Raw genomic sequence first — 57,671 nt, 5'->3', positions numbered from 1 at the left:
GTGATCGCCCCTTCATGATCCAGGAGCATCGTCGCGACATCCTCGCCGGCGATCGCCGGATTGACCCGCCGCGTGCGCGCCGTCACCGCTGTCGCATCGCCGAAGATGTAGCGCGCGACATCGAGTGCATGGATCCCAAGGTCCTCGATAATGAAACGCTTGCCCGTTGCTAGATAGGGCTGGCCGGAAAAGACGTCATAGCCCGATCGAAAGCTCACCCGCCCCCAGAACACCTCCCCGACCGTGCCGCTGTCGATCGCCGCCTTAACCGCCCGTATCGGCGACTGCCATCGGAAGTTCTCATGTACCATGAATGGGACCCCTGCCTTCGCGCAGGCTTCGACCATTGCCTCGGCGTCCTCCATGGTTGGCGCGATCGGCTTCTGGCAGATTGTCGCGATCCCGTGTCGTGCGGCCAGTTCCACCAGCGACCGGTGGCTTCCCACGGTCGTGGCAATGTCGACGAAATCGAAGCCGCCATCGGCAAAGAGGTCGTCTACGGATAGATAGCGGCGGGTGATGGCGAACTCGTCACCGACGGCCCTAAGTCTCTCGGGATCGCGATCGCAGATGGCGACGATCCGCGCCCCTTCGGCGTCACGCCAGCCATGCATCTGGTTCACGGCGAAGAAGCCGCAGCCGATCAGCGCGCCTTTAAGATCTGCCATGCCATCACCCTTTTTTCGCAAGCTGCATCAGCGTGACCTGTTGCTGCAGCCGACGCTGCGCCTGATCCACCACGACGGCCACGATGATCACGATCCCCTTTATGACCATCTGCCAGAAGGACGAAATGCCCATCATGACGAGGCCGTCGGAAAGAATGCCTATGACGAAGGCTCCGATGATCGTGCCGCCGATCGTACCGCGGCCGCCGGACATCGAGGTGCCGCCGAGAACCGCTGCGGCGATTGCATTGAGCTCGAAGGAGTTGCCCGTCGCAGGGTGCGAAGCCATAAGCTCCGACGATATGACCAGCCCAACGATCGCGGCACAGAAGCCGGAGAACATGTAGACGAACATCTTCACCCTGTTGACCCGGATGCCGGACATGCGGGCAGCACGCTCGTTTCCTCCGACGGCGAAGATGTGCCGGCCGATCGGCGTGTAGCGGGCGAGGTAGGCGGCGGCGAGCGCCACAACGATAAGGATCCAGATCGAAACCGGCAGGCCGAGCAGCCGGCCGGAGCCGAGGAAGGCAAAGCCCGTCGTCGAGAGCTCAGGCTTGCCGACGAGATTGGGGAAGGTCTGGCCGCCCGACGAGAGCAGCGCAAAGCCGCGCGCCACATAGAGCGTTCCGAGCGTGGCGATGAAGGGTGCGACGTTGAGCTTTGTGATCAGCAACCCGTTGACCGCACCAATGACGATACCGACCGCCAGCGTGATGAGGCAGACCTCGACGACGTTGAAATAGATCGTATAGCCGAACTGCAGATCGATGCCGTTGAGGATGAGCCCGCCCGCGACCATTCCGCAGAGCCCGACGATCGAACCGACGGAAAGATCGATGCCGCCGGTGATGATGACGAAGGTCATGCCCATGGCGAGGAAGGCGTTGAGCGCCACATGCTTCGACATGAGAATGAGATTGGCGGTTGAAAGAAAGTTCGGCGCGAAAATCGAAAAGAAGGCGATCACCGCGAAGAGGGCGATGAACGTCCTGAGCTTCATCAAAGTGAGCAGCACCGAGCCGCTCGCGGCGTCCGTTGCGGTGGTCGTCGTCGTTGCCGTCGTCATCAGGCGTGTTCCCTTGTCGTTTTATGCCCTTCGGCCGAAGCCTTCACGATCATCTCTTCCGTCGCATCGGCCCGGCCGACGACCGTGACCAGCCGTCCGTTGCTCATGACGGCGATGCGGTCGGAGAGCGCCATGACCTCTTCGAGGTCCGAGGTGGAAAAGAGGATTGCGAGCCCTTCGCCGGCAAGCCGCCGCATGGTGCGGAAGACATCCGCTTTGGCGCCGACATCGATGCCACGGCTGGGTTCGTCCATCAGCAGCACCTTCGGCTTCGTCATCAACGCCTTGCCGATAACGACCTTCTGCTGGTTGCCGCCCGACATCGAGGTTACCTCGAAGTCCGGGTTCGGCGCTTTGATGGAAAGATCGCGGATGGCCGCCTCGATCGAGGCCTGCTCCCGTGCGCCGACGATATGGAAGCCGAAGCGGACGAAGCGATCCAGGCTCGCAAGCGTCAGATTGCTGGCGATCGATAGGGCCTGAACCAGGCCCTCGCGCTGGCGATCTTCCGGGATCAGCGCCAAACCCGCGCTTATCCGGCCGGCGGTGTCGGTGGCGTCGACCTCGGTCCCGTCGACAAACACCCGGCCCGAAGAATGCCGGTGCTGGCCCATGACGCATTCGAAGAACTCGCTGCGACCCGCTCCCATCAATCCGTAGATGCCCAGCACCTCGCCGGCGCGAAGCGAGATCGAGACATGATCGACCGCGAGCCCGCCGGTTCGGCGCGGCAGGCAGATATCCTCGGCGCGGAAGGCCTCCTCGCCAAGGCGGTGCGCAATCGATTTGGCGAAATCCTTTGCGTCCGAGCCGATCATCGACCGGACGATCCACTTGGTATCGATGTCCTTGACCATGGCGTGGCCAGTGATCTGCCCGTCCCTCAGAACCGTGATGTAGTCGCCGATCCGCATCAGCTCTTCGAGCCGGTGAGAAATGTACACGATCGCCACCCCTTGAGCCTTCAACTCCCTGATGACCTTGAAAAGAACGTCGACCTCCGCCGCCGAAAGGGCCGATGTCGGCTCGTCCAGAATAAGGATGCGCGTGTCGAGCGAGATCGCCTTGGCGATCTCCACCAGCTGCTGCTGGCCGATCGGCAGGTCTTCGACGAGCGTCTCGGCATCGATCCCGGCATCGAGCCTGTCGAGAAACCCGGTCGCCCTCTCGACCTGCGCGCCGTGATCTATGCCGCGAAAGCCCCTGGTCAGCTCCCGGGTCGCGAAGATGTTCTCGGCAACCGAGAGATTGCCGAAAAGATTGAGCTCCTGGAAGACCATGCCGATACCGTGGCGCTGCGCGTCGGCCGGCGAGTGAAATTCCACCTCCTTGCCGTCGAGCAGGATGCGGCCGAGTGACGGCTTCTCGACGCCCGCGATGATCCGCATCAGCGTGGACTTGCCGGCACCATTTTCGCCGACGAGCACGTTGACGGCGCCGCGCCGGAGAGAAAGATCCGCATGGCGTACAGCAACAATGCCCGAATAGACCTTCGTCACGTCTTCGAGGCGCAGGATGCAATCATCGTCGTCACGGGCTTGCATGATCATCCACCCACCGTCAATCGAGCCGGAACGAACAGCGGCAGCTGGCCCTTGGCCGGCAAGGGATAGGCCCCGACAGCGTCGAGCTTCTTGCCGACAAGTCCGTCGCGGGGAAGCTTTTCCAGCACCAGCCCGTTGACATGCGTGTTGAAGGCCTTGCCGAATTGCGCCCACTCGATCTGGTTCTTGAATTCGTTGAAATTGACGAAGTCGAGGGTGTCGCGGATGGCCGTGCCCCTTATCGCCGGACCTATCTGCACGCGTGCATCCGCCTTGCCGTCGGAATCCGCATCGACCTCGACATAGGCCGAACGCGATTTTGTCTCGGCTTTGACGATCGTGCCGGAAAGACGCGCCGCGAAGGTCCAGGGAGCACTCCCCTGCTTTTCCTTATGGCCGTATTTCGCGCCGGCCGCCTGCGGATCGCTTCCGGCAAGTGCGGCAACCTCGGTGAATGGACCGGCTTTCCGGTCGAGATAGGAAAGCACCTTCGTGTCCCAGATCTCGGCGACCATGCGGTTGGGATTGAAGCCCCCGGAGGCCGCTTCCGCAGCCTCTTCGGCGGTCGGCGTCTTGATGATCTTGCAGCCCGAGAGTGCCATCACGCCCGCAACCGCAAACGCGGCCGCGACTTTGAAGTTCGGCATCGAAATTCACTCCATCACAGGACAGGCACGCAGCTTAGTTCTGCCGCGTGCCTGAGCGGGCGGCGCGGACGGTTCTTCGTCCGCTCCCGCTCCAACTCTTTGAAACCGATCAATCGGTCAGCGCAAAGGTCTCGAGCTGGCCGGCGTTTTCGCTGTTGATCAGCACGCAGTCCATGAGCTGCTTTTCCTCAGCCGGGGTCTTGCCGGTGGTGATGTATTCGTGCGCCTGCTGCACTGCCATCTGCGCCTGGGCGTAAGCGGGCTGTAGCACGGTTGCCTTGATCCCGCCGGACTTGATCGAATCGCGAACATCGTTCGAACCGTCGAAACCGACGACGATGACGTCCTTGCGGCCGGCAGCATGCAATGCGGCGATCGCGCCCATGGCCATGGTGTCGTTCCCGGAGATCACGCCTTTGATGTCGGGGTTGGCCTGAAGGATCGTCTCCATTTTGCTGTAGCCCTCGGTCTGGCTCCAGTTCGCCGATTGCTGCGCAACCATCTTCATTTCCGGATATTCGTCGATAACGTCGTGGTAGCCCTTCGAGCGGATGCCGGCATTGAGATCGGCCTCGCGGCCCAGGAGCTCGACATAATTGCCGGATTCGCCCATCAGCTTCACGAATTCCTCGGCACCAAGCTGCGCGCCCTGATAATTGTTGGACACGATCTGCGAGACGGCAACGCCGGTCGCGTTGATCTCACGGTCGATCAGGAAGGACGGGACGCCGGCGTCTTTCGCCTTCTGGACTGCAGCAATGGATGCCTCCGAACCGGCATTGTCGAGAATGATCGCCTTCGCGCCGCGGCCGATGGCGGTGTCGATCAGCTGCGATTGCTTATTGGCGTCGTCGTCATGCACCAGCACCAGCGTTTCGTAGCCGAGCTCCTTCGCCTTGGCTTCGGCACCCACCGCTTCGGCCTTGAAGAAGGGATTGTCGTGCGACGGCGTGATGATCGTGATGAGATCGGCCGCATAGGCCGGAATGGCGGAGCTCGCCGCCAATACGGCCGCAAAAGCCGCAATGGTCATTCTGCGTGTCAGTTTCATCTGCATTTCCTCCCAGGTTGAAAAATGCCGGAGCCAGCCTCACAGGCTCCGTATTCCGTTCGCAAAATCAGGTGATGCGCCGGATGCTGTCGGCGATCTCCTGCGGCTCGAAGACGCGTTTCCAGTCCTCGCGCATGAGCATCGGCTTGCCGAATTCGATTGCCTTGTTGCAGGCGTCGGAGAAGACGCCGGGCGTCTCTTCGAAGATCACCGCGCCAAGCACGTTCATGTGGCCGAGCAGAAAGTCGCGCGCTGCCTCTTTCGGCACGCCGCGCCTGACGCATTCCTCCATGGCCTCGCGCATGACGACCAGCAGCGAGGCGCAGACCGTTTCGGAAAGCCCGGGTTCGAGCAGCGCGATCTGCTCGACCGTCACCCGGTGCGAACGCATGACCGGCGCCCAGATGATCTTGGCGATCTCCTCGCCGAGCGCATAGGCTTCTTCCGGCCCCTGCATCAGCGCCGAGACGATGTGCTGCTTGGCAGCGACGCCGCCGAAGAAATCGCGCTTGGCCGCAGGATCCGTCTCGTCGTTGAAGATCGGCGGGTGGCAGGGATGGGTGACGAAATAGGTAAGATCGCTACGCTCCGGCAGATGACCGGCATAGGGCGCCGCCGCGTCGAGGACGATGACCATCGTGCCGGGCTTCAGCCGATCTGCAATCGCGGAAGCGACCTTGCCGATCGCCGTATCCGGCACGGCCAGAACGACCACCTCGGCGCCATCCAGAGCCGCATCGGCGTCAACCGTCGAAAGCCCGAGCTCCGCCAGCCGCACCTTGCCCGCTTCGCTCACTTCGACATGGCGCACGTCGAAACGCGAGCCTTTGAGGTTCTTGGCCAGGCGGCAGCCCATCTTCCCGCCGGCGCCGAACAGGGCAATCGATGTCATTTGCATCTCCTCAGCTATCTTGCTCATCCGCATAGCGGAACTGGTATAATGAGTCAATGAGCATATCACCGAGATTGGCATTCACGCTCAAATAGATTGACAACTCACGATTATCGGATTACGACTGACGAAATTCAAAATTCGTCACTCATCATCAGGAGACAGGATGAGCGATCTAACTGACAGCATCGATGCAACCAGACAGGAAAACGTCACGCGGATTCTCGACGCCGCCGAGCGACTGTTCCGCCATTACGGCTATGCCAAAACAAACGTCGCCGACATCGCGCGCGAGCTCGATATGTCGCCGGCGAACATCTACCGCTTCTTCGCGTCGAAAACGGAGATCCATCAGGCGCTCTGCTCGCGCATGCTCGGAGCAAGCTATCAGCAGGCCCATGACATCGCGCACCTGCCTCTCAGCGCTTCAGAGCGGCTGAGGCGTTATGCGCAGGGTCAGCACAAACTCACCGTCGAGACGATGCTCGACGAAAAGAAAGTGCATGAGATGGTCGTCGTCGCGATCGAACACAACTGGCACGTCATCGAAAAGCATATCAGCCGTCTCGACGACCTCCTCGCAGGCATTATTCGCGAAGGGATCGAAGCCGGAGAGTTCGTGGATACGGACCCAGCGGTGGCAGCCAGATGCTTCGGCGCCAGCCTCGTGACCCTCTGTCATCCGCAGATCGTCGCCCAGTGTCTTGCCAAGGAAAACCGCGCCACTCCGGAGGAGCTGATCGAGTTCGCCATCCGGGCGCTGAGGAAATAGCGCAAGTCACCCGGACATGCGGAGCGGTTTTGGCGCGACTTCATGCACAGAAAGAACGTCCAGCCGCCGCAGAGCGGCCAGAGAGAGTAAGAGCGATGTTTTCACGAAGTGCCCTCAACCGACCGTCTGTCTCCAGTCTCCTGAGCCTGATCCTGCTTGGCGCCGTTCTCTCCGGCTGCACGGAAGAAAAGGCCGAGACGAAGGAAGTGATACGGCCGGTCAAGGTCGTGGAGATAGCCGCGGCGGGCAAGCCAAGGGAGCTCCACTATTCCGGCTCGGTAAGAGCGCGCACGGAAATGAATCTGGGCTTCCGTGTGGGCGGCAAGATCACCGAGCGCCTCGTCAATATCGGCGATAGGGTTGAACCAGGTGATGTTCTCGCCCGCGTCGACGCCACCGACTATCAGCTTGCGGTGCGGAGCGCCGAGGCAAGTCTGCTCGCGGCCGAAAAGCAGGTGCAGACGACGGGGCTTGCGAAGCTCAGAGCCGAACAGCTTTTCAACAAATCCTTCTCCTCACAGGCCCAGCTCGATCAGGCAACCCTACTTTACGATCAGGCGGTCTCAACGCGCGACGCCGCGGCATCGTCGCTCAGCCAGGCGAAGAACCAGGTAAACTATACGGACCTCAAGGCCGACCAGAACGGCATCGTCACGGCCGTAAACGCCGATATAGGCCAGGTCGTCGGCACCGGAACGCCCGTCGTGACTGTCGCAGTCGACGGGGAGAAGGAAGTCGAAGTCGCGGTGCCCGAAATCGACATCGCCGAATTCAGGCCGGGCAAACCGGTGCAGGCGCGTTTCTGGTCGGACGACATGCTCGTGCTCGACGGCCATGTGCGCGAAGTTTCCGGCAGCGCCGACCCGCGCTCACGCACCTTTTCGGTGCGCGTCGGCCTGCCGAAAGACGAGCGCGTGCTCCTCGGCATGACGGCGACGGTCGAGGCGACTGCAGGAAGCTCGGCGCCGCTCTTTTCCATCCCGCTGAGTGCGCTGTCGAAGAAGGATGGCCAGAATATCGTCTGGATCGTTGATCGTGACTTCTCGACCGTCCATGCACGCCCGGTCAAGCTTGCCGACTTCGCCGATAACGGCGTGCGCGTCGTCGAGGGCCTCGGCGCCGGCGACCTCGTTGTTGCCGCGGGCACACAATTCATGGCCGAGGATCTGAAAGTGAGGCTGCAGGCGGACGAACAGCAATCGGCCGAGCAACAGTCCGCCCGGGCCGAAACGCCCGAACTCCTCCGCTAACCTCCACCGATAGAACGGGACTACGGCCATGCAAGCCTCCACAGAGGACAGGAAACCGTTCAATCTTTCGCGCTGGGCGATCGGGCATCCGAGCATCGCGCGCTTCCTCCTGGCGCTGATCATCATCACAGGCGCCCTCGGGCTCCTGCGCATGGGACAACGCGAGGATCCGGAATTCACGTTCCGCGTCATGGTGGTGCAAGCCGTATGGCCAGGAGCATCCATCCAGGAAATGGAAGACCAGGTCGTCAACAAGATAGAGCGCAAGCTGCAGGAAACGCCGCACCTCGATTTCGTCCGCTCCTATACGCGCGCCGGCAGCGCCATCATCACCGTCCAGATCGAGGGCGACACCAACGCAGACGAGGTCGCCGACGCGTTCTATCAGGTGCGCAAGAAGGTGGGCGACATAGCCAACGAGCTGCCCGAAGGCGTGCTCGGCCCCTATTTCAACGACGAATTCGGTGACACCTTCATCACCTTGCATTCGATCAGCGGCGACGGCTTCAGCTATCCGGAGCTGAGGCGCTTCGCGATCGAAGGCCGTGACATGCTGCTGACGACGCCAGGTGTCGAGAAGGTGGTGATCCTCGGCGACCAGCCGGAGAAGATTTTCATCGACGTCTCCTCCAAGGCGCTCGCCGAACGCGGCCTGACGCTCAACGACCTGCGCGATGCCATTGCCGGCCAGAACAATGTCGATCACGCGGGTTCCGTCGATACGGGCACGCGCTCGGTTCGCATCTCGGTTGAAGGCGGCGTCACCGAGGCCGAAGACATCCGTGAGCTTCGGCTAAGGGCGGGAGACAGGACCATTCGGCTCGGCGACATCGCGACGGTTACTTCCGGTCTGGAAGACCCCTATTCCCGGAAATTCCGTTTCAACGGCCACGACAGCGTCCAGATCGGCGTCGTTATGGCGAAGGGTTTCAACGTCACGGACGTCGGCAACGCGGTCGAGGCTACCTACGATCGATTCGAGTCCGCCCTTCCTTATGGCGTGTCGGTCGATCAGGTCTCCAATCAGCCGGAGGTCGTCACCGAAGCGATAAGCGAATTCAGCCACGCGCTTGTCGAAGCGCTGATCATCGTCCTCGTAGTCTCCTTCCTGTCGATCGGCTGGCGCTCCGGTCTGGTGATCGCGATCGCCATTCCGCTCGTGCTCGCAGCCACTTTTGCGATCATGTACGAACTCGGCATCGACCTGCAGCGCATCTCGCTCGGAGCTCTGATCATCGCTCTCGGCCTGCTCGTCGACGACGCCATGATCGTGATCGAGATGATGGAGCGAAAACTCGAAGAAGGGCTGGAAAAGATTGATGCGGCGAGCTTCGCCTATTCCTCGACCGCTTTTCCCATGCTGACCGGCACCCTGATCACCACCGCCGGCTTTATCCCTGTCGGCTTCGCGCAATCGACCGCCGGCGAATATGTCCGTTCGCTCTTCTATGTCGTCGGTATTGCCCTTGTGGTCTCCTGGTTTGTGGCCGTCTACTTCACCCCCTGGCTCGGCTACATGATCCTGAAGCAGCGCCACCACGCCGGCACCCATCACGACGTCTTCGATACGCGCTTCTATCGTCGCCTGAGGTCAACCGTCGGCTGGGCAGTGCGCCACCGCATCACTGTTCTCCTGATGACGCTCGCCATTTTCATGACGAGCCTCTGGGGGTTCCAGTTCATTCCGAAGAACTTCTTCCCGCAATCCTCGCGACCCGAAATCCTGGTCGACCTCTGGCTGCCAGAAGGAACGAGCATCAAGGAAGTGGAAAAGCAGGCAAAGGCGCTCGAGCAACGATTGATGGACGATAAGGACAAGCGCTTCATCGCCACCTATATCGGAGAAGGCGCGCCGCGCTTCTTCCTGCCCCTCGACCAGCAGCTTCGCAACCCGAACTTCGCGCAGCTCCTCGTCATGGCGAAGGACGAACCAGCCCGCGAGAGGCTGATCGGCAAGTTGCGAACGGTGCTTGCCGAGGAATTCCCTTCGATCCGTACCAAAGTCGACCGATTGTTCCTGGGACCGCCGACCGGCTGGCCGGTGCAGATGCGGGTGATGGGGCCCGACCGCGAAGAAGTGCGCCGCATCGCCAACGAAGTGAAGGCGAAATTTCGGGAAAATCCATTGCTCGGCGCCATTCATGATGACTGGCTGGAGCCTGTGCCGGCGATGAAGCTTGTGATCGACCAGGACCGCGCCCGTGCCCTCGGCATCACCTCGCAACGTATCCGCCAGATGCTGCAAGCGGCAATGTCCGGCGTTCCGCTGGACAGCTTCCGGGACGGAGAAGAGGCGGTCTCGATCGTGGCGCGAGAGCCCGGCGGCAATCGCCATCTGCTCTCCGCGGTCCAGTCGGTGTATGTGCCCACCGACTTCGGTGGCTTCGTCCCCGTATCGCAGGTCGCCAAGGTCGTGCCCGTGATGGAACAGGGGGTCGAGTGGCGGCGCGACCGGCTCCCCACAATCACCGTGCGCGCAACGCTCCCCGACGGCGTGCAGTCGAACGACGTCGCGATGAAGCTCTTCGACGAACTCAGGGGACTGAGAGACAGTCTCCCGCCGGCCTACAAGGTGGAGATCCAGGGTGGCGCCGAGGACAGTGCCGAAAGCCAGGCCTCGATCGCGGCCAAGGCGCCGATCATGCTGGTGGTCATCGTCATCCTTCTGATGGTGCAGCTCCAGCACTTCGGCAAGGCGATGCTGGTGCTCGCGACCGGTCCGCTCGGGATCATCGGCGCCGCAGCTGCGCTGCTCATCAGCGGAGCGCCCTTCGGCTTCGTCGCCATCCTCGGCGTTATCGCGCTGCTCGGCATCATCATCCGCAACTCGATCATTCTCGTGGACCAGATCGACCAGGATATCGCGGCCGGGATGGAGCGTTACGAGGCGATCATCGGTGCGGCGGTGCGCCGCTTCCGGCCTATCACGCTCACCGCGCTCACCGCGGTGCTGGCATTGATCCCGATCTCTCGCGGCGTGTTCTGGGGACCGCTCGCCTATGCGATGATGGGCGGTATCCTGGTGGCAACCGTTTTGACGATCGTCGTGCTGCCGGCCGCCTATGCGCTCTTCTTCGGAAAGGAACCGAAAGCGCGCAAGACGGCCCCGGGGCCGGCGGCCGCGCAAGGAGATGCCGACGAAGACTCCACGCCCTATCCGGCGCCGCTGGCGGCGGAATGACTTCTGCCGGGGCGTGGCACGCCGAGGTCTTGCCTATTTCTGTCGGAATCAAAAAAATGTGATAATGTAATTTCAGATTCAATCTGCGATCATAGGTGAAGGCCAAAGCAAGGAGCGAGGAGCAGGGAATGAGCACCATCATGTTCCCGCAGCGGAATCTGCGCGAAGAAACGGCGCCGCTCCGCGCGCAGATTCTCGACAGATTGTCGAAGTTGCCCTGGGACGGACTTTCTTTCGAGCACCCCATCCCGGGTCTCTCGCTCTATCGCATCATCCAGCCCGCCGGTCCCTTTTCGAGCGTTTACGAGCCAAGCCTCTCCTTCATCATCAAGGGAAGCAAGAATGTCCGCGTCGGCAACGAGACGATGGTCTACGATGAAGGCTGTTTCTTCCTGACGGCTATCGGCCTGCCCGTGACCGGGCAGATCTGCGCGGCGAGCGAAAGGGAGCCCTATGTCGCAGCGGCGCTACGCCTGGACATGGAGAAAGTCCGGCGCATCATAGCCGATCACGACATACATCCGACCGACCTTCCCGAGCGCGACCTGGGCGTGGCTGTAGGCACTGCGACTTGCGAGCTTTTCGATGCGCTGTTCCGGCTGATCTCGCTTGCCGGCGCGCCCGCAGACATACCTTTCCTGGCTGGCCACATCCAGAACGAGATCATCTACCGGCTCCTCACCGGCGAACAGGGAGCGAGGCTTCGTCGCTTCGCGCTTGCGGGCACGAACAGCAATCGCGTGGCCAAGGCGGTCGCATGGCTGAAGGAAAACTACACCAAACAGCTGCGCGTGGAAGAACTCGCCGAAATCGCCAATATGGGCGTCTCCACGCTGCATCATCACTTCCGCGCAATGACTGCAATGAGCCCGCTGCAGTTTCAAAAGCACCTCAGACTGCATCATGCCCGGGAACTGATGCTTTCCCAGTCGCTCGATGCGGCGACGGCGGCACTGCGCGTCGGCTACGAGAGCCCGACCCAGTTCAACCGCGAGTACCGCCGCGCCTTCGGCCATCCGCCGCTGCGCGACATAAGGGCGATCCTGAATTCTAACGATTCGACCAGGCGGAGCCCTGCAGGTTAGAGCAATTCCACCGCCCACGACGCCGACGTCCTGATCACGATCCCGTTAACCTGGCAGGAATGGGCAATAATTCGGCAGGATCGAATCTATCAGCCTGCGAGATGGTCTTCTAAGCTCCGGATCTCGCTCATGATCTTAGGCCATCATCCTGAATTATGAACGTGATCTATCCCAAAGTTCGAGCGGGGTGCGGGCGAAAACCGCAGTCATCTTCTCATCCCGCTCCAGCGGCAGTCCGGCGAATGTTCGCGGCATTCCGCATTAACGCGCCGCAACGCGAGGAAAAACACCATGGTGAATATCAAGATCAACGGCGTCGAACACGCGATCGAAGCAGAGGCGGACATGCCGCTCCTGTGGGCGATCCGCGACCTCGTCGGTTTAACGGGCACGAAGTTCGGCTGCGGCATGGCGCAATGCGGCGCCTGCACTGTCTATGTCGACGGCTCGCCGACGCGGTCCTGTCAAACCTTCATCGGCGACATCGACGGAGCTGAAGTGACGACGATCGAGGGCCTGAAGGGGAAGGTCGCCGAAACGGTGCAATCCGTTTGGGCCGAACTGGACGTGCCCCAATGTGGCTACTGTCAGTCCGGCCAGATCATGTCCGCAACGGACCTTTTGGCCAGCAATCCGAAGCCGACCGACACGGACATCGATGCCGCTATGTCCGGCAATCTCTGTCGGTGCGCCACCTATCACCGTATCCGCGCGGGTATTCACGAAGCCGCGAAGCGTCTGGAGGCCTGATATGATACCGAAACTAATGCAATCGATGGCCCTTCCCGCTCGCGTCGAAGCCTCGCGCCGCCAATTCCTGCTCGGTGCGCTTGCCGCCGGCACCGGCATCGCCGTTGGGTACCGGCTCCTATCCGCTTCGCCGGCCCTTGCGGGCGAAGCGCAAGCGGGGAATGATTCACATGCGTTTTCCCCATATCTGACGATCGGCGGGGATGGGAAGGTCACCATTCTCTCGTCGCAGTTCGAGATGGGCCAGGGCTCATATAACGGCATTGCCACGCTGGTGGCGGAGGAGTTGGACGCCGACTGGTCCACGATCGACGTCAAGGGAGCCGCCGGCAACATCCCGGCCTACGGCAATATCGCCTTTGGAGGTACCATGCAGGGTACCGGGGGCTCGACATCCATGTCGACCTCATGGGAGCGCTACCGCAAGGCTGGTGCCGCCGCCCGAGCCATGCTCATTGCCGCTGCTGCAGCGGAATGGAAGGTGGACGCCGCGGAGATCACCGTCGAGAACGGCGTTCTTTCCCATCCGTCGGGCAAGAGCGGTGGTTTCGGCGCGTACGCCGCCAAGGCGACGACGATGCCGGTGCCGGCCGACGTGAAGCTCAAGGAACCGAGCGCCTGGAAATTTATCGGCAATGCCGAACTGAAGCGCTTCGACAGTGCCCGCAAGGCAAACGGGACCGAGCAATACACCATCGATGTCAAGCTGCCGGGAATGCTGACGGCAGTGATGATTCACCCGCCCCTCTTCGGCGCCAAAGCCAAGTCCTTCGATGCTTCGGCCGCCCGCGCCATCAAGGGCGTGGTGGACGTGGTGGAAACGCCACGCGGCATTGCGGTGGTCGGCGAGCATATGTGGGCGGCAATCAAGGGCCGTGAAGCGGTAACCGTCGAATGGGACGAGTCCGGCGCCGAAAAGCGGGGGACGGCGGAGCTGATGTCCACCTACCGCGACCTCGCGGGCAAGACGCCGGCGGCCTTCGCGCGCAAGGACGGCGACGCCGAGGCTGCCTTCGCAGCAGCCGCCAAGGTCATCGAGGCGACCTTCGAGTTCCCCTATCTGGCCCATGCCGCTCTTGAGCCCCTGAATGCGGTTGCACGCAGGAACGAGGACGGCACGATCGAGATCTGGGGCGGACACCAGCTCCCCGACGTGTACCAGAAGCTCGCCAGCGAGATTGCCGGAGTGCCGGTCGAAAATGTCCGACTGAACGTCATGAAGACCGGCGGCAGCTTCGGGCGGCGTGCCGTGTTCGACGGCGACGTCGTGGTGGAAGCCGTACATGTGGCCAAGGCCCTCGGCTTCCGTGCACCGGTCAAGGTGCAATGGACGCGGGAGGAAGACACGCGCGCCGGCCGCTATCGGCCCGCCTATGTACATCGCCTGAAAGCCGGGATCGATGCAGACGGCAAACTCGTCGCCTGGAGCGATCACATCGTCGGCCAGTCAATCGTGGCGAAAACGGCTTGGGATGGCATGGTTCAGAACGGCGTCGACCCGACGTCTGTGGAGGGGGCGAACAATCTGCCATATGCCATTCAGAACCAGACGGTCGGGCTCACGACCACCGATGTTCGCGTTCCGGTTCTCTGGTGGCGCTCCGTCGGCTCGACACACACCGCCTTCGCGGCCGAAGCCTTTCTGGACGAAGTTGCCCAGGCTGCGGGACGTGACCCACTGGAGTTTCGCCTTTCGATGCTGGAGCCGCAGTCGCGCCACGCAACCGTTCTCAAGCTGGCGGCGGAAAAGGCGGAATGGCAGAAACCGCTGCCTGAAGGGCGCTTCCGCGGCGTTGCGGTCGCCGAGAGCTTCGGTTCGGTCGTGGCACAGATCGCCGAGGTTTCCACAGATGGGAACGGCATTAAGGTCGAGCGCGTTGTCGCTGCGGTCGATTGCGGTCTCGCGATCAATCCGGATCAGGTGCGCGCTCAGGTCGAAGGCGGAATAGGCTTTGGCCTCAGCGCCATCCTGGGCGAGGAGATCACGCTGACGGATGGCAAGGTCGACCAGGGCAATTTCGACATGTACACGCCGCTCAGGATCGATGCGATGCCGAAGGTCGAGGTTCATATCGTCGCCTCGTCCAATCCTCCTTCGGGGATCGGCGAGCCCGGCGTTCCGCCGATCGGCCCCGCAGTTGCCAATGCCGCCTTCAAAGCTCTCGGCAAACGGATACGTGTCATGCCGTTCGCGAAGTCGCTTAACGCCTGAGCGCCCATCCTCCCCATCGCATACGCCCGGAACTCGACCTCGAGTTCCGGGTGGTTCCTTGGGGATGCGACAAGGAGAGGCTTCTTTATGTACGTCCACTTGGACGCACAGATGCGGTGCTGCGTTCCGAATCAGCGTATTCAAAGCTCCCGCTTGAGAATTTATCGAAATCGTCCGTTTTCTCGGAACCTTCCGAGGGGCTGAGTGTTAGGCGCCGTCGCTTTGACCAAGGCGACGTGCACACAAGAACGGGTCGGCTCTTGTCCCTCCGCTAAGCCGGGGTCGACCCGGGCGGCGTCCTCCCGCCTCCCCCCTCCCGGGGCGCCGTCGGTCGCTGCGGAACGTGCCTCCTCCGCAGCACGCCGGCGTGAGAACGATCATTCGAGCGGCGAGATTGAGCGCTTCCGGATGTGAACCCGCCACGCAGGTTTTCCTGAAGCGCGGGAGAGCGGGTTGAGGAAAACTGTGTGCGGTTTCCCGCCCGCTCCCGCTCCATCTCTGGAAGCGATGACGTCCATGTTTCCAGGCCGACCCGACCTGAAAACATCGTGATCTAGCCGAAGAACAGTGAAGCGATCATGATCGCCGAAACCAGTCCGACGGCAGCGATGAACACGATCAGGTCGACCGTGGGGTGATGGTGCAAACCGCGTCGCATGGCGAACTCCTCCACCCGTTGCGGGTCAAGCAGAACGCCCATGCGCCGGATTTGTTCATCCGTGATCATTCATGCAGTGGCAGCCGAGCCGATTCGCCCAATCAGTGCCCGCCTTTGCGCCTCGCATCGTGACTGTGGTGGCGATCAGGCTCGCCTCCGCCGCCGGAAACCTTGCTGCGCGTGCGCCGCTCGGAATCGGCCGGCGGCTTTGGTATCTCCAGCGGAGCCTTCGCGTTTTCGTGCGAGGCTCCGGGACCGCCCTGACGGATGCTTGCCGGTGTCTTCTTGGAAGTGGACATGCGCTCTGCCTCATCTGTCCTGTTGATAACCCTGATGGGTCGTATTGACCTTGGTGTTGCCTTGCTGGCCTTTCTTCTCGGGGTTCTCTGCCGTATCCGGCTTCTTCGCGTCGGTGGATACGGTTCCGGGTTCTCCCGTTCCCTTGTCGCTGCGATTTTCCGCAGGAATCGGCGGCGGACGGCTACTCATTGAAACCTCCTCACTCACATATCGTTTTAGAGCCGATGTCTTGTTTGACCTAACCGATCAGGCCGCGCGATGTTCCTGGCCGCGTGGCGATCGCCGCCGAGTGCAAGGTGGCGCCAAACGCCAATCCTAAGCCCATGGCGATATAGGTCATCGCCAGGTCGGATTTCGGCAGAGCGAGTTCCCAGCCAGGCGTGAGGCGTTTCGGCACCAGACCGTAATCGACGACGGCTGCCAGCACGGTGGTGCCTGCCGCAGCGGCAATCGCCCGAGGTGGCGAGGGTCTGGCATTTCGTCCCAGCATGGCCGCGAAGGGGAGAGCCCACCAGAACGAGGCAAGCATATGGGTCGCAAAGCCGGTGCCGGTGTGGGCAAGGTCGAGCCGCGATACCGAGCCGGCACGACGGCCGTATATCCAATGGCTCGTCGCGTTGATCGGCCGCCAGGGACTTCTGTTCCGGCGCTCGGCCGAGACCGTCAGCACCGCTACCGCGGCAAGGCCAGCGCATATCCCGCTTATAGCTATGAGTGACCCGCGTGGCATTGATCTCTCCCTTGGCGGCGACCGGCCGACGGATGAACCGGCGGCCAGCCTGTTTGTTCCGACTTCCTGAAGATCGTCGCTGGCGCGACTACTCGGCGGGAAGCGGAACCGCTGCCGGCATCGCTTTGCTGCCGGCAAGGCTGCGCTGACCCGCCGCCACCGTGACGACGGTCGCCGCCCCGGCCGCCACGGATACCCAGAAACCCTTCTGCGCGCCGTAATTGTCGACAACCCAGCCTGACACGAATGCGCCGAGCGCCATGCCTATACCAATTCCCGTCATGACCCAGGTGACGCCTTCCGTCAGCATCGATTCCGGTACACGGCGCTCAATCAAACCGAAAGCTGTGATGAAGGTCGGTGAGATGGCTATGCCGCTGACAAAGACAGCAAATGCAAGGAACGGAACCGTATCGGCCACGAGGAGAGGGAGGGACGTGATGGCGATTACACTGACGGCGATCAGAAGCTGCCTCTGCAGCGGCATGGTCGGGTTCAGCGCGCCAAGTGCCAGCCCCACCAGGAACGAGCCGACGGCGTAGACGCCGATGACCAGGCTGGCTGCCTGCGGCTGCCCGAGCTCTTTCGTGATCGCCACGACACTGACCTCCGCTGTCGCGAAGATCGAGCCGACGAAGATAAGCGCAAGGGTGATGATCTGTACCGGTCTTTGACGGATCGCCGACGCTTGCGAGGCGCTGGCCTCGATGGGATGCACCTTCGGCTCGGTCGAACGCTGCAGAATGAATGCGGCCGTCCCAAGGGCGAGAAAGATAGTGCTTGTCAGCATGCCGGCTTCGGGGAACAGCGCAACCGCCAGGCCAACCGACAGCGAAGCCCCGGAAATGTAGACAAGCTCGTCTGCCGAAGACTCGAATGCGAAGGCGGTGTTCAGCTCGGGCCGATTGCGGAATATTTCCGTCCAGCGGGCGCGAACGAGCGCGGGCATGCTCGGCATCGCGGCGGCGAGGAAAGCCAAAACGAACAGCGTCCACGCCGCCCAGTCGCGGTTGGCCGCAATGATCAGCGCCAGGAAGGCTGCGACCGAGACGATCGTCGTCGGAACGACAACGGCCGTCTGGCCGACGCGGTCGACCAGACGCGATATCTGCGGGGCGACGAGCGCGTTGGTGAGGGCGAAGGTCGCGGAGACCGCGCCCGCCAGCCAGTATTCGCCGTGGGTCTGAGACACCATTGCGACGATGCCGATCGGGGCCATCGCTATCGGAAGTCGCGCGAAGAAGCCGGCTGCCGAGAAGCCCTTGGCCCCCGGCGCCCTAAATATTTCTCCGTAAGGATTGGACATAAGACGCTCCTTAAAAAGGGATGCTGATGACATACGCGGCGTATGTCATCTAGTTAGTTGCATACGTCGCGTATGTCAAATAAAATACGGAGCGTATGTGAATAGGAGACGTGATGAACAAGCAGCGCAAGGAGATGATCGCAGAGACCCGCGCGAAACTGATCGCAGCCGCCCGGCATGCCTTCGGCACTGTCGGCTATGCGGACTCGTCTATGGACGATTTCACCGGTGAAGCCGGGTTGACCCGCGGGGCCCTGTACCATCACTTCGGTGACAAAAAGGGTCTGCTGCAGGCCGTCATAAGGGAGATCGACGCCGAGATGACGGCGCGCCTGAACAAGGTCTCATCAGAGGCGCCGACGCGCTGGCAAGGCTTCGTCGACGAGTGCGTTGCCTACATCCGCATGGCTCTCGAGCCGGAGATCCAGCGCATCATGTTCCGTGACGGCCCCGCCGTGCTCGGGGACATATCCCAATGGCCCATGACCCAGGGCTGCATCACCGCGCTGGCCGGGAGCCTCGATCGGCTCAAGGCCGAAGGCGTGGTCATCGACATCGACACCGAAGCCGCAGCCCGCCTGATCAATGGCGCAAGCAGCCAAGCAGCCCTGTGGATCGCCAATTCCGACGACCCGCAGGAGACATCCCAAAAAGCCGTGGATGGGTTTCAGGCCCTGCTGGAGGGCCTGAGGGTGAAAAGGGACTGACGCGGCTACGCCCGATACAGCGGAATCGGGCGGACCGGCTTCCTGTGACACGCACAGGAAAGTCAGCCTGAACGGTTTCGTATAATCTAGAACCGCACGACCAGACCGAGGATCGGCCCCTGCTCGACGACGTCGAAGACGAATCCGTCATTGCTGTAGTCGACACCGAGCGCACGATAACCGGCAAGCGCCGAAATCGTATCGCTGAAGCGGTAGCCGATCGCTGCGGCGACATCCCAGTCGAGATCGGCTCCGCCGGCACCGACCAGCCCCCAACCCGTCAGATAGACTTCGGGCGTAAACGAATATGTCCCGCGAAAGCCTGCAATGCCATCCACCCAGGTCGCATCATCGGATCTCGAAACACCGCCGGGGGGGAGAATGCCGCCGCTGAAGGACAATTCGCTTTCGACGGACCAGACACGCAGGCCTCCCACGATATCGAGCCGCGCGGCACTGTCCTCATAAATTGCATAACCGGCGCCGAGCGTGCCGGTGAATGTCTCCGTGGAGAGCTTGACATCGTCTGCGATAATTCCCCTGGGCGTACCGCCTTCGCCGGAAAGCTTGATATAGATCGCGTCGCCGAAAATGCTGTATGGCCCGTTGCGTGCCTCTGCGGTGGCCATCAAGGCAAAATCCAGATGATCGAAGACATCGCTGAAACTCGCATCAACATCGACAGCGGGCAGACCGAACTGCTCGATATCCCCTGACAGCCCTGCCGCCCAGAAGTACGGAGAGAAGGAAAACGTCCAGCCGCTCTCCGTCGTGACCTGCTGGGTTTCCGGAGCCACCGGAGAATAGATGTCTGCCGCCGTGGCACCGCCGGCAAGCAGGCAGGTTCCGGCCAAAGCCAAGGTTCGTATGAAACCAGACGTCATCACATATCTCCCAGAAAATGCCCGCCGTCGCGATCGGCCGGGGCACGACAAAATCAATACTGCGTATTCCCGGATGACAGTCCGCGGGGCTTCTCCGGAACGGTTCGAACTCAACGGGCCGTGTTTCCCGCATTCTCGCTGCTCGTCAGCGTCTCCTCCAGATTGACCTTCTTGCGCGGCGTTCCACGCTGCTCGATGATGGTGACCGGCGCGGTGATCGTGGCCGCCGCAACGGTACCGACATTCTTGGCCGTGCCTGCGACGACGGCAGTGATGCCTTCGCCGAGCGAGATGTCGGAATCGGTCAGCGTCTGCCCTTTGATGATCCGCTGCCCGATCAGTTGCACGATCTCCGGGCTTTCGGCGAATTTTCCATGATGCAGGCCGTCATCCGTCTGGACCTTGGTGAGATCGATCGCCGTGATGCCGGCAGTCTCCAACTGTGTACGGTAGGGCTCGGCGGTCGGATCGATCGCGCCGAGTCGAGACACGTCGCCGGAGATCAGCCGCGATACCGCGAGCGCCCGGTCGTCCTGTGAGACGAAGATCGTAAACTTCGGGCGTGCCTTGCCCATATCGACCCATTGCTTGGCGAAGACGTCGAGATCGATGTCGGGCGAAGCGAGAATCACGTTCTCGATCTTTGGCGCGATGCCGCCGTCGCGGATCCCCATCTGGCGCAGCGACTCCATCGTCAGCCAGGTTCCCATAGAATGGGCAAGGATGGTGATGTCCTTGACGCGCGGCGCGGACGCCAGCGTGCGCAGCGTATCCTCGAGTGCAGTGCGCGAGTAATTGGTGCTCTCCTTGTCGTAATTATAGTCGAACAGCCGTGCCCGCGATGGCCAGGTGAACAGGATCGGGGTCGCCTGGGCGCCCGAATCGTGAACAATCTGCGCCAGCCGGAAAACAGCATCCTCATAGCGGTTGTTGAAACCATGCACGAAGAGCAACACGTGGCCGCCCTCATTGTGAACCTGGAACCAGTCGCGCGCTTCGTCATTCGATGCCAGCTTGCGCACCCGCGTGACAGCGAAGTCGGTTTCCGGATTCGGAGGAAGCTTCCGCGGCCACTGCACCGTACCGGGCTTGCGGCGCGAGTCCGGCGGAATCGAAACCGCAACATCGGTCATAGACAGTGTCGGGCTGCGCTCTCCCGAGAACAATGTCGCCGCGTCTCCCGAGGGTTCACGGGTCGTCGCAACCAGCATGTCGACCTGCGAGGTGGCCGACGGCTGCGCCAGAGCCACAGGAGCCATCACGCCTTTCGCGTGGCCTCCGCAGCCCGCCAGAAGAACGAGGGCGACAAGCGCCGACACGGTCGTGCTTCCGGTTTTCGCGACACGGAGCCTGCCTCCGCACGAGTTTACATTACCCACCAACGCCACGCCTCACAAACTCGGGGACGCTGCCGCGCCACCTCTCATATCGACCGATCGCCCGCCGGCCTTGGCTAATTCCCGTACCGAACGCACGCACACAAATCCCCGATTCGCATAAGGGCTGCAAACCTGAACCATCACACGGTTTCATTGAGGCCATGCGATCGTCTGCCTTCGAACCAGTTACTTCCGGTGAGAAGAGCACCACACGGTTCCCCCGAAGTGCTCCAGAGCTACCGCTTTCAGCCGGACTCCGATAGTCCTGAGCATGCTTAGAAGCTCCAGGACACGTGAAGTTTGCCCTCCCATACGTCGAGATCATCCTGACCGAGGCTTAGATAACCTCCCGTCGCTTCGATCTGGAGGTTTTCGTTGAGCAGCATTCTCAATCCCGAGCGCAGTGAAAACGCCCAGGGCGAGGGAGAGACTTCCGACAGGTCGCCCGTCAGAATCTTCCCGTCGTTCGGCCGCTCGAATTCATATTGCGCGCCAAGCTCCGCGAAGACCAGGAACGGCTGCCCGTCCGGCAGGCGGAAGAACCTGCTGACTTCGGTCGACATGTCGAGCACGCCATAATTGTAGCTGTCGCCCGGAAGCGAAACACTCACCGGGAAATTGAAAAGACTTCCGGAGAGGCCGTATGCATCGCTTTTGACATGGGACAGGGTTACGGATGCTTTCGGACGGACGTAGTAGGCGTCGAATTTGTATTGGCCGTTGAGCGAGATCTCACCGGCAAAACGCTCGGAATCATACTTGCCGCTGAGCACGCTCAGTTCGACATCGTTGTTGTAGCGTCCATAGGTCAGGGAAGCGTCGATGGCCCAGTGCTTCGACAGGCGATAGGCCGCGTAAGGACCGAAGCTGAACCCGTCCGAATCGATGTCGAGCGAGTCGTGGAACGCATGCGTCGAACTGTCCTGCAGAGAAAATGACATGCCGACCACAAGGTCGTCGGTGATCCGGCGATCGAGGCCCATGTCAAGTGTGCGGGCGAAGGTGTCGCTGTCTCGGTCGTAACGTTCGTCTGATATATCCGTGAACCGAATGTCGGACCAGAAATTCCAGAGCGAGGGCGCGGGCAGATCGCGGCCGGGCGTCAGCGGCACACCGCGGGACTGGCCGGCGCCTTGCGTCGCTGCCTCTTCCGCAACGAACTCAGGGCAGATCGGCACGTCGCGCCTTTGATCGGAGCCCACGGAACGGGGGTCGATGCAGTTCTGCGCTGTCCGAGCCCCGACCACACGCCCGCCCCGAACCGCCGTGGGATTCGGTGAGGGTGAAGGTGGGTCGAACCCGGGAAACACACGCGGCAGGTCATTGTCGGGCCGCCCATCGGGACGGTCCGGCGGAATGCGCGGAAGATCGTTGTCGGGTCGTTCGTCCGGCCGATCGAAACCGGGGAAGACCCGAACCGGTTCGGTGTCGGGCCGCCCGTCAGGCCGATCGAAGCCCGGGAAAACGCGAATGGGGCCGGTGTCGGGCCGTCCGGCCGGCCGATCGAAATCGGGGAAGACACGGATCGGGCCGGTGTCAGGGCGCCCCTCGGGCAAGTCGAAATCGAAGAACCGAATCGGACCGATGTCGGGCCGCCCCTGGGGCCAGGTGAAGTCCGGCGGAATGAAATCGCGCACCTGGTTCTGCGTGTCGAGCAGGCAGGGCTTCCCTCCCGATAGGTCAAGAAGCTTGTGCGTACCGCCGTTCCCGTTCGAAACGACCGGTGAGAGCGACAGATGGAGGCCACGTTTGCTTTTGCTCCACGTATCGACCATCTGATTGCCCTGGGCAGCCTCAAGTCCGAACGATCCGGCGCTGGTCCCGGAAAGCCAGACCGAGCGGGCTGCCCCTCGGGTGTTCCCGAGATAGGCCAAACCGCCGCCTGCACTGCAGTTCGCGGCAGATGCCTCCCCGCTCCCCACAATGCAAAAGAGCCCCGCAAGCAGTGCCCCGCTCAGCACCGTGCTGAAGCACTTCCGAACCTTGGCGACCACCATGCAACCGACCCCGCCCATCAACTGACGCGTCTGATACAACGGAAACCGACATGGCTCGTCGTCGTATCGATTTCCTGGGCATGCCGTGCCGCGGGGCGATACCGGCGGCAATAATTTGGTGCGCAGAGATGAGAGCCCCCCTTAAGCACCCGGCGCGGCACCTTCACTCCGGCCGCGGGGTCGACGCTCGCTTCGACATCCGCATTGCGCGGATTGCTTGGAATGCAGCAAGGCTTCGCCGCCGCTTCCGGGTGGCGTACGGACCAGTAGTCCGTGGTCCACTCCCAGACGTTGCCGATCATGTCGTAGAGGCCATATCCGTTCGGCGGGTAGAACCGCACCGGTGACGTCCGCGCGAATCCGTCCTCCATCGCATTCTCGATCGGGAATCTGCCCTGCCAGGTGTTGGCCATGTGCTTCCCGTCGGGGACAAGTTCGTCGCCCCAGGCAAACTCAGCCTCGTCAAGGTCGCCGCGCGCCGCAAGCTCCCACTCGGCCTCGGTCGGGAGCTCCTTGCCCGCCCATTCCGCATAGGCCTTTGCGTCGTCATAGGCGATATGGACGACCGGATGATCCAGGATGGCTCCGATGCTGCTCTTGCGTCCGAGGGGGTGCCGCCAGTTGGCGCCCAGGGTGAAGATCCACCACTGCGATATGTCATTCCCCTGCAGCGGGCGTTTCGGCGGCGTGAATACGAGCGAGCCGGCTCTCAGATTGGATGGCGGGGCGCCCGGATAGTCTTCGGCACGCGGCTTTTTTTCCGCGAATGTCACATGGCCCGTCGCATTCACGAATTCCAGGAACTGCCGGTTCGTTACCGGTGCCTCATCAATCCAGAATCCGTCCACGGTTACCGGGTGGGCCGGTGCTTCCTCCGGATAATGGTCGTTCGATCCCATCATGAAGGTCGCACCGGGAACCCAGACCATCTCCGCCGCGGGTTCAAGCTCAACCACGCTGTTCAAAGAAGCCTTCATCGGTCATCTCCCCTGCAACCAATTCCTGCGTCTGCCGTGACGGCAGCGCCATACCGTTTCAAGCCTGCGCATCTTGTCCCAGGGTCGCCGCCTTGTCCGCATGCACCTGCCCGGAACGCGGGCCGCAGCCCACATAATATCTACCGGTGTTGCCGACCTACTGCACGTTAGACGCACCTTACGATTGCAGCGGCCCTTCTCACCCCGGCCGAGCCGGTGATCCGGTTCCAGTTCCCCCCTCAGTCCGGGACGACCATCCACTGGTCGCCGGGGTTGAACGTGCGGATGTCGACGGCAGTCTTTTCGGTATCCCCGCCGAGATCCGCCTCGTATACAATTCCGTTGCGATTGACCACGAAGGTCTTCACTCCCGTGACGCCGTATCTCACCGGCCAAGCAACCAGACCGAAACCGGCGATCATGTTGCCGTTGATGATATAGTCGAATTTTCCGCCCGCAATATTGTCGCCCTGGCCTGTTAGAATACGGTAGCGGTAACCCTGGAAGCCTTCGCCGGCCTTCGCCCGTTCTAAGGCATCACCCTCTGCAAGCGCCGCAGCAGCGGGGCTCTCCTCTCCGCCGAACTCCTCAGCGGGCCAGTAGAGGCCATCCTGCGCGCCCTTTTCGCTGATCAGCTTTTGGGCGTATTCCAGAACTCCATCGCCGTCATGGTCGCCGCGCGCATATTCTTCCTGCGCGCCAACATAGGCGCGCATCGTGGCAATCGTGGCAAGCTCATTATCGCCGACCCGGCGGTTGGCGATCTCTTCTAGGCCGACATAGGTGTCGAACGCCCACTTGCCGTCCTCCCCTTTCGAGACCGGGAAGGGAAACGGCCACCGCTCGTCGCCGATCTCGATCACCTTGCGGCCTTCCACATCTTCGACGGCGACCTTTTCGTTTACGCCTTCCTGTATGTCGGCATAGGTCTCCATTACGCCCTCGCTCGACTTTGTCTTGGCCGGGTCCAGACCCAAAAGCACCGCCAATTTGTCAAAATCGCCGCCATTGACGGTCTCTTTGAACGCCTCCACCGCCTTCTCAGGCGTATCGAAGACAGGCGGATCCTCTGCCGCGGCGTATTCGGCAAGCGGCGCATAGTCGCCTGCTTCCTGCGCCAGGGCGGCAGGTACCAGCACAGCAGGTGCCAAGGCGGCACTGCCAAGAAGGAGCATCCCGAAGAAGGAGAGTGCGATCTCTTCACGAATGATCTTGGTCATCGTAGTCTCCCGATCTGATTACCGCCGACGTCCACCGCCACGCTTCACCGCCTTGTGTCCGCCCCCGCCTCGATGGCCGCCGCCCATGGAATGGTGTCCCCGACTGGAAGAGATATGCGTTTGCCGCTTGTTGCCGACCTTGCCGAGGGCCGAATGCTTTCCGCCGGAGGAGTGCCGTACATGCGCTCCAGGTCTCGGAGCATGCGCCTTGGGGTGTACCTTCGGCCGGGCGCCGGTGGCTTTGCCGGTGCTTGCGCGTGCCCGGTTCACAGCCGCTCCACCATCGCGGCGCGGCGCCTCTACACGCCGCTGGGTATTTTGCGGCCGGTTGCGTTCAGCCCGAACGCGGCTCGCATCGACTTTGCTCTTGCGGATGTCGTCGACGGAAACCTTGCCGGGTCTGCGGGCAATGTCCCCATGGTCGCGGCGCACATCCCTCGCACGATTGGCGATGTTGTTGCCTCGGTTGGCCTTGAAGTCGTTTTTGAACTTATCCCGATCGATGTTCGCCAACTGATTCTTGTCGAACTTGATCTTGGACCGGTCGACGTTCTTCCAGTCGACGTCGTTCATCTTGAATTTATCTCGATCGACATCGATGTTGTTGAAACAATTGTCGCAATCGATGTCGACGTCGCTGTCCCAGTGCCCGCCCCAGACGCCCCAGTCGTCCCAGTCGACCGCCGCCGCCCAGATCGCAGCGCCGGTGATCGCGGCGGCAAAATAAGGCGCGGACGGATAGTAGTAGCTCGGATAGGGGTCGGGATAATAGGCGACTGGCGCCGGCGCATAGCCCGGCTCGTACAGCATTTCCGGCTCGTATCTCGGAACATAAATCTTTTCCGGATCCGCCGCCTGGATTACGATATTGTCGCCCTCGTTGACGACCTTCAGCTTGTCGTCGGTCTTAATCACGCCATCCGCCACAGCCTTGTCGCGCAGGGTCTGAACCGCGATGAGAACGTCTTTCTGCTGGTAGGCGAGCGCGCTTCCGAGTGCCTGCGTCCAATCGAGGTCGTCGCTCATCATCTTGACGATCTCGGGATAGTTGAGAAGCGATATCACGCTGTCGTCCCAGCTGTCCTTCGGCTGCAGATCCTTGTTGGTCTTCTTCTCTTCGAGAAAGCGTGCGGCTTCGACGATCTGCAACGGATAGAGCGACGCGGAGCTGACGAGCGCCACGAGTTCATCCGGGTAGAGCGCGATGCGCGCAACCATAGTCTCGAGCTCTTCCTCGGTCAGGAGGTCGGCCTGTTCATCGCCGGTCGCACCCGTCTGACCTTGGGCCGCCTGCTGGGCAAGACCTCGGGGAACCAAGGTCGGGCCGGCAGCCATCAAGATTGCGAGCCCCGCAACGCCGATCGGACGGGCGATCAGTCTGAGCAACTCAGTCGGCATAGCCTCACTCCCTGCGCTTTGCACTTCAGATTACTGTCTCGAGCGACCGCTCGATCTGGCCTCATGCATTGCTCTGCGGCGTCCCCGTCAGGAGCGCCGGTGCAGAGCGGATCGCAACTTTCCACGAAGCTCCCGCAGCGTTCGCCGCGGACGCCAATCATTTCGGAAACAGGAACGTGACTGCAAGGCGCGCTCCCCAGCCCTGCGGTCCATTATCCGGTGCCGCCGCCCAATAGCGGGCGCCGGCTGTGATGCTCACCGGCTGTTCGCCGAATTTGACGAGCTTCGACACCTGGAAGTTCACCGGCACGGACCATTCGTCGCTCTCCCAGTCATAGGTGCTTTCGGTATTGACGGCGAATGTCCACGCATCCGGCGTCGTGTAGGAAATGAAGGGCTGCAGGAAGGTCGAGTTGACATCGGCCCTGTCTTCGTTGCCCGCAAAGGACCAGATGTGATTTACCAGCGCACCATAGGTCCATGGACCGTCCTGCTTCAAAGCGACGGCGGTCGGCCCGACGCCCCATTTTTTGCTGCCAAGCAGATCGTCCGTTCCCGTCGGGAGGAGAAAGACCGGGCCAAACCCCCAGATAATTCCGCCGGCTGTCGGATCCTTGGGCGAGAAGAAGAAGCTCTGCACGGTATCGCCAAGGCCGAACTGATCGCCCGAGGGGCCTGCGACGTCGCTCTGGGAGATGACCGGCAGGATCGTTCGCGAGATCAGGTTCCAGTCTTCGTTGAGCGAGATTGGTATGACTGGCTGAATGTTCAACGTGACCCGATGACCATCATCTGGACCAAAGCCGCGATCGTAGTTGAGCTGAAATGGAACGCTGATCAGCGAAGCGACTGGATTGGACAGTTGCTTCGCGAGGTTCTCACCCGAGGCATCCTGCGCTTCGGCAGCACCGCAAGCCGCGGCAGTCGCAACGACAAACGCCGCTGCATAGCGCCAACCAAGGCCCGGCGTGACTGCCTTGCGTCCAGACCCGGGTAAACCGGATCGTAGACAGCCAGGATAATCCATGGTCTCTCCTTGCCTGAACTGCGCACCACGGCACCCGTCCGGGTGCGGCACCCTAACCTTACCCCGGTGCTGCCTGTACCGCTTTGCCCGTTTCAAAAGGACGTGAAAACCGGAAAACGGTCGGACTCAACACTCGAGAACTTAAAGGCCGAAGGCTCGCAACAATCGCCGATTACGCGGCGAAACGGGAGCCGGCAAGTTGGCCTTTGGTCCAACTACCGCTCCTCTGAAAAGCCCGGATGATATTGGTGCCGGCAGCGCCGACGTGGCTTCCGATCGAGCCCGCCTCCCAGTGCGTCTTATAGAGAATGGAGTGATCCCAATGAAAAAAGAACCGATTGCGGACCAGCGTGATCCACGCGAGCGCGCCAATATCACGCGGCGCAGCATTCTGCTTGGCGGGACTGCCATTGCCGCGGCATCGACCGTACTGACAACCGGCGGCGCGCAGACCGCCCAGGCGCAGACGCAAACGCAAGCGCCAGATGCCGGCGGGTCCGCCAAGCAGCCGAACATCCTGGTCATCTGGGGCGATGACATCGGCACCTGGAATATCAGCCATAATAATCGTGGCATGATGGGCTATAAGACGCCGAACATCGACCGGATCGCTCAGGAAGGCTTGTCCTTCACGGATTATTACGGACAGCAGAGCTGCACGGCCGGGCGCGCCGCTTTCATTGGCGGTAATGTACCGGTGCGCACCGGCATGACCAAGGTCGGCCTCCCCGGCGCGAAGGAAGGCTGGCAGGAGACGGATGTCACGATGGCAACCGTTCTCAAGAGCCAGGGCTACGCGACGGGCCAGTTCGGCAAGAACCACCAGGGGGACAGGGACGAGCACCTGCCGACCAATCACGGCTTCGACGAGTTTTTCGGCAACCTGTATCACCTCAATGCGGAGGAGGAGCCGGAGAACCGCGACTATCCGAAGGACCCGGAATTCCGCCGTCGATTTGGCCCGCGCGGCGTGATCCATTCCTTCGCCGACGGCAAGATCGAGGATACCGGCGCGCTCACCAAAAAGCGGATGGAAACGATTGACGAGGAGTCCCTTGCTGCGGCCAAGGATTTCATTACGCGCCAGAACCAGGCAGGCACGCCCTTCTTCGTCTGGTGGAACGGCACGCGCATGCATTTCAGAACACATGTCAAGGCGGAACATGCCGGCATATCGGGGCCAAGCGGCGACGAGTATCACGATGGTATGGTCGAACATGACATGCATGTCGGCGAGTTGCTCAAGCTCCTCGACGAACTCGGTATCGCCGAAAATACTGTGGTCATGTATTCGACCGACAATGGACCTCATTTCAACACATGGCCGGATGCCGCCACGACGCCGTTCAGGAGCGAAAAGAACTCGAACTGGGAAGGCGCCTATCGCGTTCCGGCTTTCGTGCGCTGGCCGGCCCGGTTCCCGGCAGGCAAGACTCTCAACGGTATCGTTGCTCATGAGGATTGGCTGCCTACGTTTGGCGCGATTGCCGGTGCACCGGACGTCAAGGAAAAGCTCCTGGAGGGTGTCGAACTCAACGGCCGCCGCTATCGCAACTATATCGACGGCTACAATCAGCTCGAATATCTGGAAGGCAAGACCGACCAGTCGCCGCGTCACGAGTTCTGGTACGTGAATGACGACGGGCAGGTCGTCGCCGCGCGCTACGACGACTGGAAAGTGGTATTCCTCGAGAATCGCGGCGAAGCCTTCGGCGTCTGGCGCGAACCCTTTACCGAATTGCGCGTGCCGCTCTTGTTCAACCTGCGACGCGACCCCTTCGAGAAGGCGCAGCACAACGCCAACACCTATGATGACTGGTTCCTTGAACGGGCCTTCGTCGTGGTGCCGATCCAGGGTCTGGCGGCGAAGTTCCTGCAGACGATGAAGGAATATCCGCCAAGCCAGTCACCCGGTTCCTTCAATCTCACCAAAATCGAAGAGAGCCTGAAGGCCGGGATGAGAAACTAACGGACTTAGCTCTGAATGGTGTGGGGCCGGCGCCAAATGGTGTCGGCCCCATTTTCTGGGGTGACGCGCCAGGTTCGCGCCGGATAGCTCATCATGCGGGGTCGCTTAAGATAAGCCTATTCGCTGCAAATTGCCCCAAGGTCCAACTTCCATGCCGTCGAGGTAAGTCGGACAATCAGTGATCCGGATTGAACCAAGGCAATGCCGCTGTGGTGATGCGGCGGTTCCGATTCGCAAAGAATACGGCCAGGAGTGAGATCATGTTCCAAGTGACCCGCCGCTCGGCGATGAAAATCGCCGCGCTCGCCGCTGCAGCTTCGTCCATGGGCCAGGCTGCGTTTGCCGCCGAGCCTTCGATCCTGCCCTCTTGGGTCGATGGCGACGCTAAGGCTCGCATCATCGACTTCGTGTCGGCGACGACCACAGAGGGCGGCCCCGATTTCGTCGAGCCGGCCGATCGCGTGGCGGTATTCGACAATGACGGAACACTATGGGGCGAGCAGCCCATGTATGTACAGCTGGCCTTTGCACTCGACCGCGTCAAGCAACTGGCGCCGCAGCATTCCGAATGGCAGACGACGGAACCGTTCAAATCGGTGCTGGCTGGCGACATGGCGGGTGTCGCGGCCAGCGGCGAACGGGGACTGATCGAGCTTGTCGCCGCTACCCATGCCGGCATGTCCACGGAGGAATTCGAGAGGATCGTTTCCGACTGGATGGAAAGCGCCCGCCACCCGGCGTCGGGAAAACCCTATACCGCGCACATCTTCAAGCCGATGGTCGAATTGATCGACTATTTGAAGTCCAACCAGTTCGAGGTCTTTATCGTCTCGGGGGGCGGCGTGGAGTTCATGCGTCCGTGGACCGAGCGCGTATACGGCATCCCGCCGCAGAACGTCGTCGGATCCAGCATAAAAACGAGGTACGAGCTGCGCGACGGTGTTCCGGCGATCATGCGTCTGCCGGAAATCGACTTCATCGACGACGGTCTGGGCAAGCCCGTCGGCATCAACAAATTCATCGGCAGACGTCCGATCGCCGCCTTTGGCAATTCCGACGGCGATTTCGAGATGCTGGAATGGACGACTGCAGGCCCCGGACGCCGGTTCGGGCTGATCGTCCATCACGACGACGCAGAGCGCGAGAAGGCTTACGACCGCGACTCGCATTTTGGCCGGCTCGCGCGCGGCCTCGACGAGGCGCCCGCACGCGGTTGGACCGTCGTCAGTATCAAGGACGACTGGAAGCTCGTTTACCCGGAGTGAGACAGGATAGGGCGCGTCCAGATGAGCGGGATGGCGAAAACTTTGCGCGGCTTTCCGCGCGTACCCCGCTCTGGCCTAACCATTAGATTTGATCACGTTCGTGATGTGCTCCGGGCCCGCGGCTCATTGGGAGCGTGGCGCCTTTGCGGGGCGCTGATCACCTCGCAGGGCCTCGATAGCCGATGAAAGCGTGTCGCGGGAAAGCGGCTTGTTGAGGAAGCCCGAGGCGCCGGCTCGCATGCAGCTTTCGCGCACTCCCTCTTCATCCGCGCCGGTTATGACGATGACGGCCAACCTCGCCCGTCGTGCGCTGAGCTCGTGCAATACGTCGAGCCCATTCATGTTCGGCATGTGAAAGTCCAGGAGCACGCAGGACGGGCTGGTCTGTTCAAGCTCCTTCAGAAACAATTCGCCGGAGGCATACGCGACTGGTTTCAACGACAATGACTGAACGAGACGGCAAAGCGCGCGACGAACCAGTTCGTCATCATCCACAATCGCAATAATGCGCTGGCTCTCGCTCATATGTCAGTAATATATCAAGGCCTCCCCTAATCGTAGTTGGACTTGGGCCCAATGCCGCCATGCATCGTTTCTGCGCCGGACACGAGGCGCACGAGGTCGGCAACCGTCCGCACGCCCAGTTTCGACATCATGCGGCCACGGTGAACCTTGATCGTCTTTTCCACCGTCCCGAGATCGGCGGCTATCTGCTTGTTCAGGAGGCCCGAGACGACGAGATGCATGACCTGCGTCTCACGGGCCGTCAGCCGGTCGATCCGCATCGCCACATTCGCCTTCTTCTCTTCGGTCTCCCGACGCGAACGTGCACGCTGGAGCGCCACGTCCACGGCTTCGAGCAGAGCGGCGGCCTCGACTGGTTTCGTCAGGAAGTCCACGGCACCTGCCTTCATCGCCCTGACGCTCGCCGGAATATCCCCCTTACCCGTAAGAAAGACGATCGATTGGCTCCCGCCTGCTGCAGCGAGTGCCTCCTGCACGTGGAAACCGTCGGAGTCCGGCAGCCCGAGGTCCAGAATGATGCAATCGGCTGTGTCGAGATCGTCGCAAGCAAGCAGCTCGCTGGCGCTCTGATACGTACCTACCAAGTATCCCGAAGCCGAGAGCAGTCTCTTCAGAGACCGCAGCACGAGCTCGTCATCATCCAGCAGCAATACTCTACCAACGCTTTCCCGCATCACGCACCTCTAGGCTGACGGCAGAATAATGATGGCCCGCGCTCCCCGCTTCACACCATCGTCAAAGAACAATTTCCCTCCCTGCGCCTCAACAATGCTTCGGCAGATTGCAAGGCCCAGACCAAGACCGCCCTTCTTCGAGCTCACAAAAGGCTTGAACACCTCGCCCTGCATTCCCGCCGGTATACCAGGCCCCATGTCCGCAACCGACAATTCACAATATCCATTGTTGCTTCTGTCGACCGCGATTTCAACCTTTCGTTGCTTGGGCGGGATGTCTGCCATGGCGTCGGCCGCATTCACGAGCAAATTCAGGATCACCTGCTGGAGCTGCACGAGGTTCGCCTTGACGCGGACGCTCGCCAATTCGTTTTTGACTTCCACCTCGGTGCGGCGCGCCAACATCTCTGCGTGAGCCAGGGCAACGGTCTGGCGCACGGCGTCGTTCAGGTCGAGGATTTCCTGCGAGGCTTCGCCCTTCAGCATCATGCTGCGCAGTTGCGAAATGACCGACGACGCCCGCCGGTCGTCCGCCACGATGTCATCGAAGATCGCGCGGATTTCGTTCATGTCCGGAGCGGTCTCGGTGGCGAGCCTCTGCCCTGCCTCGGCATTGGCGAGAATAGAAGTCAGCGGCTGCGTCAGTTCATGCGCAAAAGCCCCGGAAAGCTCTCCCAGTTGCGATCTCCTCGAGAGGTGGGCAAGCTCCACACGTTCGGAGGCGAGGGTCGCTTCGAGCCTGCGGCCCCGCCGGTTCTGATAGACGAGCGCGGCAATGGTGAGCATTTGCGCTGCGATCACCAGGAGTGCCGCGCTGATGGGCAGTCGGTAACGCTCCCAAACGCTTGGCGCATAACTCAGGATTTCTGCATCTTCGGGTATCAATACGTCGTCAATTCCCAGGCGCTGGACTTCGCGCCAGTCGACAAGCGCCGTCTCCTGCGCGGGCGTGGTCCGGGGAGCCGAAAGGTCGCCTCGCATGACATCCAGGGAAAGAGCGGCCATTTGAGCGCCGATGGATGGAAACGTGCCCACATAGCCGCCCAGTACTCTGAAGCCTAAATAGGAACTGTACACACCATAGACAGGCGCGCCAGACGCTGCCGCGATCGCCCTTGCCGCGTCCCGCGGCACAAATTTCATTCCCTCCGCATCTTCAAAGACGGTCAGAACCACGAGCGCCGCATCGGAGGGCAGTTCCGCGGCCGTCTTGCGGAAACCATCGAGCGAAAGGCCGGAAACATATTCGACGTCAAGGCCGGCGTAGCGCTCCCCCAGGACGGCGGTCGCTGTGTCGCCCCATTTGCGGTCGAAGGGCGCCGAGCCGTACATGACGACCACCTTGCGCGCCCTCGGTTGAAGCCGGCTGGCAAGCTGGACTGTCTTGCCCACGTCAAAACGGCTGACGACGCCCTTGACGTCGGGCGGCAGGTTGCCGGTAACGGAACTTTCGGTGACTGCACCGAAGACAACGGGAACATCGTTGGCAAAACGCTCACGCGTCTCCAGAACGAAACGCAGCGCGCCGGGGCCGGCCGCCACCACGACATCCAGATTCAACTGCCGGTATTTGGCCTCCAGAAAGCCTGCGAGACGGAGCGAGTGCTCCGGCGATGAGAAACGAAGGGTGTCGAGATACTCCGTATAATATTCGACATGCCCGGGGTCGTTCGCTTCCATGTATTCCTGGAAACCGGACGCCAATTGCATGGCGGCAACCAGGGTGCTTTCGCTTTCATAGATCAGAAGTACGCGTCTTGGCTCGGTGGCATGGCAGACCAATGTTCCCGCTATCAGCGCGAACATTGTAACGATGACCGTTTGCGGTCGAATTCGCAGCACCATGCCCCTCCGGCCGAGTTCATGCAGCCAACCGGCACACCGAAATACAATGGGCACCATGTCGAGCCGGTGACAATTCATCGTTGTGCGACGTGATCGACTCAATTGCAAGCCATGAAGTCTTAGGGGTTTTGCGGACTGCCGCGCCTGCGTCCGCGATTGGCCCTTGGTCCATCTATCGCTTATGCCGAAAATCGCCGAAGGATAAACCATAAGCGCCCGGCGCATAAAGGTGCCGACTGAATTCCTGAGCAATGGTGATCATGAGCGTGAACGGTGCTTCACATCCGTCGACGGACAATGACGCGGTAGAAAACGCCCCCTCTTCCGGTCTTGCCAACTTTCGCGCGTCGCACGGCGGACCGTTTTTCGAGCTGCAGGCGCAGTTGAAACTCCTTCGGGAAAACACGCTTCGGTCGGGCGCAAGGGCTATCCTTTTCGTGGCGCTGGCCTGGGGCGTGCCGTTTCTGCTTGGCATTCCCCGCAGCTTCTCACTCGATCACAGTCAAAATGCTTATCTCGCGGATCCCGGAGTATGGGCGAAGTTCTTCATCGGGATCGGCGCCTTCATCCTGGCGGAGCAGCAGGTCGAGCGCGGCCTCAGGACACGCCTTTCGCAATTCATCCGCGCGCCGATTATCGCGCCGGGCGCGGTCGAGGAAGCAGGGCGCCAATTGTCGGTGGCGTTGCGACAGAGGGATTCGCGCGGAGCGGAACTCATCTGCCTCGCGCTTGCGGTATTCGCAGCAGCCCTGTCCTACTTCAACTTTCACACGGTCGACGTATCCTCCTGGGCGGTCGAACATCGGCCCGAGGGCAACAGGATCACTGCGGCTGGGTGGTGGTCAATCTGCATCAGCCTGCCCCTCTTCGTTTTTCTTTTTCTGCGGGGCATGTGGCGACACTTCGTCTGGGCGAACCTGCTGCGCCGCATCGCGAAAATGGACCTGCGGCTCGTCGCCACCCATCCCGACGGCAAGGGCGGGCTCGCCTTCCTGGCGCAGTACCCGAACGCATATGTCTTCTTCGTCTTCGGCATGAGTTCGGCAATCGCCGCCGCAATTGCTAAGAATATTCTGCAGGAAAGCCTTTCGATGACGACGTTCAGCATGGTCATGACCGCCTGGCTGGCGATCGTCGTCGCTTTTTTCGCCTACCCGCTTTCTGCGTTCACTCCGCCGCTCGCCCGCCTGAAAGAAAACGGGCTGGCCCTGCTCGGAGCGCAGGCGACGCGCTATCACCGGGCAGCGGAGCGCAAGGCTGTCGGCCGAAACATCTTCGAAGATCCGACGCCTGAGCCGGCCGACGAAATTGCCGATCCGAGCAAGCTTTTCGAGGCGACGCGGAAGCTCAAGACAGTACTCGTCAGCCGCGAGGCGGTCGTGCCGGTGGCCGCTGCCGCACTCATACCCTTCGCCGTCGCCGGCGCGACCAGACTGCCATACAAGGAGGTCTTTTCCGTCATGAAGAAGCTGCTCCTTCTGTGAGGGCGGCCATCCAGGTCCGACAGAGGGAGTCCCAGTAGCGAGAGCCGGATCTCGACCCGGAATTTTCGAGTGTACCCATAGTCTTCCCCAACGACGGTCAAAAATGGACAGACATGTTTTTCACATCGGATTCCAGCGGGGGCATCAGTGACATTCATTCAGTCTCTTCTGCACCAGTCTCCCGAAATCGCGCTGTTCCTGGCGCTCGCGGGCGGCTATTGGATCGGCAAGTTCCAGTTCGGCAAGTTCCAGCTCGGCAAGTTCCAGCTCGGCGGCGTTGCCGGTTCGCTCCTCGTTGCAGTTTTGATCAGCCAGATCGGCGTGACTATCGGCAACGGGATCAAGGCCGTCCTGTTCGCGCTCTTCATATACGCCGTCGGCTTCGAGAGCGGCCCGCAATTCTTCCGCTCGCTCGGCCGCCAATCCATACGCGAGATCATCATGGCCGCGGTGCTGGCGATCACCGGCCTCGTCACCGTCGAATGGTTCACGGGCCGCAGCATCCGCGACGACGCGATCAAGGCGGAAGCAGAGATGCTAGCGGGTGCCAGCGTCTACGGCGTCGGCGAACAGCCTGCGCTGCCCATGCTGGTCGGTCGTCTTTTCAGCGTCGAGAGGGCGGCCGGCAGAATCATCTCCGAACTCGAAAGAAAAGGGCCGGCTGCGACGATCTCGATCGAACGCGTCAAACGCGGCGGCAAGCTCATCGGCAACGACCCGGGACTGGTGCTTGAAAAAGGCGACATCCTGCTTGTCGTCGGCCTTCTGATAGGCCTCGTGATCCGCCTTGGATCGGTACCCCTGACGCTCGGTGGCGGTGGCGGTGCGCTTCTCTCGCGTCTCGTCTTCGGCTGGTTCCGGACCCGGAACATGGCGATCGCAGGTTGAAAGTTGAAGGGGTCCGAATGACCTTGGCGCGAAATTTTTTCTTGATGTAGCCTAGACGTGCACGGCGCCGTGCGCCTCGCCGAATAGCTCGAATGCGAACATGCATATGGGAAGGACAGAGGGAAGCACTATGGGAAACCGGGAAGACATCCAGGCACTCGGCAAAAGAATCGGCCAATCGATCATCGGTCAGGAGGCGATGATCGAGCGTCTCCTGCTTGGTCTGCTCGGGAACGGTCACCTTCTTGTCGAGGGTCTGCCAGGGCTTGCCAAAACCAGGGCGATCAAGAGCCTGGCCAAGAACCTCGAAGCCAGCCTGTCGCGCATTCAGTTCACCCCCGACCTGCTGCCTTCCGACATCACCGGATCCGAAGTCTATTTCAGCGAAGGCGGCAAGGGCGAGTTCAAGTTTCAGCAGGGGCCGGTCTTCGCCAATCTGATCCTTGCCGATGAGATCAACCGTGCGCCGGCGAAGGTGCAATCGGCTCTTCTCGAGGCGATGGAGGAACGTCAGGTCACCGTCGGCGGCCAGAGCCACCCGCTGCCGGCTCTCTTCCTTGTCATGGCGACGCAGAACCCGATCGAGCAGGAAGGCACCTACCCCCTACCGGAGGCTCAGCTCGACCGTTTCCTGATGCATGTCCGTGTCGACTATCCGGACGCGAATTCGGAAGTTGCGATCATGGAGCTCGTGCGCTCCGAGGAACGGGAGCCTCACGCCAAGGGCGCCGAGGCGCAGAAGCTTGCGGCCGAGGTGGTGCTCGCCGCACGCCGGGAAATATCGGAGATCGCAGTCTCCAGGCCGGTCGAGGACTATATCGTCGCGCTCGTCATGGCGACGCGCTATCCTGACAAGATCGATACGGAACTTGCCAAATGGATCCAGGTCGGCGCCAGCCCGCGTGGCGTGATCGGGCTCGACAAGGTCTCGCGCGCTCACGCCTGGTTGAAAGGCCGCGATTTCGTGACGCCAGATGACGTACAGGCTATCGTGCACGACGTATTCCGCCACCGGCTCGTGCTCTCCTACGAGGCCCACGCCGGCGGGGTCACAGCGGACCAGGCGGTCGACCGGATCGTGGAGAAGGTGGCAACTGCCTGATTGGGAGGACTTGCGATGGCAATTTCTCTGCCCGCATTCGGAAGAACGAAGGAAATCCTACGTCGGGCCGCCGGCGCTTCAGACGGTGCCTACGTTTCCGTCGACAATCTCGTGGCGCTCGAATCGATGGCCGCCGACCTGACATTCCTGCGCAAGGCCCCCGTCCGCCGCTTCCTTGCCGGGCGCCATGAATCGCGCATGCGCGGCCGTGGGCTGAGCTTCGAGGAGCTTCGGACCTACATGCCGGGCGACGATATCCGCACGATCGACTGGCGCGTCACCGCCCGAACGGGTCAACCTTTCGTGCGCGTCTATAACGAAGAGAAGGACCGACCCGCCCTCGTCATCGTCGACCAGCGCACCAATATGTTCTTCGGCAGCCGCCGGTCGATGAAATCGGTGGCCGCCGCTGAAGCGGCGGCGCTCTGCGCCTGGCGCGTTATGGCGCTTGGCGATCGCGTCGGCGGCGTGGTCTTCAACGACCTGAAGCAGGAGTCCATCCGGCCGCACCGCAGCCGCGGATCCGTCATCCGCTTCGCCGAAACGATTTCGCTCCAGAACAAGGCACTTAGCGCGGGCTCGGATATCGAGAGGGCGCCCGGTCAACTCAATGCCGTCCTGGGCAACGTCGCAGCCGTCGCGCAGCACGACCATCTGATTATCGTCATCAGCGATTTCGATGGGCACGGGCCGGAGACACGCGATCTTCTCTTGCGGATGTCCGTCTCAAACGACGTCATTGCCATCCTCATCTACGATCCATTCCTCCTGGACCTGCCGCGCCAGGGCGACATGGTGGTGAGCGGCGGCGCTCTGCAGGCCGAACTGCAGTTCGGCCGTAGCAATGTTCGCGATGCGGTCGACAGCTTTGCGCGCAACAGAGGCCGAGAGCTGCTTTCTTGGCAGGAGGAGATGGGCCTGCCCATGCTGCCCGTTTCCGCTGCCGAGGAGGTCGCCCCGCAATTGCGCACGCTTCTCGCTCAACTCGCCTGGCGGCAAAGGAGGCGATAGATGGATCCGACCCCAGCGCCCGATCCTATGCTCGCCGCTACTCTGCGGCAGATGGCAGACATCGCCTTGCCTCCGCGAGTCTCGATGCTGCCGGCCACCTGGGGCTGGGCGGCACTCTTCGGATTGGTCGCGATCGTCCTTGCAGCCGTCCTCTGGCACCGACTGCGCCAGTACAAGCGCAACCGCTATCGCCGCGAGGCGCTCGCCGAGCTTTCGCGGTTCGAGAAGGAAGTCGATCAGCCGTCGGGACGCCGGCACGCCATGCAGAGCCTCCCTGCCCTCGTCAAGCGCACGGCCCTTGCGGCCTGGCAGCGGGAAACAGTCGCTTCCCTAAGCGGAAAGGAATGGTCCGATTTCCTCGAGGCTCATGCCGGAAGGGCGAGGATCGACGGCGAGGCCTACCGTTTCTTCGCTGAAAGCGAATACCGCCCGGCGACGCTCGCCGCAATGGACGAAGCCACTGCGCGCCAGAGGCTCGCGTCCGCACGCCAATGGATCGAGGGTCACAATGTACGTCCTTGATCATCCCTGGCTCCTGCTGCTTCTGCCGGCACCCCTGTTCGTCTGGTGGCTGCTGCCGCCCTATCGGGAACAGACGCCGGCAGTGCGCATTCCCTTTTTCGAGGACATCACCCGGGCCGCTGGCATCGGCCCGACGGAAGGCTCGGTCGTGCCGCGTGCCAACCTCCTGCAGAAGATCATCGCGCCGATCTGCTGGCTCCTGGTGTTGACGGCGCTTGCCCGGCCGCAATTCGTAGAGCCGCCGATCGAGAAGACCGAGCCCCAGCGCGATCTGATGCTCGCGCTCGACCTCTCGCAATCGATGGACACGCGCGACTTCAGCGACCCGCAGGGCAATCTTCAGGCGCGGGTAGATGCGGTGAAGACCGTGGTGGCAGACTTTGTCGATCGCCGTCCGTATGATCGCCTCGGTCTCGTCGCTTTCGGTGACGCCCCCTATCCGCTCGTTCCCTTCACCATGGATCATGCCACCGTCCGGTCCATGCTGACCGGCGCCTTACCGGGCATGGCCGGCCCAAAAACGGCTCTCGGCGATGCGCTGGGGCTTTCGATAAAACTGTTCCAGCAGAGCCAGGCTCCTGACAAGGTGCTGGTCGTTCTGACCGACGGCAACGACACCGCCAGCAAGATGCCGCCGGACAAGGCCGCCGAGATTGCGAGCCAGAACCACATCCGTATTCATACGGTCGGCATCGGCAATCCCGACGCCCAGGGAGAGGAAAAGCTCGATACCGAGACGCTGCAAAAGATCGCCACGGCTACCGGAGGACGCTATTTCTTCGGTCAGGACCAGCAAGCGCTCGCCGAGATATACACGCTGCTCGACAGCATCACACCGGCGAACCAGAAAACGCTGAGCTGGCGCCCGCGCATCGAGCTGTTCCACTACCCACTCGGCGCTGCCGTCCTCCTCGTACTCGGCTATCATGCCCTAATGTGGCTTCTCTCGGTTAGTGCCGCCCGCAGGCGAAACAACGAGGCTGAAGCATGATTGCCGATTTCCATTTTCTCCGCCCCTGGTGGCTGCTCGCGGTCCTGGCAGCGGGACTGCTCGTATGGCTGATGCGGCGGCAATCGGACATGCGGTCCCGCTGGAAGCACCTGATCGCTCCGAACCTGCTCGATCATCTCCTCATTGACCGTGGCCGGCAGAGCGGATTTCGACCCGTCTACCTGGTCGCCGGCCTGATCGCCCTTTCCGGTCTTGCCGCGGCCGGACCCACATGGGAGCGGGAACGTCCGCCCTTCGTCGAAGACACCGCCCCGCTCGTCATCGCGGTCGACCTCGGCCCAACGATGAACGCCACCGACATCTCGCCGACGCGGCTGGAGCGCGCCAAGCTCAAGGTACGCGACATCATGGCAAAACGGAAAGGTGCCCGAACCGCATTGTTCGCCTATGCAGGCTCGGCTCACATGGTCTTGCCCCTGACCGAAGATGCGTCACTCATCTCCACGTACCTTGCGGCGCTGTCGCCCGCACTTATGCCTGTCGAGGGCAAGAATACCGCCAAGGCGCTCGAAGCCGCCGAGGCAGCTCTTGCGGACGAGCCGGCGCCAGGCACGATCCTCTTTTTGACCGACGGGATCGAGCAAAGCGCCTTCACCGCCTTTTCGCAGTATGAGGGCCGCAACGACCTGATGGTGCTGGGTATCGGCACGGAAGCAGGCGGACCCGTGAAGACCGAAAGCGGCGCCTATCTGACAGACGGCACCGGTGCCCGCGTTCTGGCGCGGCTCGATGTCGACGCACTGCAAGAACTCAGGTCTTCCTCTTCTGCGCAGGTGGCGACGGTCACCCTGGACGACGGCGACGTCGACTGGATCGTCCGGCGCATTCAGACGTCCTTCGCACAAAGAACGGAGGAAGGTCTGACCCGCTGGCGCGATATGGGATGGTATCTGACCATAGTGGTCGCGATCCTCGTCGCGCTCACCTTCCGCCGGGGTCATCACGTCCGCTGGCTCGGGACCGTCGTGCTCATCCTGTCGTTCCACATGCCCGGACGGGCGGAGGCGGCGGACTTCATGGACCTGTGGCTGACGCCCGACCAACAAGGGCAGCGCGCCTTCTCACGCGGCGACTATGCTGCCGCGGCCGAACATTTTTCCGACCCGGAATGGCGAGGCGTCTCACTCTATCGCGCCGGCCGCTATCAGGACGCAATCGACGCATTTGCCCAGTCGACGGCACCCGAGAGCTATTTTAACCAGGGCAATTCGCTGATGCATCTCGACAAGCCGGAAGAGGCGATCGGCGCCTATCAGCAGGCGCTCAAGCAGCGCACCGGCTGGGCCGAGGCAAAGACCAATCTTGCGCTGGCGGAACGCCGCAAAGAGGAAAAGGACAAGCAGGAAGACGACAAGCAGCAGGAGGCAGCGGGGCTCGATCCCGACGAAGTCCAATTTGACGACAAGGCCAAGCACGGCAAGGAGGGCGAGGTCCAGACGGGCGCACAGACGGCCGAGATGTGGATGCGCAACATTCAGGTTTCCCCTGCCGCCCTTCTGGCGCGCAAGTTCGCGATCGAAGCATCGCAGGAGGACCGCCAATGACGATCGCGGCCCCCCGTTTGTACCGTCTTCTTGCAGTCCTGTTCTGCTGGCTTTCGACCCAAGGCCCGGCACTCTCCGCCGATCCGCTCGCCCGGGCAGCGCTGCAGTCGCAGGGAACGCTCTATGCCGGCCAGCAAATCCTTGTAGACGTCGACGTCCTCGTCCCGAACTACTTCCTGCAATCGCCTCAATTCCCCGCAATCGATATTCCAGGCGCGATAGTGACGCTTGACGACGGAAGGGCACTGAACCTCAACGAAACGATCGACGGAACGCCCTATTCCGGCATTCGGCGCACCTACATAATAGTACCGCAGGCGGCCGGCGATTTTACCTTGCCCCCCGTCCCGATCACCTTCGGCTATGCAGCGGTCCCCCCTCAGGCCACCCGGGGCGAGGTCACGTTTCCGCCGCTTCGCTTCACAGTTCGAAGCGCGCCGGGCACCGCCGGCGATAGTCCCGGTATCGTTGCGGCAAAAGTCAGCGTCAGCCAGGAACTGGATCAGGATCCGGCGCAGTTGAAGGCTGGCGATACGATGGTTCGCACGGTCACGGTGCGGGCCGAAGGGCTTCGCGCCATGATGATCCCCGAACCGGACTTTACGGCTCCTCAGGGTGTCCGCCTCTACCGGCAGGATCCTTCACTTTCGGAAGAGACGGACCGCAACGGCCAGTCGATCGCGGGCCTCCGCAAGGACGTTGCAAGCTATCTCTTCCAAGACGCCGGCAATTATGTTCTGCCTGCCGTGACCGTTAGCTGGTTCGACCCGGCTTCGGCGAAGACCCAGTCGGCCACGGCTCCCGCGGTCAGCGTGACGGTTTCAGCGGCGGCCGCCCTCTCCCCTGCTCTTGCGCCCCCCGCGCCGGAGCCGCAACGCGATGCCTTCGACTGGCTGCACCTGGCTCTGATCGGGGGGATCGTGCTTCTCACCGCCTCCTCGCTTTGGGTTGCCGCCAACGGATTGTCCCGGCTGGAAGCCTGGTGGCAAGAGCGCCGCTCGAGAGAGCGGCAGTCGGAGCCGGCTTTTTTCCGGCAAGTGGAGCAGGCGTGCAAAAGCGGCCGAGACGACGCGATCGCGCGCGCGCTCGACGCTTGGTCGCGCAAAGCGGGAGCGATGCCGCTCGAACTTTGGCTTGGGCGCTTCGCGGATGCCGAGACCAAGCAGGTTTACCAGGCCTGGCAGAGAACGCGTTACGCTTCTCAGCAAGCATCCCAGCCGTTAGGAGCAGGCTTGCTTCTGCCCGGCCTGAAGAAGGCTCGGGAAGCCTGGTTGATGCAGGAAACGGAAGCGCCCGGCCGCAAGCCGGCCTTGCTTCCCCTCAACCCGACTATGCCGTGACGCGAAGGATGAAAGCCGACTTGTGAGCCCGTGTTATGATACCGGGCCGGGAATCGGCCGTGATCGGGCGTTCTTTTCCCAATCCCGTTTTCACGCGCAGACCTTGTCGGGAGGTGGCATTTGGCCCAGCGTTTCACAGTGAATTTTCCGGTATTCGCCGGGTCGGTGACCGTCATCGCCCTTTTCGGCGCAATCGGGGTGGTTGCGCCCAAGAGAGCTGAATCCATTTTCAGCGGGATCCAGGCGACGATCCTCTCCGGTTTCGGCTGGCTCTATCTGCTCGCAGTGGCCATCTTCCTGTTTTCGATGATTTTCATGGCATTTAGCCGCTATAACGAATTGAAGCTCGGGCCGGAGGATTCCGAACCCGAGTTCCGCTACCTGTCCTGGATCGCCATGCTGTTCGCCGCCGGCATGGGCATCGGGCTCATGTACTTTGCCGTCGGCGAGCCGATGACGCATTTCGCCTCTCCACCCGAGGCCGAACCCTTGACCATCGCTGCCCAGCGTGAGGCGATGAGCGTAACCTTCTTCCATTGGGGCGTACACGCCTGGGCAATATATTCAGTGGTCGGACTGTCCCTGGCCTATTTCGGTTACCGCTACAATCTACCCCTCACGGTCCGATCGGGGCTTTAGCCGCTGCTCAAGGAGCGCATTCACGGGCCTATCCGGCATATCGTGGATGTCTTTGCGATCTGCGGGACCTTGTTCGGGCTTGCGACCTCGCTCTGATCCGGTGTCCTTCAGATAACTTCGGGCCCGAACTACCTGCTGGGCGTCCCCCAATCGATATATGTCCAGCTTCTGCTCGTCACCACCGTCACGGCAATAGCGACTATCTCGGTCGTTACCGGCGTCGACAAGGGCGTCCGCATTCTCAGCGAGGTGAACCTCTTTCTCGCGGTGATGCTGATGATTTTCGTGCTCGTGGTCGGGCCGACCGCTACGCTGATGCGAGATCTCGTCCAGAATATCGGCCTCTATCTCGACAGCCTGCTCTTGCGGACGTTCAACATCTATGCCTACGAACCGCGCCCGTGGATCGATACTACTGGGCCTGGTGGATTTCCTGGTCGCCCTTCGTCGGCATGTTCATCGCGCGGATATCCCGCGGACGTACTGTGAGAGAGTTCGTCACCGCCGTTCTCTTCGTACCGGCCATTTTCACGTTCCTGTGGATGACCGTTTTCGGAAACACGGCGATTTACGTCGACACGACGATCGCCAACGGCGAGCTGGCATGTGCCGTGAAGGCGGACCTATCGATCGCCCTTTTTCAGTTCTTCGAATATCTGCCATTGTCGGCGGTGACCTCGACACTCGCGGTTCTGCTCGTCAGCATATTCTTCGTCACCTCCTGCGATTCCGGCGCCTTGGTGATCGATACGATAGCGGCGGGCGGCAAAACGGCCACTCCCGCCCTTCAGCGGGTTTTCTGGTGTGCCCTCAGCGGCATCGTGGCCGCCGTTCTGTTGTCCACCGGAGGGCTTACGGCCCTGCAATCCGCCACCATCTCCACGGCACTGCCATTCAGCCTGGTGATGCTCGTACTTGTACGGTCGCTGTTCGTCGGGATGAGGGCCGATCTTGCCCGCACACGCTCGCCCGGTTCAGTCGGGCACGGGCCTATCCCGCGTCCGGCGTAACATGGCAACGCCGCCTGGCGATGACGCTCAGCACCCCGGACAAGCCGGCCGTGGAGTCGTTCATGCAGGCTTCCGTCCTTCCGCCCCTCGAAGCGGTGGCCAGGGAGCTGACGTACCGCTCGCGGCCGGCTTCCGTTGCCCGCGATGCCCGAACGGGAACACTGACGCTCACGGCGCCTGCAGAAAGCCACCGCGATTTCGTCTATGGGGTTCAGATGTCCGAACACAAGCTTCCCGCCTTCACCGCATTGGAGGCGACCAACGCCGATGTGCGTTACGAGGCGCGAACCTTCTTTTCGGATGGCAGTCGCGGCTATGACATCATGGGAATGACGGACGGCCAGATCATCAACGACGTTCTGTTCCAGTTCGAACGATACACAGGCTTCGTGCGGTCTCCCGAGGCCTCGCTGTTGGCGGCCTCACCCGAACAGCAATAGCTCCGCACGAAAGTTGACCGCCTTCAGAACCGGATGCGGAAACCGTATCGGCTTTCCGCCTGCGCCCGCGCCTACGTGCAAATGCACAGATCAGAAAGGCGGGACTTCCCCCGCCTTTCGTCAGAACGATATCTGATTGCGTTCCAACGAAATCGGAACTTGCAACCAGCATCAGCGCGGCGCGAGACGCTCCAGGTCGCCGAGCCGCTTCAGCGCAGCCTGCTGCTGCAACAGGTTGTAGTTTATGCCGCTGGCGTTGAGCGTGCTGCCGGGCTGGTAGGGGTACTGGTCAAAATCCTGGAAGAACTCCTTGATCTTGCTCTGGATCGGCACCAGGAGCCACATGTTTCGGGCTATGAACTCCATGGCCCCTCCGCCTTCTTTCGTCCCCCGTTCATAAGGGTCCATTCTCAGATTGGCGATATTGGCCCAACTCGGCGTCTCGCGCGTGGCGGTGGCGATGTTGCCTTCGCTGTTGACTGCGAAGCTGAGCTTCCAGTCATTCCACCTTATGGCATTCAGATTGCCGCCCTGGTCGAAGTAGTAGACTGCTTCGCGAGGCGGCTCCTCGGCCTCACCCTTAAGGAGCGCGGTCAAGTCATAACCGTCGAGATGGACCTTGAAGGTCTTGTCGCCGGACTTGAAGCCCGTCTTCATCTCCTCCTTGACATCAGGGATTCCGGCGGCGGTGGCGAAGGTCGGCATCCAGTCCATCAGCGTCACGGGGTCGTTGATTTGCGTGCCCGGCTTCACCACGCCGGGCCAGCGCACCATCATGGGAATGCGGAAGCCACCTTCCCACGTCGTTCCCTTTTCGCCATGGAACATGGTCATCGCGCCATCCGGCCACAAAGCGAGCTCGGCACCGTTGTCGGTCGTGTAGAGCACGATCGTGTTTTCCGTGATGCCGAGGTCGTCGAGCTGCTGCAGCAGCTGACCGACATGGCCGTCATGCTCCACCATGCCGTCGGCGTGGATGCCCTTACCGGTCTTGCCCATGGATTCCGGCTTCAGGTGGGTAAACACGTGCATGCGTGTCGAGTTGAACCAGCAGAAGAACGGCTTGTCGGCCTTCGCTTGGCGATCGATAAAATCCTTCGCTGCCGCGAGGAACTCTTCGTCGACCGTCTCCATCCGTTTGGTGTTGAGCGCTCCGGTATCCTCGATCTTTCCGTCCGCGCTGGACTTGATCACGCCGCGCGGCCCGAAATTCTTCCGGAATTCCTCGTCCTTCGGATAGAAGTAGCCTTCCGGCTCCTCTTCGGCATTCAGGTGGTAGAGGTTGCCGAAGAACTCGTCGAAGCCATGGTTCGTCGGCAGGTGCTCGTCGCGGTCGCCCAGGTGATTCTTGCCGAACTGGCCGGTTGCATATCCCTTCGACTTCATGACGTCGGCGATGGTCGGCATCCAGTCCTGAATGCCGTGCGGATCGCCGGGCATGCCGATCGTCAGCAGCCCCGTGCGGAACGGCTCCTGGCCGAGTATGAAGGAAGCGCGCCCTGCGGTGCAGCTCTGCTGGCCATAGGCATCGGTGAAGATCGCGCCCTCGGCGGCGATACGATCGATGTTCGGCGTGCGATAGCCCATCAGGCCCATGGTGTAGGCGCTGATTTGCGGAATGCCGATGTCGTCGCCGAAGATGACCAGGATGTTCGGAGTCTTGCCGCTACCTGCCGAAGATTGCTCCTGAGCCTTCGCGCTGCCGACGGCCACGGCTCCGTTCGCTGCAGCGGCAGCCGCAAGGATGGTGCCTCCCAGCAAAAGGCTTCGGCGGTCTATGGAGATTGAACCCTGCGCATTTTTGCGCTTGTCAGCATCTGGAAAGCTCATGCCTTGCTCCTCTTATACGTTCCAACTCGCGCGGCTTCTGCCGGTTTGGAGTTCTGAGATTTCATAGAAGCAGCGCTTCTGCAGACCGGTTCCAAACTCGCGTTTCGCAGCCGGCTCCTGCCCCATCGGGTTGATTGAGAGAAGCACCCGCCCTGATGAGAGCCCCTCGGATTATCCGCCGAAGTGCGGGTCGAGAGAAGTTGGACCAAGGGGAAACATAACCAGGCGACGGCCGCTGGCAGAGAGCTGCCGGTCTTGGGCGCAATTACGGCGCGTTTCGCGTTTCCTTGAAACCCGTTCGATTCAGGAGTAAAATTTCGGCAGCAATTCAAAGCGTTACAGACACGTGCGATCTGAAGCGGACGGAATTGCGTAAGCTGCACGCGGGTAATGACGCTTTGTCAGGCTTCATAGGTGGAGGTTGTCATGCCCAACACTCTGATGGCAGGAAAAAGAAGCCAGGATTGGGCGAATCTGGTCCTGGCGGCGTGCCTGTTCGTTTCTCCCTGGGTCATCGGCTTTGCGGCCGATTCAGTGCCGACCTGGAATGCATGGATCGCCGGCATCGTGCTCGGCGCCCTTGCGGTCGCGACCCTTTCGGCTTTCGCCGAATGGGAGGAATGGGCCAATATGGTGATCGGCCTGTGGCTCATCGTTTCTCCCTGGCTGCTTGGCTTCACGGGAAATGTGAATGCGATGTGGACCCATGTCATTCTCGGCGTGCTCGTTGCCGCAATCGCGGCCTGGGCGGTCTGGGATTTCCGGCACCACTCGCACGCCTGATGCATTTTCCCGAAGGCCGAGCGCTTCGGAATAGAGGACTCGGAAACAGGAAACGCGCCGTATCTCTCAGATGCGGCGCGCCTTGGAGCGGGATGAGTGCGCGGTTTCGCGCCCGCATCCCGCCCTACTGCATGTTTCCTTAATCGGATCCGATTGAAGGACAAAAACATGCAGCAGATCAAAGTGCTACAGCGATCTTTGTGGGTCTGATAAGACGCGCGGCGCGCTGTAATGTATGCCGCGTCGCATTATCCCACCGCGCGCTCCTGCACGACCGCGTCGATGTCAGGAACACCGAGTTCGCGGCGTTCACGTTCGGTCTCTATGGCGAGATCCAGCACCTTCTGCAGGTCAGCGGCATGGCGGAAACCCGGCTCGACGGTTCGGCCGGCCTTCACCGCCTCGACGAAGCGCTGGTAGTTGGTCGGCACGGTGCCGGCATCGACTGTCCTCCACACTGCCTTTTCAACGTCGGCGCCCAGGCAGGCGCGCAGGCTCGAACCGTCCGGCGTATGGATGACCTCCAGCGCACCTTTGTCCCCGTGCAACCTGAGCCTCAGCTCGTTCAGATGGCCTGTCGCCCAACGGCTCGCGTGGATCACCGCCATCGCACCGTTTTCAAATTCGGCCGTCATGGCAAAGCTGTCATTGGCATCGAGATCGTATTCGCCTAACCGGTTGCCCGGGGCTTTGTCGAAGGCCTTCAGGCGCGCAAAGACCCTTTCGACCGAGCTGTTTGCCCCATAGCCGGCAAAGTCGAGAATGTGTATGCCGACATCGCCGAGCACGCCATTCGAGCCATGTTTCGTGGAGAGGCGCCACAGCCATTTGGACTCGCTCGCCCAGTCGCCCCAAGCCTTCGACACCAGCCAGCTTTGGAGATAGGAGGCTTCGAGATGGCGCACCAGGCCGATTTCGCCGGCGACGACCAGTTCGCGCGCCTTCTGCAGCGGTGCGACATTGCGGTAGGTGAGATTGACCATGGTGACGAGGCCGGCGCGCTCGGCCGCGGCCGCCATCTCGGCGGCCTTCTCGTAATTTTCGGCCAGCGGCTTTTCGCAAAGCACATGCTTGCCGGCTGCGATGAGGGCAAGCGTCGTGGGGTGATGGGCCTTGTCGGGCGTCACGTTCGTCGCCGCATCGAACTCTCCCCAGGCAATCGCCTCGTCGAGGGATGTGAAAGTACGTTCGATGCCGTGCGTGGAAGCGAAGGCCCGGGCACGGGACGGGTCGACGTCGACTGCGCCGACCATTTCGACGCCTTCGATCTCAGCAAAGGCTTTCGCATGACTGTTGGCCATGCCGCCGGTTCCGAGAATAAGCAAACGCATGGGAGACCCCTTTACCGATATCCGGCTTCGCCGGCCTTGTGCAGTCTCGGGCCGCGCTCGACGATCGGCTCCAGCGCCTTCTCCACCGGGACGTTGGGTGCGTCGTGGATGGCCTTATACGTGCCCTGCGGGTTGTATGCCCATTTCACCGCGTTCCGCAGCACCTTGTGCACGGTCGCATCGTGATAGGTGGGATAGGTTTCATGTCCGGGGCGGAAATAGAAGATATTGCCCGCGCCGCGCCGCCAGGTCAGCCCTGAGCGAAATACCTCGCCGCCGGCAAACCAGGAGATGAAGACCGTCTCCAACGGCTCCGGCACCGAGAATTGCTCGCCATACATTTCTTCATTCTCGATCACGAAGTTTTCGCCCAGGCCCTCGGCAATCGGGTGTCGCGGGTTGACGACCCAGACGCGCTCGCGCTCTCCCGCCTCACGCCATTTCAGCGCGCATGGCGTGCCCATCAGCCGCTTGAAAACCTTGGAGAAGTGGCCGGAATGAAGAACGATGAGGCCCATTCCCTCCCAAACGCGTTTGGCTACGCGCTCGACGATAGCGTCGTCGACCGCCCCATGATCCTTGTGGCCCCACCACAGGAGAACATCGGCTGCGGCAAGCCGCGCCTCGCTCAGCCCGTGCTCGGGCTCCTGCAATGTCGCCGTCGTCGCATTGATCCCCGGGTCGGAATTGAGCGCGGCGGCGATCGTGTTGTGCATGCCCTCGGGATAGATCTCCCGAACCACCGCATTCGTCTGCTCGTGGATATTCTCACCCCACACGATGGCATTGATAGACAAGTTCATTCTCCTCGTGGTTTGGGGCACCCGCTGCCGGATGCCAGCTGTCCGTGATTTGAGTCTGCGGGCACGGAGCCGGGCCGGGTAAACCCCACGGGGACCCGCCATTTCCTGCCCTAACGTTTGAGGCTTGGGAATGATCCGAAATCCTCCGGACCAGACATAGCTTCTAGGCTTTCGCGGGCCGATCAATCTGCGGCCCGAGTGTATTCACATGGCTCCAATCTGAAGCGTGCTGCACTCAATCGAACTCATACGACGCGCTTTAGGTCTTCCATGCATGTCTTTATCCCAAAACCGTGCGCAGTTTTGGGCGACACGCAATTATGAAACTCGTCAGGCCGCACCCCGCATTTCGATCCGTCCGGTCGCCCGGCCGCCTGCATCGAAGCGATGAACCTGCCCGGCGGCAGGGGATATCGTGATCCGCTCTCCGGGCTGGTGCTTCGCAATCCCGCTCTCGCGGACGATCACCGGTTCGCCAGCGCCTATGTCGAGATAGATATAGCTGTCGGAGCCGAGCATTTCCGAATGGATCACGGTGCCGCTCCACTCACCTCTCTCTCCATCGATTTCAAGATGCTCCGCGCGGACGCCGATCGTGTCTGCCTTGTACGGCTCCGCGAAGGCACCCGACAGGAAGTTCATTTTCGGCGAACCGATAAAACCGGCGACGAAGACCGAGTTCGGCGTCTCGTAGAGCTCCAGCGGCGTGCCTATCTGCTCTACGAGACCGTCCCTCAGGACACAGATCCGGTCGGCGAGCGTCATTGCTTCGACCTGGTCGTGGGTAACATAGATCATCGTCGTCTTGTGCATGCTGCGGTGAAGCTTGGCGATTTCGAGTCGGGTGGCGACACGCAGCGCCGCGTCGAGATTTGAAAGCGGCTCGTCGAAAAGAAAGACCTTCGGGTCTCGTACGATCGCCCGGCCGATCGCCACGCGCTGCCTCTGCCCACCCGAGAGCTGCCGCGGCAGTCGCTCGAGATAGGGCGTCAGCTGCAGCATTTCCGCCGCGGTCTCGACCCGTTTGCGGCACTGCTGCTTATCTTTGCCGGCAAGCTGCATGCCAAATGCCATGTTCTCGTAAACCGTCATATGCGGGTAGAGCGCATAGGACTGGAACACCATGGCAATGCCGCGGCGCGATGGCGTCAGTTGGTTGACGATCTGACCATCGAAAGAGAGAGTTCCGGAGGTGATTTCCTCAAGCCCCGCGATCAGTCTCAAGAGCGTGGACTTGCCGCAGCCGGAAGGGCCGACGAAGACCATGAACTCGCCCGACTTGATGTCCATGCTGACGCCCTTGATCACATCGAAGGCGCCGAAGGACTTGCGGATATCGCGCAATTGAAGCTCTGCCATCTTATTCTCCTATCCTTTGACGCCGCCTGCGGTGAGGCCGGAAATGATCCGCCGCTGAAAGATGAGCACGAGCACCACGAGGGGCACCGTGACGATCACGGACGCTGCCATGATGTTGCCCCAGGGAATCTCGAACTGGCTGCCCCCGGAGAGCAGCGCAATCGCAACCGGCACGGTGCGCTGCGTGTTGGACGACGTGAATGTCAGCGCAAAGAGGAACTCGTTCCACGCCGCAATGAAGGCGAGAAGGCCGGTCGTCACCAGCGCCGGCCACATCAGTGGCATGAAGACGCGCGTGATCACCACCCAGGGAGAAGCGCCGTCGACGATTGCCGCCTCCTCGATCTCGATCGGCAGGTCCCGCATGAAGGTAGTCAGCACCCAGACCGTGAAGGGCAGTGTGAAGATCATGTAGGAAAATATGAGCGCAAGCGGCGTGTTGAAGATCCCGACGAAGCGGATGAGTTCGAAGAGGCCTGCAAGCACGGCGATCTGCGGGAACATGGAAACGGACAGGATCGTCAGCAAAAGCAGCCCCCGGCCGCGGAAGCGCACCCGGGCAAGCGCATAGGCCGCGGTAACGGCGAGAAGGAGCGATATGGCGACCACGAGCGTGGCGACGAGGAGCGAATTGCCGAGATTGCGCACGAATGTGCCGTGCGAAAAGATGTCGGCATAGTTCGCGAGCGAGAAATCGGTCGGCCAGTAGTCGATGCGAAACAGCGCCGTGCCGGACTTCAAGCTCGTCAGGATCGCGTAGTAGAATGGAAAGACGGCAATCAGGATGATGACGGCAACGAGCGCGTAGAACGCGGTCCGTTTTACAAGCGTAACGACCATCAGCGTTCTCCTCCGCTCAGATTGAGGCGGCCGAGCCACATGTACAGGATCGTGATCGTGGCGATGATCAGGAACAACATGGTCGAGGCCGCCGCGCCGTAGGCGAACTTGTCGAAATCGAAGAGGTTTTCGCGGGCCATGACCGACATGGTCTTCGTCTGCGCGTTGTTCGGCGTCAGAACGTAGATAAGGTCGAAAATGCGCAGCGCGTCGAGCATGCGGAAGATGACCGCAACCATCAGCGCCGGGCGGATCAGCGGCAGGGTAACCCGCCAGAACACGCGCACTGGATGCACGCCATCGATTTTCGCGGCCTCGTAGATATCGCCCGGCACCATTTGCAGCCCGGCCAGGATCAGGAGCGCCATAAAGGGGGTCGTCTTCCAGACGTCCACGATCAGCACGGCGATCATGGCGGTATCGGGGCTTGCGGTCCAGGCGATCTTCTCGCCGATCAGGCCGAGACCGAGCAGCATGTCGTTGAGGATGCCGAACTGATCGTTGAGCATCCATGCCCACATTTTGGCTGACACGATCGTCGGGATAGCCCAGGGAATAAGAATCGCCGCCCGGACAAGTCCGCGGCCTGGGAACTGTGCGTTGAGAACCAGGGCAACGATGAGACCCAGCGCCGTTTCGATGCTGACGGAAAGAACCGTGAACTTGAGCGTGTTCCAGACCGCATTCCACCAGGCGGGATCCGCGAGCAGACCCCTGTAAATGGTGCGACCGCTCTTCAGGGTGATCCATGAGAAATAATTGGCGAAACCGACGAATTCGGCATCCGACAGGTTGGTCAGCGAGGCATTCGTGAAACTGAAGTAGATGGTTCTGATGAGCGGCCAGCCGGCCACGAGCGCCAGAACGAGAAAAGTAGGCGCGAGAAACAGCCAGGCCGAACGGACACGTTGCGCCTGCAGGTCCGAGCCTATCCTGGCGCCATGCGCAAGCGCAGCCGGCCGATCGGCGAGCGAGAGATCAGTCATGACGTGAACCTACCGATTGGCGCAGGCCCTCGCCCGCGCCGTTGACCTTGGCCCGGATGGCAGGGTGCCATCCGGGCGCTGCGGATTCTTACCAGGAGTCACCCTTGAGTTCGGTCAGTTCGACTTCGAGAAGTTCCAGGTTCTCCGCGGCCGTTCCGTTGCCCGAAAGCGTGTTGTGCACGGCGCTCCAGAACTTGGACGAAACCTCGTTATACTTCACCTTGGCCACTGCCGAGGGGCGCGGCACGGCGCTCTCGAAGATAGGCTTCCAGTGCGGCATGAACGGCTGAGCGGCCGCGATTTCCGGATCATCGTAAAGTGCAGCGATCGTCGGCAGGTTCGAGAGCTCGATCGCGCGCACCTTCTGCGTCTCGGCTGACCCGAGGAATTTGACAAACGCAATCGCCGCCTCCTGCTCGTCGGAATATTTCGAGACCGCGAGATTCCATCCACCGAGGGTGGAAGATGGCTTCTCGCCATCGGCGGCGGCCGGCAACGGGGCCACTTCGAATTTGCCCTTGACGGCACTGTCGTCGCCGTTACCGAGCGCATAGGCATAGGGCCAGTTACGCATGAAGACCGCATTGCCGGTCTGCCAGACCCCGCGCGATTCCTCTTCCTGATAGGCAAGCACGCCCTTGGGCGCGATCGTGCCGATCCATTCCTTGACACGTTCCACGGCCGCGGCCGCCTTCTCATTATTGACGGAGATCGTGCCATCGGGCTCGACGATCTGGCCACCGCCCGAGGACTTGATCCACTCGAGTGCGTTGCAGGTGAGCCCTTCATAGGCATTGCCCTGGAAAACGAAGCCCCAGATATCGGCATTGCCGGCAGCACGCTCCTTTTCCTGAATTTCCTTGGCCGTCGCTGCCATTTCATCCCAGGTCTTCGGCGGCGCCTTGCCGTATTTGTCGAGCAGGTCCTTGCGGTAATAGAGCGCCGGCGCATCGGTATAGAAGGGCAAGGCCACCAACTTGCCGTTGACGGTCTGTGACTGAATGATCGAGGGGAAATGGTCGGCGACGACGTCCTTCGTGGCCTCGGTCAGGTCTACGAACTGCTCGGCGAGCTGTGGAGCCCAGATGACATCCGTCTGGTAGACGTCGACGTCCTTGTTGCCGGCCGCGAGCCAGAGCCGGTATTGGCTGAACTGCTCGCTGCTCGACGCCGGCATCGTCACCAGATTGACCTTATGGCCCGTCTCCTTCTCGAACCTGGCGATCTGCTCGCGCAGAAAGCTCAGATTCTTACCGGTCGAATTGGCCGCCATCGACAATTCGGCGGCGGCAGCAACATCGATTGCACCGACGATAGCGGCACAGGAAATCAGCGTCCTGATAAAAGGCTTCACGTCCATTGGTCCCTCCAAAACTCCCCTCCGGTTTCGCATGCTCCTCGAAAAAATCGAAAACGGTTTGGGTGCGCAGAAGCTGTCAGAACCCAAATGGACTGTCAAGATACGGTTGCATCGGAAGTAATCGGAATAGCCATCTCGAACTTTTCTATTTATATTCCAGTAGTTATACTCAAAGCCGTCGCACTTGATCGGCAACCGGTTTCGCTCGGCAAGGCGACTTGGAAAAAGTCATCCACAGGAATTTAAAACGATTTGGTTCATGATGCCAGCTATCTCGATCGCGCCCGCCCGTCCGCCGAAGCGATGCATGGATTGTGGCCGTCGGCGAACCCGCTATAGTTCCGCGCTGGTGTCCGCAGCGCTGCGCATCGACTCGATGCCAAAGGAAGGGCGTATGCGGCATCTCGGATTGCTGCGTGACTTGCTTCGGAAGCAACGCCGGGCGACGCGCAGAAGGGGCCCAGGGAAAGAACAGTGAAGCTCAAGGAATTCGCCAAACAGTTGGGGCTCTCTCCAACGACGGTAAGCCGTGCTCTGAGCGGCTATCCGGAAGTCAGCGAGAAGACCCGTAAGCGCGTTGCCGAGGAGGCCGTGCGGCTGGGATACCGGCCGAATATCAACGCGGTGCGCCTCGTCACGGGCCGCGCCGGGGCGATCGGCGTCGTGATGGGCCGCAACGAATTCCAGTTCTGCGAATTCATGAGCGGCATGGCCGAACGGCTGGACAGCGAGGATATCGACATTCTCGTGAGCCCCGTTGCGGTTCAGGACACGAAAGCCGAGATCCAGCTCTATAGCCGCCTGGCGACCAGCGGACGGGTTGACGCCGTCATCGTCCATTCGCCGAAACCGAACGACGAGCGAATCCTGCTGCTCCACAAGCTCGGCATTCCCTTTCTGGTGCATGGCCGTTCGGAGACCAATGTGCCGCATGCCTGGCTCGATATCGATAATGAAGGCGCCATACGCCGCGCCACCTCGCATCTGCTCGATCTCGGACACAGACGCATCGCACTGATCAACGGCCGCGACGGTCTCACCTTCACGCTTCACCGGGATAAGGGCTACCGTGAGGCGTTGGAGCAGCGTGGGATTCCCTTCGATCCACGCCTTGTCGCACACGGCCAGTTCACCGACGAGATCGGCTTCCGCTTCGCCCGTTCGCTCCTCGAGCAATCCCCCCGTCCGACAGCCTTCGTCGCCGGCTCGATGATGACGGCACTCGGTGTCTACCGGGCCGTACGTTCCTTAGACCTCGTCGTCGGGCGCGACATCTCGGTAATCGCCCATGACGACGTCTTTCCCTACCTCACGGCCGACAACATGGCCCCGTCTCTCTCGACCAGCCGTTCGTCCCTGCGCGCTGCCGGCGCTCGCCTCGCCGACCTAACCCTTCAGCTGCTCGCCGGCCGGCCGGCCTCGGAAATTCACGAACTCTGGCCTGTCGAACTCATTTTACGCGAATCGACAGGCCCGGCGGCCGAGGCCGCGCAGTAGACCGGAGCTATGGGTCACAGTGGTCGAGAGGCGGAAGCGGCCGGAAAATCGTGCACACTTTTCCTCATCCTGCTCCACCCTCCATCGCCGGGGCATCCTCGCGACCGTTCAGCCGGAACAGCAGGTCTTCGTGGACTGCCTTGAGGTGGAAAACCAGGAAAGCGGACGCCTCTTCGAAGGCGCCTGCCCGGCAAAGGCGGATCAGCTCGGCATGTTCTTCCATCGCCCGGGTCATCGCTGCGACGCTCGATAGCTGGACGCGCGTGTAACGGTCGCTCGTCTGTAGCAGCGAGGCGACGATCTGCTGCGTTCGCGGCATGTCGGCACGCCGGTACAGTACCATGTGCAGTTCGGCATTGAGCTGACCGTATGAATCAATTTCGCCCGCCGTCGTGGCTTTAAGAAAGCGGTTCTGAGCCTCGTCCAGGCGCGCAAAATCGTCGCCGTCGAGAAGAGGCGCCGATTTTCGCAGGAGCCGCGGTTCGAGGAGAGCGCGCAGTTCGAAGACGTCGTCGATTTCGGCAAGCGACAGTTCGGAGACGATGGCTCCCTTCTGCGGCACGATCCTGACCAGACCTTCAGCCTCGAGTTGAAAGAGAACCTCGCGCACGGGAATGCGGCTGACGCCATAGGTTTCAGCCAGCGCATCCTGGCGCAATTGACTGCCGGCCGGGTATCGGCCCGACAGGATCGCCTGCCGTATTTCCTCGATGAGTGCGCCTGAGAGGGTGCGATGTTTCAGATGTGAGGCCATGAACGCTCGCTACAGGAAGACCGTCAGAAATGATATTGACTCGCAGAATGTATAAAATCTACTTTATACAGAAACCAGGGAGCAGTCCATGAACCAGTCAGTTGAGCCGCCGCTTTATGCGCGCGCCATCATCGCACTCTCCGAAGCTTTGCTCTCGCTCGAGAAGCTCGTAGTCGCCGGCCTGATGGGCGTGCTTCTCGCACTCATCCTGCTCAATGTCGTGACCCGCTACAGCGGACACCCGCTCTACTGGGTCGATGAATCGGCCGTATATGCCATGGTTTGGCTCGCCTTCATCGGAGGCTCGGCGCTGACGCGCCTCAGGCTCGATTTTTCCGTGACGCTGCTGACGGATTACCTGCCGCCTGCTGCTGCGCGCTGGATGAGGGCGGGTTCGACACTGCTCGTCCTCCTGTTTGCACTGGCGCTCGCAGCCTTCTGCTGGCTGTGGATGGACCCGGTCGGAATTTTCCGCGCCGGCTTCGATACGAAAGCTTTCGCCGCCGAGAGCTTCAATTTCCTCTATACCGAGCGCAGCCAGACGCTGAACTGGCCTATCTGGGCGATCAGCCTCGTCATCCCCCTCTTCGCCGTCACCATGACGGTTCACTGCGCCGCCAATCTCGTCGAAGACCTCGGTCTGTCGCCGCAGCAAAAGCGACGCGAACTCTCCAGCGCCGAGGGAGTGAACTGATGCTCACCACCGCCGCCTTCCTTGCCTTCATGCTCGTCGGCGTTCCGATAGGGGTCTGCCTTTGCCTCGGCAGCATCGTCTACATTTTGGCATCTGGGAATCCCCTGCTCTTCCAGAGCTTTCCGACGCAACTTTTCGGCGGCGTCGACAATTACGGCCTGATTTCCATTCCGCTCTTCGTGCTGATCGGCGAGATCATGAACGGTGGCGGAATCACGCGCCGTATAATCGACATGACCATGGCTTTTGTCGGCGCCATGCGCGGCGGCCTCGCCTATGTCAACCTGCTGGCGAACATGTTCGTTGCCTCCATTCTCGGTTCGGCGACGGCGCAGGTCGCGGTCATGGCGCAGATGATGGTGCCGGAGATGGAAAAGAAGGGCTATGACAAGACCTTCGCCGCCGGAATTACGGCCTATGCGGGCATGCTCGGCCCCATCATTCCCCCGTCCATCATGTT

General features: G+C 61.4%; 49 protein-coding genes and 1 pseudogene (2 of these 50 cut by a window edge). 22 read left to right on the top strand and 28 right to left on the bottom strand.

The features are described from left to right. From FB009_RS18565 to FB009_RS18540, 6 genes are all read right to left on the bottom strand, one after another. A protein-coding gene (locus FB009_RS18565) for a Gfo/Idh/MocA family protein (RefSeq protein ID WP_018209534.1) crosses the window boundary here: on the bottom strand, window positions 1-668 show its 5' portion. The gene continues 391 nt to the left of window position 1, outside the view; only the first 668 of its 1,059 coding nucleotides appear in the window; the start codon lies at window positions 666-668; the stop codon falls past the left edge of the window. Window positions 669-672: 4 nt separating this feature from the next. Then, complete coding sequence (locus FB009_RS18560) at window positions 673-1,737, bottom strand: ABC transporter permease (protein WP_011969403.1); 1,065 nt, start codon at window positions 1,735-1,737, stop codon at window positions 673-675. Then, window positions 1,737-3,287, bottom strand: a complete 1,551-nt coding sequence (locus tag FB009_RS18555) for a sugar ABC transporter ATP-binding protein (protein ID WP_018209533.1) — start codon at window positions 3,285-3,287, stop codon at window positions 1,737-1,739. The genes FB009_RS18560 and FB009_RS18555 overlap by 1 nt, the downstream gene beginning before the upstream one ends. Continuing rightward, a complete protein-coding gene (locus tag FB009_RS18550; RefSeq protein ID WP_018209532.1) occupies window positions 3,284-3,928 on the bottom strand; it encodes a DUF2291 family protein in 645 nt (214 codons plus the stop codon). Before FB009_RS18550 ends, FB009_RS18555 begins: the two co-directional genes overlap by 4 nt. A 109-nt stretch (window positions 3,929-4,037) precedes the next feature. Then, window positions 4,038-4,979 carry a D-ribose ABC transporter substrate-binding protein gene (locus tag FB009_RS18545; RefSeq protein WP_018209531.1) on the bottom strand — a complete coding sequence of 314 codons (942 nt, stop codon included), beginning with the start codon at window positions 4,977-4,979 and terminating at the stop codon, window positions 4,038-4,040. Window positions 4,980-5,046: 67 nt separating this feature from the next. Next, on the bottom strand, window positions 5,047-5,871 hold the full coding sequence (locus FB009_RS18540; RefSeq protein ID WP_018012007.1) for a phosphogluconate dehydrogenase C-terminal domain-containing protein: 825 nt from the start codon (window positions 5,869-5,871) through the stop codon (window positions 5,047-5,049). A 166-nt stretch (window positions 5,872-6,037) separates the two neighbouring features. Between FB009_RS18540 and FB009_RS18535 the strand changes: the two genes are divergently transcribed. The 6 genes from FB009_RS18535 (at window position 6,038) to FB009_RS18510 (ending at window position 15,121) form a co-directional block, all read left to right on the top strand. Beyond that, window positions 6,038-6,643 carry a TetR family transcriptional regulator gene (locus tag FB009_RS18535; protein ID WP_018209530.1) on the top strand — a complete coding sequence of 202 codons (606 nt, stop codon included), beginning with the start codon at window positions 6,038-6,040 and terminating at the stop codon, window positions 6,641-6,643. Window positions 6,644-6,738: 95 nt separating this feature from the next. Then, window positions 6,739-7,893 (top strand): efflux RND transporter periplasmic adaptor subunit, encoded by a 1,155-nt coding sequence (locus FB009_RS18530; RefSeq protein ID WP_018209529.1) that lies wholly within the window; start codon window positions 6,739-6,741, stop codon window positions 7,891-7,893. Window positions 7,894-7,921: 28 nt separating this feature from the next. Further along, the gene (locus FB009_RS18525) at window positions 7,922-11,074 is read left to right on the top strand and encodes an efflux RND transporter permease subunit (protein ID WP_145161875.1); all 3,153 of its coding nucleotides are present in this window, start codon (window positions 7,922-7,924) and stop codon (window positions 11,072-11,074) included. 128 nt (window positions 11,075-11,202) lie between these two features. Next, the gene (locus FB009_RS18520) at window positions 11,203-12,159 is read left to right on the top strand and encodes an AraC family transcriptional regulator (RefSeq protein WP_011969411.1); all 957 of its coding nucleotides are present in this window, start codon (window positions 11,203-11,205) and stop codon (window positions 12,157-12,159) included. Window positions 12,160-12,450: 291 nt separating this feature from the next. Beyond that, window positions 12,451-12,909, top strand: a complete 459-nt coding sequence (locus tag FB009_RS18515; RefSeq protein WP_011969412.1) for a (2Fe-2S)-binding protein — start codon at window positions 12,451-12,453, stop codon at window positions 12,907-12,909. Window position 12,910: 1 nt separating this feature from the next. Further along, window positions 12,911-15,121, top strand: coding sequence for a xanthine dehydrogenase family protein molybdopterin-binding subunit (locus FB009_RS18510; protein WP_011969413.1), 2,211 nt, complete (start codon window positions 12,911-12,913; stop codon window positions 15,119-15,121). 759 nt (window positions 15,122-15,880) lie between these two features. Here FB009_RS18510 and FB009_RS18500 read toward each other — a convergent pair. The 4 genes from FB009_RS18500 to FB009_RS18485 form a co-directional block, all read right to left on the bottom strand. Then, window positions 15,881-16,078, bottom strand: coding sequence for a hypothetical protein (locus FB009_RS18500; RefSeq protein ID WP_011969415.1), 198 nt, complete (start codon window positions 16,076-16,078; stop codon window positions 15,881-15,883). 10 nt (window positions 16,079-16,088) lie between these two features. Next, window positions 16,089-16,268, bottom strand: a complete 180-nt coding sequence (locus FB009_RS18495) for a hypothetical protein (protein ID WP_011969416.1) — start codon at window positions 16,266-16,268, stop codon at window positions 16,089-16,091. A gap of 49 nt (window positions 16,269-16,317) precedes the next feature. Further along, entirely contained in the window at window positions 16,318-16,809 is a 492-nt protein-coding gene (locus FB009_RS18490) for a hypothetical protein (protein WP_011969417.1), read from the bottom strand. 88 nt (window positions 16,810-16,897) lie between these two features. Further along, a complete protein-coding gene (locus FB009_RS18485; RefSeq protein WP_011969418.1) occupies window positions 16,898-18,115 on the bottom strand; it encodes an MFS transporter in 1,218 nt (405 codons plus the stop codon). Between the two features lie 113 nt (window positions 18,116-18,228). On the opposite strand from FB009_RS18485, the gene FB009_RS18480 reads away from it, so the two are divergent. Further along, on the top strand, window positions 18,229-18,822 hold the full coding sequence (locus tag FB009_RS18480; protein WP_018209527.1) for a TetR/AcrR family transcriptional regulator: 594 nt from the start codon (window positions 18,229-18,231) through the stop codon (window positions 18,820-18,822). An 86-nt stretch (window positions 18,823-18,908) separates the two neighbouring features. Here the strand turns inward: FB009_RS18480 and FB009_RS18475 are convergent, their stop codons facing one another. The 7 genes from FB009_RS18475 to FB009_RS18445 form a co-directional block, all read right to left on the bottom strand. Beyond that, window positions 18,909-19,706, bottom strand: a complete 798-nt coding sequence (locus FB009_RS18475; RefSeq protein ID WP_011969420.1) for a hypothetical protein — start codon at window positions 19,704-19,706, stop codon at window positions 18,909-18,911. 110 nt (window positions 19,707-19,816) lie between these two features. Beyond that, on the bottom strand, window positions 19,817-21,085 hold the full coding sequence (locus FB009_RS18470) for an alpha/beta hydrolase (RefSeq protein ID WP_011969421.1): 1,269 nt from the start codon (window positions 21,083-21,085) through the stop codon (window positions 19,817-19,819). 275 nt (window positions 21,086-21,360) lie between these two features. Then, entirely contained in the window at window positions 21,361-23,082 is a 1,722-nt protein-coding gene (locus tag FB009_RS18465) for an autotransporter outer membrane beta-barrel domain-containing protein (protein ID WP_011969422.1), read from the bottom strand. Window positions 23,083-23,099: 17 nt separating this feature from the next. Next, complete coding sequence (locus FB009_RS18460; protein ID WP_011969423.1) at window positions 23,100-24,059, bottom strand: formylglycine-generating enzyme family protein; 960 nt, start codon at window positions 24,057-24,059, stop codon at window positions 23,100-23,102. A 239-nt stretch (window positions 24,060-24,298) separates the two neighbouring features. Continuing rightward, on the bottom strand, window positions 24,299-25,279 hold the full coding sequence (locus FB009_RS18455; protein WP_011969424.1) for a DUF2950 family protein: 981 nt from the start codon (window positions 25,277-25,279) through the stop codon (window positions 24,299-24,301). Window positions 25,280-25,297: 18 nt separating this feature from the next. Continuing rightward, window positions 25,298-26,677, bottom strand: a complete 1,380-nt coding sequence (locus tag FB009_RS18450; RefSeq protein ID WP_029722503.1) for a DUF3300 domain-containing protein — start codon at window positions 26,675-26,677, stop codon at window positions 25,298-25,300. 157 nt (window positions 26,678-26,834) lie between these two features. Continuing rightward, window positions 26,835-27,704 (bottom strand): hypothetical protein, encoded by an 870-nt coding sequence (locus tag FB009_RS18445; protein ID WP_011969426.1) that lies wholly within the window; start codon window positions 27,702-27,704, stop codon window positions 26,835-26,837. A 322-nt stretch (window positions 27,705-28,026) separates the two neighbouring features. Here FB009_RS18445 and FB009_RS18440 point away from each other — a divergent pair, with 322 nt between their 5' ends. Further along, complete coding sequence (locus FB009_RS18440) at window positions 28,027-29,673, top strand: arylsulfatase (protein WP_011969427.1); 1,647 nt, start codon at window positions 28,027-28,029, stop codon at window positions 29,671-29,673. 260 nt (window positions 29,674-29,933) lie between these two features. Then, window positions 29,934-30,938, top strand: coding sequence for an HAD family hydrolase (locus FB009_RS18435; protein WP_011969428.1), 1,005 nt, complete (start codon window positions 29,934-29,936; stop codon window positions 30,936-30,938). Between the two features lie 123 nt (window positions 30,939-31,061). Here the strand turns inward: FB009_RS18435 and FB009_RS18430 are convergent, their stop codons facing one another. From FB009_RS18430 to FB009_RS18420, 3 genes are read right to left on the bottom strand one after another with little or no spacing between them, the layout of a single operon-like run. Beyond that, entirely contained in the window at window positions 31,062-31,463 is a 402-nt protein-coding gene (locus FB009_RS18430; protein ID WP_011969429.1) for a response regulator transcription factor, read from the bottom strand. A 26-nt stretch (window positions 31,464-31,489) separates the two neighbouring features. Beyond that, window positions 31,490-32,137 (bottom strand): response regulator transcription factor, encoded by a 648-nt coding sequence (locus tag FB009_RS18425; RefSeq protein WP_011969430.1) that lies wholly within the window; start codon window positions 32,135-32,137, stop codon window positions 31,490-31,492. 9 nt (window positions 32,138-32,146) lie between these two features. Next, entirely contained in the window at window positions 32,147-33,982 is a 1,836-nt protein-coding gene (locus FB009_RS18420) for a sensor histidine kinase (protein ID WP_153320956.1), read from the bottom strand. Between the two features lie 260 nt (window positions 33,983-34,242). Between FB009_RS18420 and FB009_RS18415 the strand changes: the two genes are divergently transcribed. The 9 genes and pseudogenes from FB009_RS18415 (at window position 34,243) to FB009_RS18375 (ending at window position 44,974) form a co-directional block, all read left to right on the top strand. Beyond that, the gene (locus FB009_RS18415; RefSeq protein WP_234705500.1) at window positions 34,243-35,466 is read left to right on the top strand and encodes a hypothetical protein; all 1,224 of its coding nucleotides are present in this window, start codon (window positions 34,243-34,245) and stop codon (window positions 35,464-35,466) included. A 147-nt stretch (window positions 35,467-35,613) separates the two neighbouring features. After that, complete coding sequence (locus FB009_RS18410; RefSeq protein ID WP_011969433.1) at window positions 35,614-36,354, top strand: aspartate-alanine antiporter-like transporter; 741 nt, start codon at window positions 35,614-35,616, stop codon at window positions 36,352-36,354. A 130-nt stretch (window positions 36,355-36,484) separates the two neighbouring features. After that, on the top strand, window positions 36,485-37,456 hold the full coding sequence (locus tag FB009_RS18405) for an AAA family ATPase (RefSeq protein WP_011969434.1): 972 nt from the start codon (window positions 36,485-36,487) through the stop codon (window positions 37,454-37,456). Window positions 37,457-37,471: 15 nt separating this feature from the next. Further along, window positions 37,472-38,467 (top strand): DUF58 domain-containing protein, encoded by a 996-nt coding sequence (locus FB009_RS18400; RefSeq protein ID WP_011969435.1) that lies wholly within the window; start codon window positions 37,472-37,474, stop codon window positions 38,465-38,467. Continuing rightward, window positions 38,468-38,989 carry a DUF4381 domain-containing protein gene (locus tag FB009_RS18395; protein ID WP_011969436.1) on the top strand — a complete coding sequence of 174 codons (522 nt, stop codon included), beginning with the start codon at window positions 38,468-38,470 and terminating at the stop codon, window positions 38,987-38,989. After that, the gene (locus FB009_RS18390; RefSeq protein WP_011969437.1) at window positions 38,976-39,980 is read left to right on the top strand and encodes a vWA domain-containing protein; all 1,005 of its coding nucleotides are present in this window, start codon (window positions 38,976-38,978) and stop codon (window positions 39,978-39,980) included. Before FB009_RS18395 ends, FB009_RS18390 begins: the two co-directional genes overlap by 14 nt. Beyond that, a complete protein-coding gene (locus FB009_RS18385) occupies window positions 39,977-41,545 on the top strand; it encodes a VWA domain-containing protein (RefSeq protein WP_011969438.1) in 1,569 nt (522 codons plus the stop codon). The genes FB009_RS18390 and FB009_RS18385 overlap by 4 nt, the downstream gene beginning before the upstream one ends. Then, the gene (locus FB009_RS18380) at window positions 41,542-42,885 is read left to right on the top strand and encodes a BatD family protein (RefSeq protein WP_011969439.1); all 1,344 of its coding nucleotides are present in this window, start codon (window positions 41,542-41,544) and stop codon (window positions 42,883-42,885) included. Before FB009_RS18385 ends, FB009_RS18380 begins: the two co-directional genes overlap by 4 nt. Window positions 42,886-43,005: 120 nt before the next feature. Beyond that, window positions 43,006-44,974, top strand: a pseudogene (locus FB009_RS18375) (BCCT family transporter). 171 nt (window positions 44,975-45,145) lie between these two features. Here the strand turns inward: FB009_RS18375 and FB009_RS18370 are convergent. Then, window positions 45,146-46,804 carry an arylsulfatase gene (locus tag FB009_RS18370; protein WP_011969440.1) on the bottom strand — a complete coding sequence of 553 codons (1,659 nt, stop codon included), beginning with the start codon at window positions 46,802-46,804 and terminating at the stop codon, window positions 45,146-45,148. A 426-nt stretch (window positions 46,805-47,230) separates the two neighbouring features. On the opposite strand from FB009_RS18370, the gene FB009_RS18365 reads away from it, so the two are divergent. Next, entirely contained in the window at window positions 47,231-47,587 is a 357-nt protein-coding gene (locus FB009_RS18365; protein ID WP_011969441.1) for an SPW repeat protein, read from the top strand. Window positions 47,588-47,835: 248 nt separating this feature from the next. Here FB009_RS18365 and FB009_RS18360 read toward each other — a convergent pair whose 3' ends face one another. The 6 genes from FB009_RS18360 to FB009_RS18335 all read right to left on the bottom strand — a co-directional run bounded on the left by FB009_RS18360 (window position 47,836) and on the right by FB009_RS18335 (window position 54,266). Further along, a complete protein-coding gene (locus FB009_RS18360) occupies window positions 47,836-48,918 on the bottom strand; it encodes a Gfo/Idh/MocA family protein (protein WP_011969442.1) in 1,083 nt (360 codons plus the stop codon). 11 nt (window positions 48,919-48,929) lie between these two features. Then, complete coding sequence (locus FB009_RS18355; protein ID WP_024312095.1) at window positions 48,930-49,715, bottom strand: ThuA domain-containing protein; 786 nt, start codon at window positions 49,713-49,715, stop codon at window positions 48,930-48,932. A 336-nt stretch (window positions 49,716-50,051) separates the two neighbouring features. Next, entirely contained in the window at window positions 50,052-51,080 is a 1,029-nt protein-coding gene (locus FB009_RS18350) for an ABC transporter ATP-binding protein (protein WP_011969444.1), read from the bottom strand. 9 nt (window positions 51,081-51,089) lie between these two features. Then, window positions 51,090-51,920, bottom strand: coding sequence for a carbohydrate ABC transporter permease (locus tag FB009_RS18345; protein ID WP_011969445.1), 831 nt, complete (start codon window positions 51,918-51,920; stop codon window positions 51,090-51,092). Next, on the bottom strand, window positions 51,920-52,906 hold the full coding sequence (locus FB009_RS18340; RefSeq protein WP_011969446.1) for a carbohydrate ABC transporter permease: 987 nt from the start codon (window positions 52,904-52,906) through the stop codon (window positions 51,920-51,922). Before FB009_RS18340 ends, FB009_RS18345 begins: the two co-directional genes overlap by 1 nt. Before the next feature lie 88 nt (window positions 52,907-52,994). After that, window positions 52,995-54,266, bottom strand: coding sequence for an ABC transporter substrate-binding protein (locus FB009_RS18335; protein WP_102046075.1), 1,272 nt, complete (start codon window positions 54,264-54,266; stop codon window positions 52,995-52,997). 474 nt (window positions 54,267-54,740) lie between these two features. Between FB009_RS18335 and FB009_RS18325 the strand changes: the two genes are divergently transcribed. Next, on the top strand, window positions 54,741-55,763 hold the full coding sequence (locus FB009_RS18325) for a substrate-binding domain-containing protein (RefSeq protein WP_011969448.1): 1,023 nt from the start codon (window positions 54,741-54,743) through the stop codon (window positions 55,761-55,763). Window positions 55,764-55,827: 64 nt separating this feature from the next. Here FB009_RS18325 and FB009_RS18320 read toward each other — a convergent pair whose 3' ends face one another. Then, window positions 55,828-56,517, bottom strand: a complete 690-nt coding sequence (locus tag FB009_RS18320) for a GntR family transcriptional regulator (protein ID WP_011969449.1) — start codon at window positions 56,515-56,517, stop codon at window positions 55,828-55,830. Between the two features lie 88 nt (window positions 56,518-56,605). Between FB009_RS18320 and FB009_RS18315 the strand changes: the two genes are divergently transcribed. Both FB009_RS18315 and FB009_RS18310 read left to right on the top strand, forming a co-directional pair. Beyond that, window positions 56,606-57,211: a TRAP transporter small permease gene (locus tag FB009_RS18315; protein ID WP_011969450.1), complete on the top strand. Its 606-nt coding sequence runs from the start codon at window positions 56,606-56,608 to the stop codon at window positions 57,209-57,211. Next, window positions 57,211-57,671: the start of a TRAP transporter large permease gene (locus FB009_RS18310; RefSeq protein WP_011969451.1), read on the top strand. The gene runs 805 nt beyond the window's last position; only the first 461 of its 1,266 coding nucleotides appear in the window; its start codon is at window positions 57,211-57,213; its stop codon lies off the right edge, out of view. Before FB009_RS18315 ends, FB009_RS18310 begins: the two co-directional genes overlap by 1 nt.

Origin of the sequence: Sinorhizobium medicae, assembly GCF_007827695.1 — a bacterium.
GTDB classification, from domain to species: Bacteria; Pseudomonadota; Alphaproteobacteria; order Rhizobiales; family Rhizobiaceae; genus Sinorhizobium; species Sinorhizobium medicae.
This window is presented reverse-complemented; position numbering and strand designations above follow the sequence as displayed.

What these genes read in the sequence shown, in the direction of transcription:
- FB009_RS18560 (WP_011969403.1), bottom strand. Translation starts at nt 1,737, where the DNA reads ATGACGACGGCAACGACGACGACCACCGCAACGGACGCCGCGAGCGGC.
- FB009_RS18555 (WP_018209533.1), bottom strand. Translation starts at nt 3,287, where the DNA reads ATGATCATGCAAGCCCGTGACGACGATGATTGCATCCTGCGCCTCGAA.
- FB009_RS18550 (WP_018209532.1), bottom strand. Translation starts at nt 3,928, where the DNA reads ATGCCGAACTTCAAAGTCGCGGCCGCGTTTGCGGTTGCGGGCGTGATG.
- FB009_RS18545 (WP_018209531.1), bottom strand. Translation starts at nt 4,979, where the DNA reads ATGAAACTGACACGCAGAATGACCATTGCGGCTTTTGCGGCCGTATTG.
- FB009_RS18540 (WP_018012007.1), bottom strand. Translation starts at nt 5,871, where the DNA reads ATGACATCGATTGCCCTGTTCGGCGCCGGCGGGAAGATGGGCTGCCGC.
- FB009_RS18535 (WP_018209530.1), top strand. Translation starts at nt 6,038, where the DNA reads ATGAGCGATCTAACTGACAGCATCGATGCAACCAGACAGGAAAACGTC.
- FB009_RS18530 (WP_018209529.1), top strand. Translation starts at nt 6,739, where the DNA reads ATGTTTTCACGAAGTGCCCTCAACCGACCGTCTGTCTCCAGTCTCCTG.
- FB009_RS18525 (WP_145161875.1), top strand. Translation starts at nt 7,922, where the DNA reads ATGCAAGCCTCCACAGAGGACAGGAAACCGTTCAATCTTTCGCGCTGG.
- FB009_RS18520 (WP_011969411.1), top strand. Translation starts at nt 11,203, where the DNA reads ATGAGCACCATCATGTTCCCGCAGCGGAATCTGCGCGAAGAAACGGCG.
- FB009_RS18515 (WP_011969412.1), top strand. Translation starts at nt 12,451, where the DNA reads ATGGTGAATATCAAGATCAACGGCGTCGAACACGCGATCGAAGCAGAG.
- FB009_RS18510 (WP_011969413.1), top strand. Translation starts at nt 12,911, where the DNA reads ATGATACCGAAACTAATGCAATCGATGGCCCTTCCCGCTCGCGTCGAA.
- FB009_RS18500 (WP_011969415.1), bottom strand. Translation starts at nt 16,078, where the DNA reads ATGTCCACTTCCAAGAAGACACCGGCAAGCATCCGTCAGGGCGGTCCC.
- FB009_RS18495 (WP_011969416.1), bottom strand. Translation starts at nt 16,268, where the DNA reads ATGAGTAGCCGTCCGCCGCCGATTCCTGCGGAAAATCGCAGCGACAAG.
- FB009_RS18490 (WP_011969417.1), bottom strand. Translation starts at nt 16,809, where the DNA reads ATGCCACGCGGGTCACTCATAGCTATAAGCGGGATATGCGCTGGCCTT.
- FB009_RS18485 (WP_011969418.1), bottom strand. Translation starts at nt 18,115, where the DNA reads ATGTCCAATCCTTACGGAGAAATATTTAGGGCGCCGGGGGCCAAGGGC.
- FB009_RS18480 (WP_018209527.1), top strand. Translation starts at nt 18,229, where the DNA reads ATGAACAAGCAGCGCAAGGAGATGATCGCAGAGACCCGCGCGAAACTG.
- FB009_RS18475 (WP_011969420.1), bottom strand. Translation starts at nt 19,706, where the DNA reads ATGACGTCTGGTTTCATACGAACCTTGGCTTTGGCCGGAACCTGCCTG.
- FB009_RS18465 (WP_011969422.1), bottom strand. Translation starts at nt 23,082, where the DNA reads ATGGTGGTCGCCAAGGTTCGGAAGTGCTTCAGCACGGTGCTGAGCGGG.
- FB009_RS18460 (WP_011969423.1), bottom strand. Translation starts at nt 24,059, where the DNA reads ATGAAGGCTTCTTTGAACAGCGTGGTTGAGCTTGAACCCGCGGCGGAG.
- FB009_RS18455 (WP_011969424.1), bottom strand. Translation starts at nt 25,279, where the DNA reads ATGACCAAGATCATTCGTGAAGAGATCGCACTCTCCTTCTTCGGGATG.
- FB009_RS18450 (WP_029722503.1), bottom strand. Translation starts at nt 26,677, where the DNA reads ATGCCGACTGAGTTGCTCAGACTGATCGCCCGTCCGATCGGCGTTGCG.
- FB009_RS18445 (WP_011969426.1), bottom strand. Translation starts at nt 27,704, where the DNA reads ATGGATTATCCTGGCTGTCTACGATCCGGTTTACCCGGGTCTGGACGC.
- FB009_RS18440 (WP_011969427.1), top strand. Translation starts at nt 28,027, where the DNA reads ATGAAAAAAGAACCGATTGCGGACCAGCGTGATCCACGCGAGCGCGCC.
- FB009_RS18435 (WP_011969428.1), top strand. Translation starts at nt 29,934, where the DNA reads ATGTTCCAAGTGACCCGCCGCTCGGCGATGAAAATCGCCGCGCTCGCC.
- FB009_RS18430 (WP_011969429.1), bottom strand. Translation starts at nt 31,463, where the DNA reads ATGAGCGAGAGCCAGCGCATTATTGCGATTGTGGATGATGACGAACTG.
- FB009_RS18425 (WP_011969430.1), bottom strand. Translation starts at nt 32,137, where the DNA reads ATGCGGGAAAGCGTTGGTAGAGTATTGCTGCTGGATGATGACGAGCTC.
- FB009_RS18420 (WP_153320956.1), bottom strand. Translation starts at nt 33,982, where the DNA reads ATGGTGCTGCGAATTCGACCGCAAACGGTCATCGTTACAATGTTCGCG.
- FB009_RS18415 (WP_234705500.1), top strand. Translation starts at nt 34,243, where the DNA reads ATGAGCGTGAACGGTGCTTCACATCCGTCGACGGACAATGACGCGGTA.
- FB009_RS18405 (WP_011969434.1), top strand. Translation starts at nt 36,485, where the DNA reads ATGGGAAACCGGGAAGACATCCAGGCACTCGGCAAAAGAATCGGCCAA.
- FB009_RS18400 (WP_011969435.1), top strand. Translation starts at nt 37,472, where the DNA reads ATGGCAATTTCTCTGCCCGCATTCGGAAGAACGAAGGAAATCCTACGT.
- FB009_RS18395 (WP_011969436.1), top strand. Translation starts at nt 38,468, where the DNA reads ATGGATCCGACCCCAGCGCCCGATCCTATGCTCGCCGCTACTCTGCGG.
- FB009_RS18390 (WP_011969437.1), top strand. Translation starts at nt 38,976, where the DNA reads ATGTACGTCCTTGATCATCCCTGGCTCCTGCTGCTTCTGCCGGCACCC.
- FB009_RS18385 (WP_011969438.1), top strand. Translation starts at nt 39,977, where the DNA reads ATGATTGCCGATTTCCATTTTCTCCGCCCCTGGTGGCTGCTCGCGGTC.
- FB009_RS18380 (WP_011969439.1), top strand. Translation starts at nt 41,542, where the DNA reads ATGACGATCGCGGCCCCCCGTTTGTACCGTCTTCTTGCAGTCCTGTTC.
- FB009_RS18370 (WP_011969440.1), bottom strand. Translation starts at nt 46,804, where the DNA reads ATGAGCTTTCCAGATGCTGACAAGCGCAAAAATGCGCAGGGTTCAATC.
- FB009_RS18365 (WP_011969441.1), top strand. Translation starts at nt 47,231, where the DNA reads ATGCCCAACACTCTGATGGCAGGAAAAAGAAGCCAGGATTGGGCGAAT.
- FB009_RS18360 (WP_011969442.1), bottom strand. Translation starts at nt 48,918, where the DNA reads ATGCGTTTGCTTATTCTCGGAACCGGCGGCATGGCCAACAGTCATGCG.
- FB009_RS18350 (WP_011969444.1), bottom strand. Translation starts at nt 51,080, where the DNA reads ATGGCAGAGCTTCAATTGCGCGATATCCGCAAGTCCTTCGGCGCCTTC.
- FB009_RS18345 (WP_011969445.1), bottom strand. Translation starts at nt 51,920, where the DNA reads ATGGTCGTTACGCTTGTAAAACGGACCGCGTTCTACGCGCTCGTTGCC.
- FB009_RS18340 (WP_011969446.1), bottom strand. Translation starts at nt 52,906, where the DNA reads ATGACTGATCTCTCGCTCGCCGATCGGCCGGCTGCGCTTGCGCATGGC.
- FB009_RS18335 (WP_102046075.1), bottom strand. Translation starts at nt 54,266, where the DNA reads ATGGACGTGAAGCCTTTTATCAGGACGCTGATTTCCTGTGCCGCTATC.
- FB009_RS18320 (WP_011969449.1), bottom strand. Translation starts at nt 56,517, where the DNA reads ATGGCCTCACATCTGAAACATCGCACCCTCTCAGGCGCACTCATCGAG.
- FB009_RS18315 (WP_011969450.1), top strand. Translation starts at nt 56,606, where the DNA reads ATGAACCAGTCAGTTGAGCCGCCGCTTTATGCGCGCGCCATCATCGCA.